Source organism: Hoeflea sp. AS60, from assembly GCF_038900115.1.
In the GTDB taxonomy this organism is placed as follows: Bacteria; Pseudomonadota; Alphaproteobacteria; order Rhizobiales; family Rhizobiaceae; genus Hoeflea.
The window spans coordinates 230,005-287,675 of the sequence record NZ_JBBMQP010000003.1; the positions used below are offsets into that span (position 1 = coordinate 230,005).

Annotated in this window: 52 protein-coding genes (2 of these 52 only partly in view); 18 read left to right on the forward strand and 34 right to left on the reverse strand. The window is 58.8% G+C overall.

All coding sequences use genetic code 11. From position 1 onward, the window contains the following. The 11 genes from WNZ14_RS20220 to WNZ14_RS20270 form a co-directional block, all read left to right on the forward strand. Positions 1–157 carry the 3' portion of a cupin domain-containing protein gene (locus WNZ14_RS20220; protein WP_342870486.1) on the forward strand. The gene continues 131 nt to the left of window position 1, outside the view, so only the last 157 of its 288 coding nucleotides appear in the window; the start codon falls outside the window, past its left edge; the stop codon is at positions 155–157. 9 nt (positions 158–166) lie between these two features. Continuing rightward, complete coding sequence (locus tag WNZ14_RS20225; RefSeq protein ID WP_342870487.1) at positions 167–1,417, forward strand: Zn-dependent hydrolase; 1,251 nt, start codon at positions 167–169, stop codon at positions 1,415–1,417. 43 nt (positions 1,418–1,460) lie between these two features. Next, positions 1,461–2,222 carry a class II aldolase/adducin family protein gene (locus WNZ14_RS20230; protein WP_342870488.1) on the forward strand — a complete coding sequence of 254 codons (762 nt, stop codon included), beginning with the start codon at positions 1,461–1,463 and terminating at the stop codon, positions 2,220–2,222. 77 nt (positions 2,223–2,299) lie between these two features. Continuing rightward, positions 2,300–3,757: a dihydropyrimidinase gene (hydA, locus tag WNZ14_RS20235; RefSeq protein WP_342870489.1), complete on the forward strand. Its 1,458-nt coding sequence runs from the start codon at positions 2,300–2,302 to the stop codon at positions 3,755–3,757. Positions 3,758–3,850: 93 nt separating this feature from the next. Then, positions 3,851–4,633 (forward strand): ABC transporter ATP-binding protein, encoded by a 783-nt coding sequence (locus tag WNZ14_RS20240; protein WP_342870490.1) that lies wholly within the window; start codon positions 3,851–3,853, stop codon positions 4,631–4,633. 60 nt (positions 4,634–4,693) lie between these two features. After that, positions 4,694–5,032, forward strand: a complete 339-nt coding sequence (locus WNZ14_RS20245; protein ID WP_342870491.1) for a hypothetical protein — start codon at positions 4,694–4,696, stop codon at positions 5,030–5,032. Beyond that, positions 5,029–5,916: an ABC transporter permease gene (locus tag WNZ14_RS20250; RefSeq protein ID WP_342870492.1), complete on the forward strand. Its 888-nt coding sequence runs from the start codon at positions 5,029–5,031 to the stop codon at positions 5,914–5,916. Before WNZ14_RS20245 ends, WNZ14_RS20250 begins: the two co-directional genes overlap by 4 nt. Continuing rightward, complete coding sequence (locus WNZ14_RS20255) at positions 5,913–7,019, forward strand: ABC transporter permease (protein ID WP_342870493.1); 1,107 nt, start codon at positions 5,913–5,915, stop codon at positions 7,017–7,019. The genes WNZ14_RS20250 and WNZ14_RS20255 overlap by 4 nt, the downstream gene beginning before the upstream one ends. Positions 7,020–7,051: 32 nt before the next feature. Next, the gene (locus WNZ14_RS20260) at positions 7,052–8,017 is read left to right on the forward strand and encodes an ABC transporter substrate-binding protein (protein ID WP_342870494.1); all 966 of its coding nucleotides are present in this window, start codon (positions 7,052–7,054) and stop codon (positions 8,015–8,017) included. A gap of 82 nt (positions 8,018–8,099) precedes the next feature. After that, positions 8,100–9,797 carry an adenine deaminase gene (gene ade, locus WNZ14_RS20265; RefSeq protein ID WP_342870495.1) on the forward strand — a complete coding sequence of 566 codons (1,698 nt, stop codon included), beginning with the start codon at positions 8,100–8,102 and terminating at the stop codon, positions 9,795–9,797. 77 nt (positions 9,798–9,874) lie between these two features. Then, positions 9,875–10,645 (forward strand): ion channel, encoded by a 771-nt coding sequence (locus WNZ14_RS20270; RefSeq protein ID WP_342870496.1) that lies wholly within the window; start codon positions 9,875–9,877, stop codon positions 10,643–10,645. A gap of 29 nt (positions 10,646–10,674) precedes the next feature. Here the strand turns inward: WNZ14_RS20270 and WNZ14_RS20275 are convergent, their stop codons facing one another. Beyond that, a complete protein-coding gene (locus tag WNZ14_RS20275) occupies positions 10,675–12,342 on the reverse strand; it encodes an alpha-glucosidase (protein WP_342870497.1) in 1,668 nt (555 codons plus the stop codon). 215 nt (positions 12,343–12,557) lie between these two features. Continuing rightward, complete coding sequence (rirA, locus tag WNZ14_RS20280; protein ID WP_342870498.1) at positions 12,558–13,016, reverse strand: iron-responsive transcriptional regulator RirA; 459 nt, start codon at positions 13,014–13,016, stop codon at positions 12,558–12,560. Between the two features lie 131 nt (positions 13,017–13,147). Here rirA and WNZ14_RS20285 point away from each other — a divergent pair, with 131 nt between their 5' ends. Beyond that, positions 13,148–14,329 carry a serine hydrolase gene (locus tag WNZ14_RS20285; protein WP_342870499.1) on the forward strand — a complete coding sequence of 394 codons (1,182 nt, stop codon included), beginning with the start codon at positions 13,148–13,150 and terminating at the stop codon, positions 14,327–14,329. A 37-nt stretch (positions 14,330–14,366) separates the two neighbouring features. On the opposite strand, the gene apbC is transcribed toward WNZ14_RS20285, so the two are convergent. The 5 genes from apbC to WNZ14_RS20310 form a co-directional block, all read right to left on the reverse strand. Continuing rightward, positions 14,367–15,527: an iron-sulfur cluster carrier protein ApbC gene (apbC, locus tag WNZ14_RS20290; RefSeq protein ID WP_342870500.1), complete on the reverse strand. Its 1,161-nt coding sequence runs from the start codon at positions 15,525–15,527 to the stop codon at positions 14,367–14,369. Positions 15,528–15,623: 96 nt separating this feature from the next. Then, complete coding sequence (locus WNZ14_RS20295) at positions 15,624–16,655, reverse strand: AbrB family transcriptional regulator (protein ID WP_342870501.1); 1,032 nt, start codon at positions 16,653–16,655, stop codon at positions 15,624–15,626. A 123-nt stretch (positions 16,656–16,778) separates the two neighbouring features. Beyond that, on the reverse strand, positions 16,779–18,341 hold the full coding sequence (locus tag WNZ14_RS20300; protein ID WP_342870502.1) for an EAL domain-containing protein: 1,563 nt from the start codon (positions 18,339–18,341) through the stop codon (positions 16,779–16,781). Positions 18,342–18,637: 296 nt separating this feature from the next. Beyond that, positions 18,638–19,648, reverse strand: a complete 1,011-nt coding sequence (locus tag WNZ14_RS20305; protein WP_342870503.1) for a glycosyltransferase family 1 protein — start codon at positions 19,646–19,648, stop codon at positions 18,638–18,640. An 88-nt stretch (positions 19,649–19,736) separates the two neighbouring features. After that, positions 19,737–22,076, reverse strand: coding sequence for a cytochrome P450/oxidoreductase (locus WNZ14_RS20310; protein ID WP_342870504.1), 2,340 nt, complete (start codon positions 22,074–22,076; stop codon positions 19,737–19,739). Positions 22,077–22,171: 95 nt separating this feature from the next. Here WNZ14_RS20310 and WNZ14_RS20315 point away from each other — a divergent pair, with 95 nt between their 5' ends. Continuing rightward, entirely contained in the window at positions 22,172–22,846 is a 675-nt protein-coding gene (locus WNZ14_RS20315) for a helix-turn-helix domain-containing protein (RefSeq protein ID WP_342870505.1), read from the forward strand. A 37-nt stretch (positions 22,847–22,883) separates the two neighbouring features. Here the strand turns inward: WNZ14_RS20315 and WNZ14_RS20320 are convergent, their stop codons facing one another. The 5 genes from WNZ14_RS20320 to WNZ14_RS20340 all read right to left on the reverse strand — a co-directional run bounded on the left by WNZ14_RS20320 (position 22,884) and on the right by WNZ14_RS20340 (position 31,279). Further along, entirely contained in the window at positions 22,884–23,564 is a 681-nt protein-coding gene (locus WNZ14_RS20320) for a hypothetical protein (protein WP_342870506.1), read from the reverse strand. A 208-nt stretch (positions 23,565–23,772) separates the two neighbouring features. After that, positions 23,773–24,678, reverse strand: coding sequence for an NAD(P)-dependent oxidoreductase (locus WNZ14_RS20325; RefSeq protein WP_342870507.1), 906 nt, complete (start codon positions 24,676–24,678; stop codon positions 23,773–23,775). A gap of 101 nt (positions 24,679–24,779) precedes the next feature. Then, the gene (locus WNZ14_RS20330; RefSeq protein ID WP_342870508.1) at positions 24,780–26,354 is read right to left on the reverse strand and encodes a trimethylamine methyltransferase family protein; all 1,575 of its coding nucleotides are present in this window, start codon (positions 26,352–26,354) and stop codon (positions 24,780–24,782) included. 33 nt (positions 26,355–26,387) lie between these two features. Then, positions 26,388–28,835, reverse strand: a complete 2,448-nt coding sequence (locus WNZ14_RS20335; protein WP_342870509.1) for an FAD-dependent oxidoreductase — start codon at positions 28,833–28,835, stop codon at positions 26,388–26,390. Further along, positions 28,832–31,279 carry an FAD-dependent oxidoreductase gene (locus WNZ14_RS20340; RefSeq protein ID WP_342870510.1) on the reverse strand — a complete coding sequence of 816 codons (2,448 nt, stop codon included), beginning with the start codon at positions 31,277–31,279 and terminating at the stop codon, positions 28,832–28,834. The genes WNZ14_RS20335 and WNZ14_RS20340 overlap by 4 nt, the downstream gene beginning before the upstream one ends. 135 nt (positions 31,280–31,414) lie before the next feature. On the opposite strand from WNZ14_RS20340, the gene WNZ14_RS20345 reads away from it, so the two are divergent. Continuing rightward, positions 31,415–32,278 (forward strand): LysR family transcriptional regulator, encoded by an 864-nt coding sequence (locus tag WNZ14_RS20345; protein ID WP_342870511.1) that lies wholly within the window; start codon positions 31,415–31,417, stop codon positions 32,276–32,278. A 105-nt stretch (positions 32,279–32,383) separates the two neighbouring features. On the opposite strand, the gene WNZ14_RS20350 is transcribed toward WNZ14_RS20345, so the two are convergent. Together WNZ14_RS20350 and WNZ14_RS20355 are read right to left on the reverse strand one after the other, a co-directional pair. After that, a complete protein-coding gene (locus WNZ14_RS20350; RefSeq protein ID WP_342870549.1) occupies positions 32,384–33,916 on the reverse strand; it encodes an alanine/glycine:cation symporter family protein in 1,533 nt (510 codons plus the stop codon). A gap of 31 nt (positions 33,917–33,947) precedes the next feature. Then, entirely contained in the window at positions 33,948–34,385 is a 438-nt protein-coding gene (locus tag WNZ14_RS20355; RefSeq protein WP_342870512.1) for a universal stress protein, read from the reverse strand. A 217-nt stretch (positions 34,386–34,602) separates the two neighbouring features. Here WNZ14_RS20355 and WNZ14_RS20360 point away from each other — a divergent pair, with 217 nt between their 5' ends. Beyond that, positions 34,603–35,073 carry an Lrp/AsnC ligand binding domain-containing protein gene (locus tag WNZ14_RS20360; RefSeq protein ID WP_342870513.1) on the forward strand — a complete coding sequence of 157 codons (471 nt, stop codon included), beginning with the start codon at positions 34,603–34,605 and terminating at the stop codon, positions 35,071–35,073. Positions 35,074–35,135: 62 nt separating this feature from the next. On the opposite strand, the gene uxuA is transcribed toward WNZ14_RS20360, so the two are convergent. From uxuA to uxaC, 9 genes are all read right to left on the reverse strand, one after another. Beyond that, complete coding sequence (gene uxuA / locus WNZ14_RS20365; protein WP_342870514.1) at positions 35,136–36,323, reverse strand: mannonate dehydratase; 1,188 nt, start codon at positions 36,321–36,323, stop codon at positions 35,136–35,138. Continuing rightward, the gene (locus WNZ14_RS20370) at positions 36,320–37,801 is read right to left on the reverse strand and encodes a mannitol dehydrogenase family protein (RefSeq protein ID WP_342870515.1); all 1,482 of its coding nucleotides are present in this window, start codon (positions 37,799–37,801) and stop codon (positions 36,320–36,322) included. Before WNZ14_RS20370 ends, uxuA begins: the two co-directional genes overlap by 4 nt. Then, a complete protein-coding gene (gene kduD, locus WNZ14_RS20375; RefSeq protein WP_342870516.1) occupies positions 37,758–38,486 on the reverse strand; it encodes a 2-dehydro-3-deoxy-D-gluconate 5-dehydrogenase KduD in 729 nt (242 codons plus the stop codon). The genes WNZ14_RS20370 and kduD overlap by 44 nt, the downstream gene beginning before the upstream one ends. Further along, positions 38,483–39,307: a 5-dehydro-4-deoxy-D-glucuronate isomerase gene (kduI, locus tag WNZ14_RS20380; protein ID WP_342870517.1), complete on the reverse strand. Its 825-nt coding sequence runs from the start codon at positions 39,305–39,307 to the stop codon at positions 38,483–38,485. Before kduI ends, kduD begins: the two co-directional genes overlap by 4 nt. Before the next feature lie 13 nt (positions 39,308–39,320). Next, positions 39,321–39,647, reverse strand: coding sequence for a cupin domain-containing protein (locus WNZ14_RS20385; RefSeq protein ID WP_342870518.1), 327 nt, complete (start codon positions 39,645–39,647; stop codon positions 39,321–39,323). A 35-nt stretch (positions 39,648–39,682) separates the two neighbouring features. Then, on the reverse strand, positions 39,683–40,963 hold the full coding sequence (locus tag WNZ14_RS20390) for a TRAP transporter large permease (RefSeq protein ID WP_342870519.1): 1,281 nt from the start codon (positions 40,961–40,963) through the stop codon (positions 39,683–39,685). Between the two features lie 4 nt (positions 40,964–40,967). Then, entirely contained in the window at positions 40,968–41,477 is a 510-nt protein-coding gene (locus WNZ14_RS20395) for a TRAP transporter small permease (protein WP_342870550.1), read from the reverse strand. Positions 41,478–41,547: 70 nt separating this feature from the next. Further along, positions 41,548–42,528, reverse strand: coding sequence for a TRAP transporter substrate-binding protein (locus WNZ14_RS20400; RefSeq protein ID WP_342870520.1), 981 nt, complete (start codon positions 42,526–42,528; stop codon positions 41,548–41,550). Between the two features lie 26 nt (positions 42,529–42,554). Next, positions 42,555–43,961 carry a glucuronate isomerase gene (gene uxaC / locus WNZ14_RS20405; protein WP_342870521.1) on the reverse strand — a complete coding sequence of 469 codons (1,407 nt, stop codon included), beginning with the start codon at positions 43,959–43,961 and terminating at the stop codon, positions 42,555–42,557. 97 nt (positions 43,962–44,058) lie between these two features. On the opposite strand from uxaC, the gene WNZ14_RS20410 reads away from it, so the two are divergent. Next, the gene (locus tag WNZ14_RS20410) at positions 44,059–44,763 is read left to right on the forward strand and encodes a GntR family transcriptional regulator (protein ID WP_342870522.1); all 705 of its coding nucleotides are present in this window, start codon (positions 44,059–44,061) and stop codon (positions 44,761–44,763) included. Continuing rightward, positions 44,760–45,665 (forward strand): sugar kinase, encoded by a 906-nt coding sequence (locus WNZ14_RS20415; protein ID WP_342870523.1) that lies wholly within the window; start codon positions 44,760–44,762, stop codon positions 45,663–45,665. The genes WNZ14_RS20410 and WNZ14_RS20415 overlap by 4 nt, the downstream gene beginning before the upstream one ends. Before the next feature lie 65 nt (positions 45,666–45,730). Here the strand turns inward: WNZ14_RS20415 and WNZ14_RS20420 are convergent, their stop codons facing one another. The 11 genes from WNZ14_RS20420 to WNZ14_RS20470 all read right to left on the reverse strand — a co-directional run bounded on the left by WNZ14_RS20420 (position 45,731) and on the right by WNZ14_RS20470 (position 55,949). Continuing rightward, positions 45,731–46,450, reverse strand: coding sequence for a FadR/GntR family transcriptional regulator (locus tag WNZ14_RS20420; protein ID WP_342870524.1), 720 nt, complete (start codon positions 46,448–46,450; stop codon positions 45,731–45,733). Between the two features lie 19 nt (positions 46,451–46,469). Beyond that, on the reverse strand, positions 46,470–47,441 hold the full coding sequence (gene yjfF / locus WNZ14_RS20425; protein WP_342870525.1) for a galactofuranose ABC transporter, permease protein YjfF: 972 nt from the start codon (positions 47,439–47,441) through the stop codon (positions 46,470–46,472). Further along, positions 47,438–48,466, reverse strand: a complete 1,029-nt coding sequence (locus WNZ14_RS20430; protein ID WP_342870526.1) for an ABC transporter permease — start codon at positions 48,464–48,466, stop codon at positions 47,438–47,440. Before WNZ14_RS20430 ends, yjfF begins: the two co-directional genes overlap by 4 nt. Continuing rightward, positions 48,463–49,989, reverse strand: coding sequence for a galactofuranose ABC transporter, ATP-binding protein YtfR (ytfR, locus tag WNZ14_RS20435; RefSeq protein WP_342870527.1), 1,527 nt, complete (start codon positions 49,987–49,989; stop codon positions 48,463–48,465). Before ytfR ends, WNZ14_RS20430 begins: the two co-directional genes overlap by 4 nt. A gap of 112 nt (positions 49,990–50,101) precedes the next feature. Then, entirely contained in the window at positions 50,102–51,064 is a 963-nt protein-coding gene (ytfQ, locus tag WNZ14_RS20440; protein ID WP_342870528.1) for a galactofuranose ABC transporter, galactofuranose-binding protein YtfQ, read from the reverse strand. 278 nt (positions 51,065–51,342) lie between these two features. Next, complete coding sequence (locus WNZ14_RS20445; RefSeq protein ID WP_342870529.1) at positions 51,343–51,939, reverse strand: alpha-ketoglutarate-dependent dioxygenase AlkB; 597 nt, start codon at positions 51,937–51,939, stop codon at positions 51,343–51,345. Between the two features lie 270 nt (positions 51,940–52,209). After that, positions 52,210–52,971 (reverse strand): ATP-binding cassette domain-containing protein, encoded by a 762-nt coding sequence (locus WNZ14_RS20450; protein ID WP_342870530.1) that lies wholly within the window; start codon positions 52,969–52,971, stop codon positions 52,210–52,212. Positions 52,972–52,975: 4 nt separating this feature from the next. After that, positions 52,976–53,767, reverse strand: coding sequence for a hypothetical protein (locus WNZ14_RS20455; protein WP_342870531.1), 792 nt, complete (start codon positions 53,765–53,767; stop codon positions 52,976–52,978). 1 nt (position 53,768) lies between these two features. Further along, the gene (locus WNZ14_RS20460) at positions 53,769–54,665 is read right to left on the reverse strand and encodes an ABC transporter permease subunit (RefSeq protein WP_342870532.1); all 897 of its coding nucleotides are present in this window, start codon (positions 54,663–54,665) and stop codon (positions 53,769–53,771) included. Between the two features lie 11 nt (positions 54,666–54,676). Continuing rightward, a complete protein-coding gene (locus WNZ14_RS20465) occupies positions 54,677–55,546 on the reverse strand; it encodes a substrate-binding domain-containing protein (RefSeq protein ID WP_342870533.1) in 870 nt (289 codons plus the stop codon). A 214-nt stretch (positions 55,547–55,760) separates the two neighbouring features. After that, positions 55,761–55,949 carry a hypothetical protein gene (locus WNZ14_RS20470; RefSeq protein ID WP_342870534.1) on the reverse strand — a complete coding sequence of 63 codons (189 nt, stop codon included), beginning with the start codon at positions 55,947–55,949 and terminating at the stop codon, positions 55,761–55,763. 17 nt (positions 55,950–55,966) lie between these two features. On the opposite strand from WNZ14_RS20470, the gene WNZ14_RS20475 reads away from it, so the two are divergent. Next, positions 55,967–57,671 carry the 5' portion of a hypothetical protein gene (locus WNZ14_RS20475; RefSeq protein ID WP_342870535.1) on the forward strand. The gene runs 242 nt beyond the window's last position, so the window shows 1,705 of its 1,947 coding nt (coding positions 1–1,705); the start codon lies at positions 55,967–55,969; its stop codon lies off the right edge, out of view.

Sequence of the window (57,671 nt, forward strand, 5' to 3'; positions counted from 1 at the left end):
GACCGAATGCATCATGCTGCTCGAAGAGCCCGGCGGGACTTCGCGCACCGTGACCATGGCGGCAGGCGACGCCTATCGCAGGCCGATTGGGGTCGAGCACAATGTCGTCAATGCCGGAACAAAGATGATGAGCTTTGTCGAAGTCGAACTGAAATAGGAGACCACCATGTCCGCACCTGCAGCAAATCTCAGAATCAACGCCGACCGGCTCTGGGAGTCGCTCATGGACATGGCCAAGATCGGACCGGGCATTGCAGGCGGCAACAACCGCCAGACATTGACTGATGAGGACGGCGAAGGCCGACATCTGTTTCGCAAATGGTGCGAACAGGCGGGCCTCACCATGGGTGTCGACACCATGGGCAACATGTTCATGACCAGGCCCGGCACAGATCCTGAAGCATTGCCGGTCTATGTCGGCTCCCATCTCGACACCCAGCCGACGGGAGGCAAATATGACGGCGTGCTCGGCGTGTTGGCAGGTCTCGAACTTGTCCGCACCCTCAATGATCTGAACATCAAGACAAAGCACCCGATCGTGGTGGTCAACTGGACCAACGAGGAAGGGACGCGTTTCGCGCCCGCAATGCTCGCCTCCGGCGTCTTCGCCGGCATCCACAAGCAGGACTGGGCCTATGACCGCGTCGACGCAAAGGGCAAGCGCTTTGGCGATGAGCTGGAGCGCATTGGCTGGAAGGGCGACGAGGAAGTTGGCGCGAGGCAGATGCATGCGCTGTATGAGCTGCATATCGAGCAGGGCCCGATCCTCGAAGCCAAGGGCAAGGATATCGGCGTTGTCACCCATGGCCAGGGCCTGCGCTGGATCCAGTGCACCGTCACCGGCAAGGAAAGCCACACCGGCTCGACCCCGATGCCGATGCGCCTGAACGCCGGCCGTGGTCTGGCACAGATCACCGAACTGGTGCACCAGATCGCCATGGACAATGCGCCCAATGCGGTGGGCGCCATCGGCCACATCGACATCTACCCCAATTCCCGCAACATCATCCCGGGCAAGGCGGTCTTCACTGTCGATTTCCGCAGCCATGACCTCGACACGCTCAATGGCATGGTCGACCGGCTGATGGCGGAAGCACCAAAACTCTGCGATGCGCTGGGCGTCGGCTTCGAGGCAGAAATCTCCGGTCAGTTCGATCCGCCGGAGTTTGACCATGCCTGCGTCAAGGCGATCCGCGACGCCGCAGAGCGACTCGGCTACTCACATATGGACATCATCTCCGGCGCGGGCCACGATGCCTGCTGGATCAACCGCGTGGCCCCAACCGCCATGATCATGTGCCCCTGCGTCGACGGCTTGTCGCACAACGAGGCTGAGGACATTTCGAAGGAATGGGCAACTGCGGGCTGCGACGTGCTGATGCATGCTGTGGTGGAGACGGCTCAGATTGTCGGTTGAGCTCTGCAGCAGCAATGACAACACCCAAAGTGAGGACATAGCCATGGCTGAAATTCATTCCCTCCGAGCTGCAGCCCAGCCCGACGAGCAGCAGCTGCGCATCGATCTCGCCGCAGCCCTGCGTCTCGCTGCCTATTACGACTGGCACGAGGGCGTCGCCAACCATTTCTCCGCCGCCGTGTCACCCGATGGCAAGACGTTCCTGGTCAACCCGCGCTGGAAGCATTTCTCCCGCGCCAAGGCCAGCGAATTGCTGCTGGTTGACGCGGACGACCCCGAGACGATGAAACGTGCCGATGCGCCGGACCCATCGGCCTGGTCGATCCATTCCGCCATTCACCGCCGGGTGCCCCATGCCCGCGTGGCGCTGCACCTGCATCCGCCACACGCCACGGCATTGGCCGGTCTGAAAGACCCCTCGATCAAGCCGATTGACCAGACCACAGCCAGGTTTTTCAACCGGCTGGCGATGGACATGGATTTTGGCGGCATCGCCAACGAGGAAGCCGAAGGCGAACGCATCGCCACCACCATCGGCAATTATTCCAACGTGATGATGGCCAATCACGGTGTCACCACCGTGGCCCGCACCGTGGCAGAAGCCTTTGATGCCATGTATCATCTCGAACGCGCCGCGCGCACCATGGTTCTGGCCTATTCGACCGGCCAGCCGCTCAACGTGATGAACGACGAACTGGCCGAATCCGTGGCGCGCGAATGGGACGTCTACAAGGATGCCGAGTTCTCTCATTTCGAGGAAATGAAAATGGTTCTCGACCGGGAAAACCCCGGCTACGCCGACTAGACGACCATTGTTTTTGAAAAGGCCGCATCAAGACGGCTGATCAGCACAAAATTTGGAACAGCAAGAGGACGTGCAACATGAGCACCACCGTCATCAAGAACGGAACAATTGTCACCGCAGACCTGACCTACAAGGCAGACGTGATGATCGAGGGCGGCGTGATTACCGCCATTGGCCCCAACCTTGTCGGCGACACATCGCTCGATGCCACCGGCTGCTATGTCATGCCCGGCGGCATTGACCCGCACACCCATCTCGAAATGCCGTTCATGGGCACCTATTCCGCTGACGATTTCGCAAGTGGCACCCGCGCGGCCCTCGCCGGCGGTACCACCATGGTCATCGATTTTGCCCTCCCCTCGCCCGGCCAGTCGCTCTTGGAAGCGCTGACCATGTGGGACAACAAATCGACCCGCGCCAGTTGCGATTACTCGTTCCACATGGCGATCACATGGTGGGGCGAGCAGGTGTTCAACGAGATGGAAACCGTGGTCAAGGACAAGGGCATCACCACCTTCAAGCACTTCATGGCCTATAAGGGCGCCCTTATGGTGGATGACGACGAGATGTATTCCTCCTTCAGCCGCATTGGCGAACTGGGCGGCATCGCCATGGTCCATGCTGAAAACGGCGACGTGGTCGCGCAACTGCAGCAGAAGCTGATGGCCGAGGGCAACAACGGCCCCGAGGCGCACGCCTATTCGCGGCCTGCCGAAGTCGAAGGCGAAGCCACCAACCGCGCCATCATGATTGCCGACATGGCCGGCACACCGCTTTACGTGGTGCACACATCGTGCGAACAGTCTCACGAAGCAATCCGCCGTGCCCGCCAGAAGGGCATGCGCGTCTGGGGCGAGCCGCTGATCCAGCATCTCACGCTCGACGAGAGCGAATACGCCAATCCTGATTGGGACCATGCCGCGCGCCGGGTCATGAGCCCGCCATTCCGCAACAAGATGCACCAGGACAGTCTCTGGGCAGGGCTTTCGGCCGGTTCGCTGCAGGTGGTTGCCACCGACCATTGCGCCTTCACCACCGAGCAAAAGCGCTATGGCGTTGGCGATTTCACCAAGATCCCCAACGGCACCGGCGGGCTTGAAGACCGCATGCCGATGCTCTGGACCTATGGTGTGGCGACCGGGCGGCTGACCATGAACGAGTTCGTCGCCGTTACCTCCACCAACATCGCCAAGATCCTCAACTGCTATCCGAAAAAGGGCGCGGTTCTGGTCGGCGCTGATGCAGATCTGGTGGTCTGGGATCCTGAAAAATCAAAGACCATAACCGCCAGCACCCAGCAGTCGGCGATCGATTACAACGTCTTTGAAGGCAAGCAGGTCAAGGGCCTGCCGCGCTATACGCTGACCCGCGGCCATGTCGCAATCGACGACGGCGAGATCAAGACGGTGGAAGGTCATGGCAAGTTCGTCGCGCGTGAGCCGGTGACGCCGACCAACAAGGCGCTGTCGACCTGGAAGGAAGTCTCTTCGCCGCGCAAGGTCGAGCGCTCCGGCATCCCGGCGAGTGGAGTTTGATGGCACAAGAATTGCGAGTGTCATACGAAGAGATGGCAATGGCAGACAGGGCAGAGATTTCGGGGAATGCAATGAAACAAAAAGCGGCAACTCATGCCTGAGACAGTCATCTCTGCCCAAAATCTGGACCTTACCTTCGAGACCAATGACGGCCCAGTCCATGCGCTGAAAGACATCACGCTTGACATTGCCGAGGGCGAGTTCGTCTCTCTGATCGGCCCGTCCGGTTGCGGCAAGACCACGTTGCTGCGCGTGATCGCAGACCTTGAAAAGCCGACCGGCGGCACGGTATCGATCAACGGCATGACGCCCGAAGAGGCTCGCCTCGCCCGTGCCTATGGTTACGTGTTCCAGCAGGCAGCCCTTCTGCCCTGGCGCACCATCGAGGAAAATGTCGCACTGCCGCTTGAAGTCATGGGGCTCGAGAAATCCACCCGCACCGGGCGGATCAAGAGCAATCTGGAATTGGTCAATCTGACGGGTTTCGAGAAGAAATTCCCCTGGCAGCTTTCGGGCGGCATGCAGCAGCGCGCCTCTATCGCCCGCGCTCTGGCGGTGGAACCGGCCATGCTGCTGATGGACGAGCCCTTCGGCGCGCTTGACGAGATTGTCCGCGACCATCTGAACGAACAACTGCTGAAGCTCTGGGCCAAGACAAAGAAGACCGTGGTCTTTGTCACCCACTCGATTCCGGAAGCCGTGTTCCTGTCGACCAAGATCGTGGTGATGAGCCCCCGTCCCGGCCGCATTCACGAGATCATCGATTGCGACCTCGGCCCCGACCGGCCGCTTGATATTCGCGAAACGCCGGAATTCCTCAAGATCGCCCATCAGGTCCGCGAAGGCCTGAAGGCGGGACACAGCTATGATGAGTAATCTGGAAGCTAGCTCAGAGGATATTCTCGCCCTGCCAATAGGCCAGCGGGGATATGCAGCATGATGAGCACGTCGCTGATGATCTGGCTCGCGGGCGCAATGACTGCATTTCTCCTGGGAGCGAGCAGTCTCAGGATCTATGTCGACCGGCCTTCGATCTGGCTGCTGGCGCTTGCGATCGTGCTCTATTCGGCAGGCAATCTGATGATGGTGCGGCTGATGCGGGAAAGCGGCCTCGCGGTCGCGATGTCGCTGGCGGCGATTCTGCAACTGGTCCTGATCAACATCGTCGGACTGCTGATCTTTGGTGAACGGCCGACGAACATGCAGATTGGCGGCATCACGCTCGGGATTATCGCCGTCACATTGATCGTCTGGCCGCAAGGGAGACAGGGATGAACGGGCACAGCTTCATCAGGGACCGGCTGGTTCCGATCGGCTCGATCCTGCTGGTCATCCTCGTTGCCTGGTACATCGCTGCCTATTCCATGAACGCACCATTCCAGCGTGATTTTGACCGTAGGGCCGGCGAGACCCGCACTGCGACCGAGTTCCTGATGAAGACCATGAGCCAGCCCAAGCCAACGATGCCAGCGCCGCATCAGGTGGCTGAAAACCTCTGGAAGAACACGCTCACGGTCAAGCCGTGGTCAAAGCGCAGCCTGGTCTATCATTCCTGGATCACGCTGTCGGCGACACTGCTCGGCTTTGCCATGGGGACAGCACTCGGCGTGGCCATCGCCATCGGCATCGTCCATATCCCGGCGCTCGACCGATCCTTCCTGCCGTGGATCATCACCTCGCAGACGATTCCCATTCTGGCCATCGCGCCGATGATCATCGTGCTGCTCTCGGCCATCGGCGTCACCGGGCTTCTGCCAAAGGCGCTGATCTCGACCTACCTGTCGTTCTTCCCGGTCGCCGTAGGCATGGTCAAGGGTTTGCGCTCGCCTGACGTGCTGCATCTCGACCTGATGCGGACCTACTCTTCCAACAAGATGCAGACTTTGTGGAAGCTGCGCATCCCGGCCTCGGTCCCGTTCTTCTTCACCTCGATGAAAGTGGCGATTGCCGCAAGCCTGATCGGCGCCATCGTCGGTGAACTGCCCACGGGTGCGGTTGCAGGAATTGGCTCCAAGCTGCTGGCCGGTTCCTACTATAGCCAGACTGTCGACATCTTCGCAGCCCTGATCGCTGGTTCCGTCGTTGCGATCCTTCTCGTCACCGCAGTCGATATCGTCGGTCGGTTCGTCAACACGCGCATGGGAGCCAAGCCCCGATGAGTGTCTTCCGCCCCAACTGGCAAGCGCTGATGTCGCTGCTCGCAACTCTCTACAGCCTCACCGCGTTGCCCTTCACCGCCAGCATGAGCTCCGCCTCGTCGCTGACGGTTGTGGCAATTCTGGCCGCAGGTGCACTCGCTTCGATGTTGCGGCTGGGCTTCGCAATGGAAACAGCTGTTCTAACGCTGACAAGTTTTGGCGCAGCGGCATTGCTCATCGCAGGCCTGAATGACGCTTTCGGCACCGCCAGCCAAGGCTACTTTGCAACTCTGGTCGCAGCCTGGCTTCTGGGCTGGCGGCTGGTCACCGTGCTGTCAGGCGATGGCACGCGCGCCAGTCAGGTCGGCGGCTCCGCCATTATTGTCCCGGCGTTGTTCGGGATCTGGGTAGTGATTCTGTGGGAGTGCATTATCCGTGGAGCTGGCGTCCCGTTTGTTCTGCTCCCGCCTCCTTCTGCCATCGGAGTCAGGATCACAAACTCGACGTCTATCCTGGCTGCAGATTTCCGCCAGACCGTGCTCAAGGCGGTGCTGTTCGGTTATGTCGTCGGCTCACTTACAGGCTTTCTGGTCGCTATCCTGGCCGACCGTTTCCGCTTCCTCGCCAATGGTCTGCTTCCGATCGGCAATATGGTCTCGGCTCTGCCGATGATCGGCATCGCGCCGATCATGGTGATCTGGTTCGGCTTCGACTGGCAGTCGAAGGCTGCCGTCGTCATCGTCATGACCTTCTTCCCGATGCTGGTGAACACGCTTGCGGGACTGGCCGCAACCGGCGACATGGAGCGCGACTTGATGCGCACCTATGGCGCCACTCACTGGCAGGTGCTGCTCAAGCTCAGGCTTCAGGCCGCGATGCCTTTCATTTTCAATGCCCTCAAGATCAATTCCACGCTGGCGCTGATCGGCGCCATCGTCGCCGAATTTTTCGGAACGCCGATCGTCGGCATGGGCTTTCGTATTTCGACCGAAGTGGGTCGGATGAACCTTGACATGGTCTGGGCGGAAATCGCCATGGCCGCTATTGTCGGGTCTCTATTTTATGGGGCACTCGCACTTCTCGAGCGCACCGTCACTTTCTGGCATCCGAGCTATCGCAGATGATGGACCGGAGCCTTAACCAGAGGAGAACGTCAATGAAAAGAACACTAGGACTGACACTCGCACTCACCATGAGCTTGATGGCGGGTGCTGCGCATGCAGCCGACAAGGTGACCCTGCAGCTCAAATGGGTCGCCCAGGCCCAGTTTGCAGGCTACTTCGTCGCCAAGGACAAGGGCTTTTACGAAGAAGCCGGCCTCGACGTCGAAATCAAGCCCGGCGGCCCGGACATCGCGCCTGAACAGGTTATCGCAGGCGGCGGCGCAGACGTGATCGTCGACTGGATGGGCGGCGCGCTTGCAGCCCGTGAAAAGGGCGTAGGCCTCGTCAACATCGCCCAGCCTTACAAGAAGGCCGGAATGGAAATGGTCTGCCCGGCTGACGGCCCGGTCAAGACCACCGACGACTTCAAGGGCCACACCCTTGGCGTCTGGTTCTACGGCAACGAGTATCCGTTCTTTGCCTGGATGAACAAGCTTGGCCTGTCCACCGAAGGCGGCGCCGAGGGCGTGACCGTTCTCAAGCAGAGCTTTGACGTGCAGCCGCTGATCCAGAAGCAGGCCGACTGCATCTCGGTCATGACCTACAACGAGTACTGGCAGCTGATCGACGCCGGCTACAAGCCGGAAGACCTGATCGTCTTCAACTACTCCGAAATGGGCAACGACCTGCTTGAGGACGGCCTCTATGCGATGGAAGACGATCTCGCCGATCCTGCTTTCGCCGAAAAGATGGTCAAGTTCGTCGAGGCCTCGATGAAGGGCTGGGAATACGCGATCGCCAACCCTGAAGAAGCCGCTTCCATAGTCATGGACAATGGCGGCCAGGATGAAAACCACCAGGTCCGTATGATGGGCGAAGTGGCCAAGCTGATCGGCGAACCCGATGCGAAACTTATCGAGGCAGCCTATGAGCGCACTGCAAAGGCGCTGCTCGATCAGGGTATCATCACCAAGGAGCCGTCGGGCGCCTGGACGTCCGAGATCACGGACAAGATGTAATCATCCTTTTTGGGTTAAACTTCACCGGCCGGCAGAAATGTCGGCCGGTTTTGATTCGGGTGAACGGCAAGAAGGACCAGCCATGACAGACAGACTTGGCGACATGATTGACCAGGGCCAGGGTAAAGTGCCCGCTGACATCGTGCTCAAGGGCGGCAAGCTGTTCGACCTTACCACCGGTGAGTTGCGTGATGGCGATATCGCCATATGCGGTGAGCGCATCATCGGAACACTCGAGAGCTATTCAGGCGTCGAGGAAATCGACATCTCCGGCAAGATTGTCGTGCCGGGTTTCATCGACACACATCTGCACATCGAAAGTTCGCTGGTCACCCCGCATGAATTTGACCGTTGCGTCCTGCCGCGCGGGATCACAACTGCAATCTGCGATCCACATGAGATCGCCAATGTCATTGGCGCGACCGGAATTCGTTATTTCCTCGATTGCTCCGAACAGACAATCATGGACATCCGGGTGCAGCTGTCGAGCTGCGTACCTGCCACCCATCTTGAAACCGCCGGCGCCCGGCTCGATATCGAAGATCTGCTGCCGTTCCGTGACCACAAGCAGGTTATCGGGCTTGCAGAATTCATGAATTTCCCCGGAGTGCTGGGCAAGGACCCCGCCTGCATGGCCAAGCTCGAAGCGTTTCAGGGTGGCCATATCGACGGCCACGCGCCCTTGCTGCGCGGTCTCGGACTCAATGGCTATCTCGCCGCCGGTATCCGCACAGAGCACGAATCCACCACCGCCGAAGAAGCGCTGGAGAAGATGTCCAAGGGCATGCATGTGCTGGTGCGCGAGGGCTCCGTGTCGCGCGATCTCGATGCGCTGATCCCAATCATCACCGAGCGCAACTCTCCGTTTCTGGCGCTCTGCACCGATGACCGCAACCCGCTCGATATCGCCGAGCACGGCCATCTCGATTACATGATCCGCCACGCGATTTCGAAAGGCGTCGAGCCGCTGGCAATCTACCGCGCCGCCTCGATTTCCGCCGCCCGCGCTTTTGGTCTCAAGGACCGTGGCCTGGTGGCGCCGGGCTGGCGCGCCGATCTGGTGGTGCTCGACAGCCTTGAAGCGTGCAACGCCCAGATGGTATTCTCCGCCGGACGCCTGGTGACCGATGCACTGTTTGCAACCCGTAACACGACCGAGCTGGTGGGCACTGACAGCGTCCGTGCGCCAAGCGTGGACGCCGCATCCTTCACTGTGCGCAAGAACCGCAACCACACGCCGGTGATCGGAATCATTCCAGGCAAGATCATCACTGAACGCCGCGATCTTGATCTCGCCATCGACAATGGCGAGACAAAGGGTGATCCGTCCCGTGACATCCTCAAGATCGCAGTCATCGAGCGCCACGGCAAGAACGGCAACATCACCACCGGCTTCGTCCAGGGGTTCGGTCTCAAGCGCGGCGCCATAGCCTCTACCGTTGCCCATGACAGTCACAACATCTGCGTTGTCGGTGCCGACGAGACCGACATGGCGGTGGCTGCCAACCGGCTAAGCGAAATCCGCGGCGGATTCGTCGTTGTCGAGGATGGCAAGGTGGTTGCAGAAATCGCATTGCCGGTCGCAGGTCTGATGAGCGATCTGCCCTATGAGCAGGTGCGCGAAAAGCTCACACCGTTGCGCGCGGCTGCCAAACTGCTTGGCGGAACGCTCGATGAACCGTTCCTTCAGCTGGCCTTCCTGGCGCTTCCGGTGATCCCGCATCTCAAGATTTCCGATATGGGCATGGTCGATGTCGATGCATTTGCCTTGATCGAGTGAGCCTGCGACAAGTAATGACGGTCCCGGCTTTGCCGCGTGTCCGGGATCGATGACAACGGGAAATCAGGCATGGCCGGATGATGAGACGCGACAAACTCAGACAGACGCTGCGGCAGCTCTATACCGGCCAAAGCCGAGCCGCGATAAGGTATCAGGCGGTTCTCGCCTGCATCGATCTGGCCATCATCGCTTTCTTCATCTTCGGGCCTTATCTGCGGGCCGGAACCAGCTATCTCGTGCTCGACTACATGATCGCGTTTTGGATCGCAGGTGAACTGGTGATCCAGGCAGTCATCGCCCGCCGCTTTCGTGACTGGCTCTTGAGACCCATGACATGGGTGGATCTGGTCATTCTGGGAACATTGCTGTTTCCCAACCTTCTCTACAACTTTGCCTTCCTGCGGGCGATGCGCATCTGGGTCCTCGGCCAGAGCCCTCTGTTAAAGGTCGGCCTGCGTAAGATCGGCCAGTCCGAACTCAACGACGTCATCCGCGCCTCGATCAATGTCGTGGTGTTCCTGTTCATGGCGACCGGCTTCATCTACACGTTCTTCTTCTACCGTCAGGATGGTACGGCAGGGTTTGTCGATGCTCTGTACTTCACCGTGGCCACCGTCACCACAACCGGTTTCGGAGACATCACCCTGCCCGGAACCTCGGGCAAGTTGACGGCGATCGTCACCATGATCATCGGCATTTCGCTGTTCGTCCGCCTCGCCCAAGCAGTGGTGCGTCCCTACAAGGTCACGTTTGCCTGCCCCAAATGCGGCCTCAACCGGCACGACGCCGACGCGGTTCACTGCAAGGCTTGCGGTCACATACTCAACATCCCCGACGACGGCCTCTGAAGCGGCGGTTCGCGTCTGTCCGAAACTTGCTAATTCACGACATGGGCGCAGAAAACATCAAGGCCCTGAAGCTTCACCGTGTCGCCGTCCCAGGCGGGGCTGAATCCCGGCATGTGTGCGGGCTTGAGCGCTTTGAGGTGAGCTGGCGGCGACCAGCTGACCGGCTGCCGACCGAGATTGAGGGCAAACAGCATCCGCCCCTCGCCCTCGCCGCGAACGAAGGCCAGGACTTCGCCATCAGGTTCGAGGAAGGTCATAGTCCCTTTGGTCAGCACGGAATGGGCCTTTCGGAAAGCCAGTGTCGCCCGGTAATGATGGAGCACCGATCCAGCCACATGTATCTGCTGGTCGACAGCAAGATGGTAATGGCTTTCAGGCACCGGCAGCCAACTGCGCGCTGCGTCGGAAAACCCGCCATTGGCCGCCTGCCGGGACCAGACCATCGGCGTCCGACAGCCGTCGCGTCCCTTGTAGGCCGGCCAGAAGCGGATGCCGTAAGGGTCGGTGAGATCCTCAAACGCGATCTCCGCCTCCTCAAGTCCCAGTTCCTCGCCCTGATACAGGCAGATCGATCCCCGGAATGAAGACAGCATGGTGATTGCAAACCGGGCAACATGCTCGGCATCATCTCCATCCTGCATCCAGCGCGACACATGCCGCTCGACGTCGTGGTTGGAGAAGGCCCAGCAGACCCAGCCGTCTTTCACCACGGACTGAAAATTGGAAATGCTTCGGCGGAAATGCTCGGCGGAAAACTCCGAACCGAGCATGTCGAACGTGTAGCACATGTGCAGCTTGTCGCCGCCGTCTGTATAGGCCGCAACAGTCTTGAGCGAGCGGCGCCCGTCACCGACTTCGCCGACGGTGGTCCGGCCTTCATACTCATTGAGCAAGGCGCGAAAGCGCTGCAGGAAGACGATGTTTTCGGGCTGCGACTTGTCGTAAAGATGGTCCTGAAATCCATAGGGATTTGTATCGGGCGCATCCACACCCATGAAATTGCCGTCTTCCGTGGAGCTTGAAAGCGGCGGGTTGTCCCGAAGCTGCTTGTCGTGGACATAGAAATTGACCGTATCCAGCCGGAAGCCGTCAACACCGCGATCAAGCCAGAACCGGACAGTATCCAGAATCGCGTTCTGCAGATCGGCATTGTGGAAATTGAGATCCGGCTGAGAGGCCAGAAAATTGTGCATGTAGTACTGGCGCCGTGTGCTGTCCCATTCCCAGGCCGGCCCGCCGAAAACCGAAAGCCAGTTGTTGGGCGCGGTGCCGTCGGGTTTGGGATCGGCCCAGATATACCAGTCGGCCTTCGCATTATCGCGGCTCGCCCGGCTTTCCTTGAACCAGTGATGCTGGTCGGAAGAGTGGGAAATCACCTGATCGATGATGATCTTGATCCCCTTGGCATGCGCCAGTTCAACAAGCTCATCGAAATCCGACAAGGTGCCAAACATGGGATCGACATCACAATAATCCGACACGTCGTAACCAAAATCGGCCATCGGCGATTTGAAGAACGGCGACAGCCAGATGGCGTCGGCACCCAGCGAGGCAATGTGACCCAGCCGCGTGATAATCCCGCGAATGTCGCCAATGCCGTCGCCCGAGGTATCCTGATAAGAACGCGGATAGACCTGGTAGATGACGCAGCCGCGCCACCAGTCCGGTGATGTTGTCTCACTCACGGCTTGCTCCATTTCCAGAAGGATGCACGAAAGATGGCGTGTGGTTCTAATCGTTTAAATTAGCTGATTGCCAATCAAAAGCCCATAGGGGGAATCCCATCGCGGCTCTGATTCTGCGGAGCAAGTTTCAAAAGAAAATGGCATTTGATGCAAGCGGGATCGATCAAACGATCGACTTTGGTGACAGAAGCCGTGGCACGCAAATCACCCGGCTGGGAGAAACCGTCTTAGGCAGCAGGTGCCGCTGATTTCTCTTCCAGACCAAGCAGGAAATTGATCGAGGGCCGCGACTTGACCAGATCGTCGATCGAATAGGTCGAGAGCACTTCGAAAAAGGCGCCAAGCGCCTTTCTCAGCGCCGCATTCAATCCGCAGGAATCAACCAGCGGACAATCACTCGCGTCGTTCTCGAAACATTCCGCCATGGCGAAATTGTCTTCGGTCACCTTCACCACGTCGAGAAGTGTGATCTTCTCGGCCGCGCGTCCGAGACGAATGCCACCATTGCGACCACGCACCGATTCGATAAGGCCGGATTTGGTCAACGGCTGCAGGATCTTGAACAGGAACAACTCGGAAACCGCATAGGCCTTTGCGATGTCGCCAATGCGGCTCAGCGGTGCGTCATTGGCCGCACAATACATCAGTATCCGCACCGCGTAATTGGTTTGGCGTGTCAACCGCATTATCTCGCTCCAGTCCTCAGGCTTCGCTTCCAATCGGAAGGTATCCCAGTTTAGAATGCTTCCAGAAAAAGGAAACCCTTTCATTCAAGTTTTATTTCAGCCTGACGAGAGCGGCCAAAATGAGGAAGATCATGGCGAACGCCACAAAATTCGAGACATCAAACGGTTTCCCGCGCGAAGCCATCACGCTGGCCAATTGGCGCACACGCCCATACAGCTTCTGGTCATTCCGCAATGTGTCGGAAATGGTACGCTCTGCCCGCATCAAGACAGCAACACCCTCTCCCCTGCCGCAGGTTGCAGGCAACCCGGATCTGCTGGCGAGCCCGGCAAGCCCTAGTGCAAGCCATTCGATTTCCGACCTGCTGACACGCAGCGAGGCCGACAGTTTTATCCTGTCCAGAAACGGCCAGCTGGTGTGCGAATGGCATGTCGAAGGCGTCGACCGCAGCGATCCGCATCTGGTGTTCTCGATTTCCAAGTCGATCACCGCGCTGGTGGCAGGAATTCTTGAAGATCAGGGCATTCTCGACCCTTCCACACCAGTCGGAAAACTGGTTCCCGAAGCCGTCAACAGCGCCTATGCCGATGCGACCGTGCAGGACCTGCTCGATATGCGGGTCAGTCTTGATTTCGACGAATCCTACCTGTCCCAGGAAGCCTATGCCCGCTACCGGCGCGCCATGTCCTGGAACCCGCCGTCAGCCGACGGCAATGACGAAGCCATGCTGTCGTTCCTGTGCAGCCTTCAAAAAGCCGCAGGCCCGCACGGCGGTGATCATGATTATCTCTCGCCAAACTCCGACATGCTCGGCATCGTGCTTGAGCGCGCAACCGGTGAACGCTTCCCGGATCTGTGTGCCAAGCTTCTCTGGCAGCCGCTGGGCGCAACAAGCGACGCATTCATCACCGTTGACCCCGAAGGCGCCCCGCGCACTGCAGGCGGCGTCTCCTGCCGCCCGCATGATCTGCTGGCAGTCGGACAGATGCTGATCAATGGCGGCACTGCAAACGGCAAACAGATCGTGTCGAAGCGCTGGATCGCCGACATGCAGCAAGGTGGCGACGAGGGCGTCTGGGCGCGCGGTACTCAGGCCAGTTTTCTCAAGACCGGCCGCTACCGCAACAACTGGTACCAGGTTGGCGGCGAATCAAACGCTTTTCTCGCCGCCGGCATCCATGGCCAGTTTCTCTATTGCGACCCCGACACCAACACCGTGATCGTCTGCACCTCATCCCAGAACGAACCGCAGACCGACGCCCTTGACCAGGGCTTGCTCGCACTTTTTGCGAAACTGAGCGCGGAAGTCTGAGCCCAATGCCGATCATCCCTTGATGATCGGCACAAGCCTATTCGAAGACGATCTCAGGCATCACCCGCGCCCCGTCACCGGAAAGCTCTTCCAGACGGGCGCGAACCTTGGCGGCGATCTCGAGATAGACCTTCGCATGGGGGCCGTCAGGGGCCGTCGCTACAACCGGCCGGCCAGCGTCGGAGGTCTCGCGGATCGGCATCGCCAGCGGCACTTCGCCCAAAAACGGCACCTTGATCCGTGCGGCTTCGTCGCGTGCACCGCCGTGGCCGAAAATATCGTGCCTGCCCCCGCAATCAGGGCAGATGAAATAGCTCATGTTCTCGACAATGCCCAACACCGGCACATTGACCTTGTTGAACATGTTGAGCCCCTTGCGCGCATCAATCAGCGCCAGGTCCTGCGGCGTCGAGACGATCACAGCGCCGGCCAGCGGCACATTCTGCGCCATGGTCAATTGGGCATCGCCCGTGCCTGGCGGCATATCGACAACGAGAACGTCAAGCTCGCCCCAGGCCACTTCGCGCAGCATCTGGTTGAGTGCCGACATCACCATCGGCCCGCGCCAGATCATCGGCGTGTCTTCCTCGACCAGAAAGCCCATCGACATGACCTTCAGGCCGTAATTTTCCATCGGCTTGAGCATCCGGCCTTCAAGCTGTTCGGGACGGCCGGAGATACCCAGCAGTCTTGGCATCGATGGTCCGTAAATATCAGCGTCAAGCACACCGACCTTGAGGCCGGTCGCCTGCAGGCCGAGCGCCAGATTGACCGCGGTTGTCGATTTGCCAACGCCGCCCTTGCCGGAGGCAACAGCGATGATTGTGGTGATACCGGGCACGTCGGTCTTGGGCTTGCCTTGGGGCTGCCCCGGTTGCGCGGGAGCATGCGAGTGGGCGGCCCGTTGCGGCGCTGGCGCGGGGCGCGGGGCTGGTGCCGCAGAACCGGGCTCGCGGCTGGCGGTCAACGCCACCATCGCGCCCTTGACGCCGGGAATCGTTTTGGTGGCGCGTTCGGCAGCTTCCCGCAATGGCTCGAGTTCCTGCGCACGAGCTGCAGGAACAGTGAGCGAGAAATAGACCTTGTCGTCGGCGATGAAGATCTCCGACACCAGTCCGAGATCGACAATATTGCCTTCGAGATCAGGTCCCTTGACCGACCTCAGCTTCGCCAGGACGTCGTCTTTGGTCACGCTCACGTTGCACTCCACGGTTCGTCGTTTCGGACCCCCTCCACATAATGCAGCTGGCCCTGCAATAAAATGGCACGGGCGCGAAAAAGCAGGAACGGGACACTAATCGCTGCGCCCTCGCAGAACGAAGAAGGGCACAATCGCCGTAAGCATCAGCAAACGCGCCACATGGTGGCTGGCAACAAAGGTCGGATCGATCCCCAGGATGACCGACATTGCCGCCATGGTTTCCAAACCACCTGGCGCGAAGGCGATCAGAATGGCGATCAGGTTCATGCCGGTGATCCAGTGGGCGAGAACCGCGAATAGGCCGGCAAGAAGAACGCCAAGCACCGTGACCAGAACACCCGCACCAAAGGCACGGCGCAGTTGCGGCCAGCTCACGCCGGAAAACCGCGACCCGATCAAACCACCGAGCGAGACAAAAGCTGCTGCCGCGAGCCAATAGGACATCACGCCGCTGACCATGCCCGTGGCATGTGCAACAACTGAAACCACCATGCCGCCAATCAGATAGGCTGCAGGCAGCCGAAGCCGTTGCAGCAGGTAGCCCGCCAGACCGGCGGCAACAATCATCACCAACAGCGGCAATGGCGCGGTTTCAGCAGGAGCCTCAAGCGCCTGTTGCGGTATCTGTCCCGTCACTGTGACCACGACCGGAACCAGCAGGGTCAGCGCGAGCACCCGGATCGACTGTACGATGCTGACCGTCATCAGATCCGCCTTGACGCCCTCGCTCAGCCCCAGCACATAACTCAGATGTCCCGGAGATGACGACAGGAACGCCGTGGCCACATCCATCGACCAGAAACGCATGAGAACCCAGCGGGTCAGGAAGATGATGGCGAAAAGACTGCCCGCCAGCGCTAAAAGGGTAACGGGCCATGTCTGCATTGCGCCGAACACCTCCGGCGTGACGCCCTGCCCGATCATCAGGCCAAGTATGACAAACACAACGTCGCGCAGTCGCGGCGAAAGCGCTTCTGTCTTGATACCGGCAAGCCCCGCAAGTGTGACCGCCATGGCCGGTCCGGTGAGAAACGGCGCGGGGAAGGACAACGCATATGTAAGACCGGCGCCGAGTACGGAAATCCCGAACGTAATGAGTGGAGCCCGCCAGGAACCTGTCGTCATTGCAATTCAACTCCTGAACAGTCTGCAAGACGGCGTGTTTATCCGCGCAGAATCAACCCCTCCCGCCACAAGCCTAATCAAGCCGCCAACCCATGGCCAGCGATCTCGGCCCTGAGCTCTCGATCAGCCGGCCACTTTCCTCACGGCATTTTCAGCTGGCATGGGGCTGTAGTCCAAACGGGACTGCGATATCTCGTCGAGAAACACGGGTTTGCCGAAATAGTACCCCTGGAAACGATCACACCCGGCGGCTTTTGCACGCAGCAGGTCATCCTCCGTCTCGATGCCTTCAGCAACAACATACTTGCCGGATCGTCGGGCGATCTCCACCACCGCGCTCACGAAAACATCGGTGACATGATCGGTGCCGAGCGCGCAGATGTAGCTCTTGTCAATCTTGATCACATCGTAGGGCAGCGCGCGCAACTGGTTGAACTCGGAATAACCCATGCCGAAATCATCAAGCGCAATCCGGAACCCGACATCCTGCAGGGCCGAGATCTGGCCGGCAATGCGCTCATTCGCCGCCAGCGACGCACTCTCGGTTATCTCGAACACGATCCGCTTCGGGTCGGTTGCTGTTTCCGCAAGAATGTCGAGCATCTTGTCTTTCAGGCTTGGCATCGCGATCTGGTTCGCCGACAGGTTTACGCTGACCCTCACGTCGGGCAGATCTGCAAGATCTTCACAGACCTGCGTGACCACGTAATTGCCAATCTCGCCGATCATTAATGCCCGTTCCGCAACCGGGATGAAAACATCCGGTGGAATGACGCCCCTGAGTGCATGATGCCAGCGCAAGAGCGCTTCGAAGGCGATCAGTTGTCCGTCGACATCAACGATCGGCTGATAGGCCACCCGCAGGTGCCTGAGCAGGATCGCCGCACGCAATTCGCGCACAAGCGCCTTTTCATTGCGGATGTCAGTCAGCATGTCTTCCTGAAACACTGTCGAGCAAGCTCGGCCATTTTTCTTTGAGGCATACAGCGCCATGTCCGCGTTGACGACCAGCGAACTCCAAACCTTGCCATGAACGGGCGCAAGTGCGACCCCGATGGACGCCGAAACCGACAATCTCTGGGTGCCTATGCTGACCTTGTTGCCCAATCCCTCGAGGAAGTCGGCGGACAAATCCTGCACCCACTTTCCGGTGATCGGGTCGGAATGCGTAATCAGTACCGCAAATTCGTCACCACCCAGGCGACCGACGCTGGCATCTGGAAAATACAAGCGGAGCTTGTCGGCAACGAAGGTCAGAACCGTGTCGCCGGCCGGATGACCATGCGTGTCGTTGACCTGCTTGAAATAGTCCACATCAATCAGAAGCAATGCGAAAAACTTGTTCTTGCCCTGGGTTTCGAGCGCCAGTTTGGCCTCCAAGATAAACGTCTCGCGATTGAGCACGCCGGTCAGAACGTCGCGTTCGGATTCGGCAAGAATCCTCTCATAGTCCTTGCCAATTGAGCGCAATTTGCTCCTGAGCATCAGCTGTGATGCAACAAGATAGAGGACGATAAGAGCTGTGACGCCAACAAGTGCTATACTGGCACCGTTGCCGGCGACCGTATCCGCAGACAAGATAAAATGATCGATCGCCAGCCCGAACGCCATCAAACCAAGAAGGAACGCTGAAAAACTGAATTCCGCACCCCAGTCAAACCACCTGTTCCGTGCTTTCTTACGCATCCAAAGAACTCCGCTGCCAAGTCTCTGCTGGACGAAATCTGTCCAACATAACCAAATCGATTGACGGGAAAGCAAGGCGCGAGAATCGGACCACAGGCGCGCTCCGAACTTTTCAACCGAGGGGCCTTCCCCAAATTTACGTTCGCATCATGCGCTGCACCATATTAGCCGCAGCATGTTAACGTTGAACGAACAAACGATTGCATTTGTTGGAAAATTTTCAATTTGGCGCATCTGGTCCAACCCGGCATTGGGTCCGCCTCCCTTGCGCCAGGCAAACCCTTGGTGCGTCGCACCTAACGCGTATTGCCGTAGCTTTCGTAGGTGGCTTCGAGAAACTGTTGAGCGCAGGCAGCCCAGGAAAAATCCAGCGCTCGGGCACGGGCTGCGTCACCGGAGAGGTCAAGACAGGCAAGTGCAGCCTTGCGCAGATCCGTGTCGACCACGCCAGCGGCACTCCCAGCGATAATGTCTTTCGGGCCCGTCACCGGATAGGCGGCCACCGGCACGCCTGACGCCATTGCTTCAAGCACCACCAGTCCGAACGTGTCGGTAAGCGATGGAAAGACGAACACGTCACCCATCGCGTAAAGAGCAGCCAGCTCTTCCCCCGACTTGGCGCCGGTAAAGGTCGCATCGGGGTAGCGCGCCCTGAAATCCTCCAGCATCGGGCCATCCCCAACCACTAGCTTGCTGCCCGGCAGGTCCATGGCGAGAAACGTTTCGACATTCTTCTCGACTGCCATCCGACCGACATGCAGGAACACAGGCTTGGCCAAATCCAGAGGCGCGGGATAGCCCGGATGAAACAGCTCGGTGTTCACCCCGCGCGACCAGATATGCAGATTGGAGAAGCCCTTCGCCTCGAGCTCCTTGCGCAGACTTTCGGTGGCCACCATGCAGCCAAGGCCGGCATTGTGAAACCAGCGCATGAAGCTGTAGAGCCAGCTTTCCGGGATCGGGAACCGTGCAGAGACATACTCCGGAAACCGTGTGTGATAACTTGAGGTGAAACCACCGCGTTTCAGCGCCGCGCGTCGGGCCAGCAGACCCAGCGGGCCTTCTGTCGCGATCTGGATGAAATCGGGAGCGGAGGCTTCGATCCGACGGGCAACACGCCAGGGCGTCGTCAGCGCCAGCCGAATTTCCGGATAGCCGGGCAAGGGAACCGTGAAAAATTCAGCAGGCGACAGGATATCGATTTTGATGTCAAACTGCTCCAGTTCGCGCACCAGGTTTTCAATAGACCGGACGACCCCGTTGATCTGAGGCCGCCAGGCATCGGTAACAATCAGCAGTTTGGGCATGCACCGATCCGTCTCAGCAACAGGCTTGTTTGACGCGTTCACCCTCTGATAGTCGGCCAACGCTCGGCAAGCAACATCGAGACGCTATTCAGAGTGCCAGCTTGAGTTTTTGTCCGGCCGCACGCGAGCAGCAGGCCATCATGCGTCCGCCCTCGGCCCGCTCTGCTGCCGACAGAACACGGTCGCGATGATCCACATTGCCATCAAGCACGCGCACCTCGCAGCTGCCGCAAAGCCCCTCCTCGCAATCGCTGGGCACATCAATCCCTGCGGCGCGCACCACCTCCAGCAATGTTTGCCCGGCAGGCACCGTCAGATTGAGATCCGAATCCTCGAGCTCAATTTCAAAAGCCACATCTCCCGCCTGCACTGCACCGGAGGCGTCGCTGACAAACACTTCGCTGCGCAGCATGCCCTCTGGCAAATCGGCACACAGACCGGTCAATGCTTCCAGAAAGCGGCCCGGCCCACAGGCGTGAATGCGCGCGCCAGATTCGCCGCACGCGGCAATGATCGACGCAAGATCTGCCCGGCTGTCTTCATCAGAGACATGTAGGACAATATGGTCACCGTGATCGGCAAGCAGCCGTTCGGCGAAAGCCATCGCCTGACGAGAACGCCCGCAATAATGAACCACGTAGTCACGTTTGAGCTGCTTGAGGCGGTCAGCCATCGCAATGATCGGCGTGATGCCGATGCCGGCAGCGATCAGAATATGACGTTCCGCCTCGTCCTCGAGGCGAAAATAGTTCTTGGGTCCACGCAATTGAACGGTCATGCCCACGCTGAGCTGATCGTGGATAAAGCGCGAGCCGCCGCGACCGCCGTCCTCGCGCAGCACCGCTATTGTGTAATCGGGATCCGACGGGTTGCCGCAGAGAGAATATTTCCGGGAAAACTCGCCAACCACCAGATCGATATGCGCGCCCGGGCTCCATGGCGGCAGCGGAAGCCCGTCCGGATCTTCCAGCCGTAGCATCTTGATGCCATCCGCGGCGACCTCAATGTCCGCCACCCGGACACTCCGGCTAATCGCCTTGCTGGATGGTGCGCCAATCGGGAACGAGACGCTTCGCCCGGTTATTGCGGGATCGGTTCGCTCGGGATTGAGCGCCGGATCCCATTCGACGATGAGTTTTTCCGGTCCGCGAAAGGCCAGATTGGGCAGGTAGGTGAACGCCTGATCTTCCGCCAGTCGCATATGCGGCAGGCGACGGGACAGTTCCTCGATGAAGATCCGCATCTCCAGCCGGGCAAAGTTCTTGCCCATGCACTGGTGGCTGCCATAGCCGAAGGTCAGATGCTCGGCGGCACTGTCGCGGTAGATGTCGAGGAAATCGCCATTCTCGAAATGGCGGGAATCATGATTGGCCGAGGCGCTGACAATCAGCAGCTTGGCCTCGGCCGGAATGGCGACACCAGCAATCTCTGTGTCCCTTGTCGCCCGTCTGCGCCAGGCCACCACGGAACCTTCAAGGCGCAGACATTCCTCCACCGCGTTGGGAATGAGTTCCGGATCCTTGCAGATCCGATCCCAGACAAGCCGGTTGGACAATAGTAACTTCAGCGCATTGGTGCTCGCCAGCGCCGTAGTTTCATGTCCGGCAACGATGATCGCCATCATCATCGAATGCAGATAGGAATCCGTCACCACCTCAGGCATTTCCTGGTTCATGCGAATGGCATGATGCATCCAGCCGGTGCCGTCTGGCTCCTTGCGCATCTTGTCGAGCACCTTACCGGCATACTGCCAGAACCGGCCCACGGCATCGGCTACCTTCAATTGCTGTTCCGGCGATGGCTTGCCCCAGGTGTTGACCGTGTGCGCAACGGAAAACTCCTTGAGTGCGTCCATGTCTTCCTTTGGCACGCCGAGAAAATGCAGCGCCAGCGTCAACGGGATTTCCCACAGCATCGCCTCGACCAGATCGACACGGCCGGCTTCAACAAAGGCATCAACCTTCTTGCGGGTCAGCTGACGGATCATGTCTTCCTTGGCGGCAAGGTTGGCCGGCAGGAAATGCTCCATCAATACCCGCCTGCGCTCCATATGCGCCGGCTCGTCCTCGTTCACCAGTGTGCGGTTCATCTGGTAATTGTACTGCTTGAGTGTCTCCATCGCCTCTTCGCTTGGCGGCACCACGCGTTCAAGCGCGATCGAGGGCGAGAAGGTGATGTTGTCGCGAAACACCGCCTTGACGTCCTCATAGCGGCTGACCACCCAGTAACCGAGCTGCGGGCTGTAAAACACCGGCTCCTGGTCACGTGACCATCTCAGCGCTTCGGCCGGGTTCGCCAGATATTCTGCAGCAAAAGGATCAAAAGCCTGAGCCCCGGCCGAGACCGGACATCCGCCCGTGGCGGCATGGACCGGGCAGCCTGCCGGTGCCTGCGCATTGCCCTCTGTCCCCAAACGCTGATCCGACATGCTCCCCTCCATTTACTAATAACGCACACTATGTTCTATATATGTAACGCGAGACCACCATCGGGGTCAACAAAGCGGGAGTTAACGGAGACTGAATGAGTACTTTGCAGACCCTGTCGCGTGGCATTCACGTGCTGGAAGTGGTGGCCCGTTCAGCAAACGGGCTGCTGATTGCCGAAATCGCCCAGGCCCTCGGTGTACATCGGGCCATCGCCTATCGACTCGTCTCGACGCTCGAAGAACATCTGCTGGTGTCTCGCGACCAGGACGGTCGCATCAGCATAGGCGGTGGTGTCGTGGCGCTCAGTGAAAAATATCAGCCCCAGTTGCGCGCAGCCGCCATGCCTGTTCTCCGCTCGCTTGCTGAAATGAGCGGCAGAACCGCCTTTCTCTGCATCGCGCAGGGCGACGAATGTGTCGCCATCGAAGTTGCCGAGCCTGAGGAGCCATTGCTGAAAGTCTCCTATAGGGTCGGCAGCAGGCATCCGGTCACGAGCGGTGCGGCAGGTCTCGCCATCGCCATGCAGCGGCCACCTTCACGAAGTGATTCTGACGAATTGCAAACCGCAAGAAAAAACGGCTTTGCCCTGACCCGCGGACAGTTGCAGGAAGGCGCTATAGGCATCGCCGCTCCATTGGCACACTCGGGCCGTTCCGGCATCAGGGCAGAAGCCTGCATCGGGGTTGTCGCGATGCACGCGCTCGACACAGAGGCGGCGGCAGCAGCCGTTCTAAGCCACCGCGACAGGCTTCTGGCTGCCCTGTCCTAGAACGGGTCAAGCGGAGACACCCTGAGAGTGACGGTCGTTACGCCATAGCAGCCAGAATATCCTGCGCCTCGCGCTCAACCGCTTCCATTCCCTGGCGGACGATATCTTCCAGACGGGCATTGCCGCCATCATCGACATGCTCCGACAGATCGATCACGTCACCAACAGCGAGAGCGACACGGGAAAACGGCAAGGGCGCCTCCTGATGATCCCACCGCGACGTCATCACAATCTTGCGTGAACTCGCAATCCCGACCGGTGCCAGCTTCACGCCGTGAAGAGCACTGAGTTTGAGCGCACCCGCCCGGATGCGATGATAGGGACCCTTTGGCCCATCAAGCGCCAGCGCGATAAGCTTGGCGTTCTCCTTCACCTGCTGCAAAAGCGCCGGAAACCCATGTGCCTTTGTGTCTGCCGGAAGCAGCACGGGGCGGTAGCCAAACCGCTTGCAGATCTCACCGATCACCCTGCCGCGAAAGGAATTGACGGTAATCACAATGGCGTCCTTGCCTTTCGCCAATGGAAACAGCGGCAGGTATTTTCCATGCCAGAAAACCGCAACGACCTGATGCCCTTCAGCGGCATACCGGTCCAGCTTTTCGAGTTGTCGCGTGTCCTTGCGAAGAGCGGCGTTCCACAGCCGCAGGATCGCGATAAAGAACCCGGCAACCGTGCTGACACCTATTGATATCGCGATCTGCCTCCAGCGCTCAGCCATGTTTCCCTGCTTTCCCATCATCAATAGTCGGAGCGGAATGCACAGACGCACACCCCGGCTTCGCTCAACCCGAAAGCCTCGAGAACAAGCCGCATCCATGAACATGATGATTCAGGCACGCCGATACAACCAGACCATGGTGCACCAGGCATCCACGGTCGGTGTTGATCGACATCATTCCAGTCCGGGAACTAGTCTGGCACTGCGTTCACTCAAGCCGGGCAGGAAAACCGGGTGCGCGCAAATCCGTATCAAGCGCATCTTCCAGCAGCTTGACGATCTGCGTCGACTGCGCGTCTCCGCCATAGGCTGCCTTGCCGCGCACAAAGGTCTGGTTGGTCAGACCCGCGAGATCCATCGGCACACCAAATTCGCGGCCAAAGTTCATTGCGAAACCAAGGTCCTTCAGCGCTAGATCCATGTTGAAGGCAACATCGTAACTGCCATTGAGAATGAGCTGCCCTTCGGTCTCATGCACAAAGCTCGATCCGGAACTCGCGGCAATTGCTTCCCATGCAGTCTTCAGGTCCAGCCCGCCACGCTTGGCCAGCATCAGCGCTTCGCCATCGGCGACCAGATGGATGAAGGCCAGCATGTTTGTGATCACCTTGATGATCGAGGCCGAACCAAGCGGACCCATGTGGAAAATCTTGTCACCCATCGCCTGAAATGCAGGTTGGTGTTTCTCGAACAGATGAGCCGCGCCACCGGCAAGCACGGTGATCTTGCCCTGCGCCGCGAGATGCACGCCGCCGGTCACCGGCGCTTCCATGGTCTCGACGCCCTTTGCTGCGGCAACCGTGGCAAGCCGGAGAATGTCATCGCGACCGAGCGTCGACATCTCGATCCATGTGGTGCCGGGCTTCGCCGTGGTCAGCATCTCGCCAAGTACCATTTCAGATACCGCAGGCGACGGCAGGCAGGTGATGATCGCATCGCAATCACGCGCAAGCTCTGCCGGAGACGAAGCCCAGACACAGCCTTTCTCCATCTCGATGAGGCGATTGGCAAGATTTCGATCGATATCTGTGACAGTGACATCAAAGCCTTCGCGCAAGAGGCTCGCCGCCAGATGTCCGCCGAGATTGCCCAAGCCGATGAAGCCGTAGCGCATGAAAGTGCCTCCGAAAGTGTCTGGATTGAATGTTGCAAAGCGAGGTTTAGCCGTGGCCGGTCAACGCTTTGGTTTCGAGGCCGTCATTCATGGACTTGACCTCACACATAGATGTTGAAGGCCGCCCGGATCGCTGCGTCGGTGGCAGGATCGAACATAGGCCCTGTGGACTGCGAAAGAATCCGATTCTTCCGCTCGATTGCCTTTTGTACCAGATCCGGCTTGCCAATTTCAGCCCATTCTTTCGGGCTGGTCCGGTCAGCGACCGCCGGATAGACATATTCGGTCTGCATCACGTTCAGCGTCTGCGGGTGACCAAGATAGTGGCCGGGGCCATCGAGGCAAACCTCCCGCATCGCATCAAGGCTGACACTGTCTTCGGTCACGTCGATCCCGCGCACGCAGCGCAGCACCTGTCCGAGAAGATCATCGCCCAGCACCAGCGACTCAAGGCAGAAGCCCAGGAGTGACGCATGCATGCCGACCGCTTCATAGACCATGTTGAGACCGCTCAGTCCGGCCATTGTGTTGGAGATCGCCTGCTCCCAGCCAGCCTGCATGTCGGGCAGCTTGGCGTCGGCAATACCCGCCGCAGCACCGCCCGGCAGACCGTAAAACCGGTGCATCTGGGCGCAACCCGCCGTCAGCAAGGCCTGCTCGCCGGATCCGCCCGACATCGCACCCGAACGAAGATCGGAAACGAAAGGCCATGTCCCAAACACCGCCGGATGTCCAGGCGCCATCGCGTTGACATAGACGACGCCGGCGAGACACTCGGCCACCGCCTGCACGATCGCGGTGGCGAGTGGTGCCGGCGCTGTCGCACCCGCCTGCCCGGCAGACAGCAACAGTACCGGCATGCCTGCGCGAATGCACTTCTCCATGGTGATGCAGCTCTCTTCCGCAAACTTCATCGGAGGAACCACAAAGCAGTTGGAGTTGGAAACGAACGGCCGGGCCCGCCAGGCCGCTTCACCACCGGAGATCATGTGAATGAGATCCAGGCAGCCCTCGAAATGCGAAGGATCGGAGAAGCTGGTGCCAACATGCTTGGTCGTCCCGGCACAGCAGGCGTAGAGCGTGTTGATGTCCATCTCGTAATTGTCGACCACATCGCGGCAGACCATGGCGCGCTGGAAGAAATGCACATTGTCGAGCGCATGGGTGAGCCGCGCTGCATCATACAGATCCTGGGTGGTAGATTCGCGGTAGGTGCGGTTTTCGACATCGACCACATGCACGGCGGCGCCGGCAGTGCCGTAGTGGACCCGGGTTCCCGACAGATCGAGATCGTACTTGGAATCCCGACCGAACAGCACGAGGTCCTTGTTGGCCAACGCCAGCATGTCTTCGACCAGCGCGCGCGGAAACCGGATCCGGCCGTCATCGCCGAGAATGGCCCCCGCCCCGGTGAGAATTTCGACGCCAGACGGCGGCGCCTGCGACAGGCCGATGGTTTCCAGCGCATCGAGCGCCGCTTCGTGGATGCGCAGCACATTGGCGTCCGTCAGCGGTGAATACTGCCCGCCGCTCATGCCTGCGCGGATCGGTCTCAGATTGTCGGCAAGCGGGGCCGTCCTGACCGCGACGCGATTGGCGCGGCCGCCGGAGCGGCGGCTTTGTCTTTCGAGAACAGGAGGCTCTATTGCGGTTTCGATTTCAATTGCAGTTTCCATCATGGTCTCCATGGGTCCGAAGCAAAATTCAATTCACATCCGGACGCGGAGTGCGCCGGGGTCGTATAGCGGTTTGAGGGACGCAATTGCTGAATGGCGTTCCCCGGCAATTTCGATTTCATAAGTCGAGGCAAGCACCTCTTCTGCGCTTTGGCCTGTGCATGGCACGTAGCCCAGGCCGATCGCTCCGCCGAGATGATGGCCGTAATTGCCCGAGGTGATTATCGAAACGATCTCGCCGTCCCGCACGATCACTTCATTGTGGAACAGCAGAGGCTCGGGGTCCTTGAGTTGAAACTGCACCAGCCGGCGGGAAAGCCCTTCCTCACGTTTGCGCAGCACCGCGTCGCGGCCGAGGAACTCGCCCTTTTTGGTTCTCACCGCAAAGCCGAGACCGGCTTCGAGCACATGATCCTCGTCGGTGATGTCATGGCCGAAATGCCGGAAGGCCTTTTCGATGCGGCAGGAATCGAGCGTGTGCAGCCCGCAAAGTTTGAGGCCGTGATCAGCCCCGGCTTCAGCCAGTGCTTCGAACACATGCGCCGTCTGGTCGGACGACACATAGATCTCCCAGCCCAGCTCGCCGACATAGGTGACGCGGTGAGCGCGCGCGAGGCCCATGCCGATCTCGATCTCGCGCGCGGTACCGAAAGGATGCGCCTCGTTGGAGAAATCATTCGGGCTGACGGCCTGCAGCAGAGAACGTGCATTCGGACCCATGACGCAGAGCACGGATTCCGCTGCCGTCACATCGGTTATGACCACGAATTCATCGCCAAGATGCCGCCGGAGCCAGGCCAGATCGCGCTGCAAGGTTGCGCCGGGAACGATCAGCAGGAATGCAGTGGCCGACAGCCTTGTCACGGTCAGATCGCACTCGATTCCGCCGCGGGAATTGAGCATCTGAGTATAGACGATACGCCCCGGCTCGACATCCATATCGTTGGCGCAGAGCTGTTGCAGAAAGGAGACCGCATCGCGTCCCTCGACCCGGATCTTGCCGAACGACGTCATGTCGAACAACCCAACCGCTTCGCGCACGGACATGTGCTCACGCTTCTGGTTGTCAAACCAGTTCTGTCGCTTCCATGAGTACTGATACTCAGGTGTCTGGCCTTCATCGGCGAACCAGTTGGCCCGCTCCCATCCTGCCACTTCGCCAAACACCGAGCCGCGCGCTTTCAGCTGTTCATGGATCGGCGAACGGCGGATGCCGCGCGCGGTTGCCATCTGCCGGTAGGGGTAGTGATCGGCATAAAGCAGCCCCAGCGTTTCGGTGACGCGGCTCTTCAGATAATGCCGGTTCTTCTGGAACGGCTGCGCCCGGCGGATATCGACTTCCCACAGATCGAAAGGCGGCTCGCCATCATTCATCCATTGCGCCAGTGCAAAGCCGGCGCCCCCCGATGAAACTATGCCGATGGAATTGTAACCGGCGGCGAGCCAGTAACCTTTGTTCTCCGGCGCTTCGCCGAGATAGTAGCGGTCGTCAGGCGTAAAACTCTCCGGGCCGTTGAAGAATGTGTGAATGCCCGCCGTTGCCAAGAGCGGCAGCCGGTTGACCGCCTGTTCGAGGATCGGTTCGAAATGATCGAAATCCTCGGGCAACTGGTCAAAACAGAAGTCTTCCGGAATTCCCCCCATGCCCCATGGCTTTGCCACAGGCTCGAAGGCGCCAAGCAGCATCTTGCCGGCGTCTTCCTTGTAATAGGCGCACTCGTCCGGCACGCGCAGCACCGGCAGCCGCGGCAGGCCCTCGATGGCTTCGGTGACAATGTAGAAGTGCTCGCAGGCATGCAGTGGCAGAGTCACGCCCGATTGGGCTGCAAGATCCCTCCCCCACATGCCGCCGCAATTGACCACCAGATCAGCCGCGATCGATCCGGTATCCTCGCCCTGCTGCCAGTTGACGCCTGTTACCCGGCCGTCCGCGCTGGTGATCTCGGTGACCTTCACACCCTCGATGATCCGCGCACCGTTCTGACGCGCGCCCTTGGCAAGCGCCATGGCGATGTTGGCCGGATCGCATTGCCCGTCGAGCGGCAGATGCACCGCCGCCTTGACGTCGGAGATATTGAGATGCGGATACATCTTCAGCACCTCTTCAGGGCCGATTTCCTGAACGTCGATCTCAAAGGCCCGGGCCAGCGAAGCCTGCCGGTAGATCTCTTCCTTGCGTGCCTCGGTCAGCGCCACGGTGATCGAGCCGCATTGGCGCATGCCGGTGGCAACGCCGGTTTCTGCTTCCAGCTTGACGTAGAGATCGGCCGAATATTTGGCGAGCCGCGTCATATTCTGGGACGCCCGCAACTGACCGATCAGGCCTGCTGCATGCCAAGTGGTGCCGCAGGTCAGTTGCTTGCGTTCAAGCAGCACAATGTCGCGCCAACCGAGCTTGGCCAGGTGATAGGCCACCGAGCAGCCCGACACGCCGCCGCCGACGATGACCACGCGGGCCTTGTCAGGAACAGCTACACTCATGCCCGCAGTCTTTCATTCTTGGGATCCCACAGCGGCTCATCTGCTTCGACCGTGGCGGCGAAACGGTCGCCGAATATCTCGACTTCAAGTCGTGTACCGGGTTCGGCAAGATCGGCCCGCAGCATGCCGAGCGCGATCGACTTGCCGATCCGGTGGCCCCAGCCGCCTGACGTGGTTTCGCCCACAACCACACCGTCATGCCAGAGTGTCGACATGTAAGGTGCATCGCAGTCCCCGGCATCAACCGTCAGTGTCACGAACCGCTTGGAAACACCTTGCTGCTTCTCCGCCTCAAGCGCCTGCTTGCCGAGGAAATCCGGCTTGTCCCATTTGACGAAACGATCAAGACCGCCTTGAAGAATTGTGTAGTCGGTCGAAAGATCGCCCTTCCAGACCCGGTAGCTTTTCTCGAGCCTGAGCGAATTGAGCGCGAACATGCCGAACGGCTTGAGCCCCAGAGGCTCGCCCGCCTTCATCACCGCATCGAAGATCTGCGCTGTATCCGCGACCTTGGTGTGAATTTCCCACCCCAGCTCTCCGGCGAACGACACCCGCACCAACTGGCACCAGATCCCACTCACCTGAGCTGACTGATGAGTAAGCCATGACTTACTCAAATCCGCTTCAGTGACTGCGGACAGGATCTCGCCTGATTTCGGACCGGTCAGGATCTGGCAGGCGAACGCTTCGGTGACGTCCTGGATCGCGATTTCCGAGCCTTCCGGCAGATGCTTCATCAGCCATTCAAAATCATGCAGCTGCGCTGTCGCTGCGGTGATCAGGAAGAAGAAATCCTCATCCAGCGCCATCAGCGACATCTCGGTGACGATACGGCCCTTGGCGTCGGCGAAATAGCCAAGACCAATACGGCCCGGTTTCGGCGCCATACCGGTGATCAGCGTGTTCAACCAGGCACGCGCGCCCGGCCCCTGGACCCGAAAGCGCGAAAAGCCCGGCAGATCGAGAATGCCCGCTGCATCGCGCACCGCCAGGCACTCCTCGCGCACCGCCTCGAACCAGGCACCTTCGCGCGCCCAGGTCTGCGTTGCTTCTTCGCTCGTGTCATCACCGGGGCGCGCATACCAGTTGGCCCGCTCCCAGCCATTATAGGCACCGAACTGGCCGCCAAGTGCTGTGGTCCGGTCATGCACCGGCGAAAGTTTCTTGTTGCGTCCGGCAGGCCAGGCGTGATGCGGGAAGTGCATCCCGTATTCGTGGCCATAGACTTCCATGCCCTTGGCAATCGTGTAGTCCTGATCGCAGAACGAGGTAAAGCGGCGCGGATCGCACGACCACATGTCCCACTCGGTCTCGCCTTCCATCACCCATTCGGCCAGCACCTTGCCGGCACCGCCACCCTGGCAGATGCCAAAGGTGAAGACGCAGGCCTCGAATGCATTGGGAACGCCCGGCATCGGCCCGATCAGCGGGTTGCCGTCCGGCGTGTAGGGGATCGGCCCGTTGATGTTCTTGGTCAGCCCCGCGGTCCCCAACAGCGGCACCCGCTCGCAGGCATCATTGATGTACCATTCCAGCCGCTCGATATCGTCGGGATAGAGCTGGAACGAGAAATCCTCGGGCATAGGATCGTCGGGGGTGACCCAATGGGCCTTGCAATTGCGCTCATAGGGCCCGAGGTTGAAGCCGTTCTTCTCCTGCCTGAGATAGTAGGAGCTGTCGACATCGCGCATCAGCGGCAGCTTGTGGCCAACTTCGGCGCTCCATGCAGCCACCTCCGGCACCTCATCAAACAGCATATACTGATGGCTCATCACCATCATCGGCACATCGCGGCCAAACATCTTGCCGACTTCGCGGGCATAGTAGCCTGTTGCATTGACCACATATTCGCAGCGAATCTCGCCCTTGGCGGTAGAAATCACCCACTCGTCGTTTTCGCGGCGGGCACCGGTGGCCGGGCGGAAGCGGTAGATTTTCGCACCAAGATCCCGCGCGCCCTTCGCCAGCGCCTGGGTCAGCTGTGCCGGATCAATGTCGCCGTCATAGGGATCGTACAGCCCACCGCTAAGGTCGTGGGTTTCTGCAAAGGGATAGCGCGACTTGATCTCGTCCGGTGACAGGATGTCGAGATCCATACCCTGATAGCGGCCCATGCCGGCCACCCGCTGGAACTCCTGCAACCGCTCCTTGGAATGTCCCAGACGGATCGATCCGGTGACGTGATAGTTCATCGGATAATCGACCGCAGCCGCCAGCCCCCGGTAGAGTTCTGCCGAATAGCGCTGCATGTTCATGATCGACCAGGAGGACGAGAATGTCGGTACATTACCGGCCGCATGCCAGGTCGACCCTGCCGTCAGCTCGTTCTTTTCCAGGAGCACGCAATCGGTCCACCCGGCCTTTGCCAGATGGTACAGCGCCGAGACGCCAACCACGCCGCCACCGATGATGACGACCCGCGCATGCCCTGCAATCTCACTCACCCGTCATCTCCCTCAAACCTGCAGATATCGGGCGAGTATCGAGCCCGAATTTTCAATTCGCAATCAGGCCCGAACAGCATTATTAATCGGCAAGCTCGATTAGGGTGCAAGGCAACAAATTACGGGAGATGGACCATGCAGATCGAATTGCTGGAGACATTTCTCGATCTTATGGAGACAAAAAGCTTCAACCGGACTGCGGATCGGTTGAATCTGAAGCAGTCGACTGTGTCGGCCCGTATCAACACGCTCGAGACAATGTTCGGCAAGAAGCTGTTTACGCGCAGCCGTGCGGGCACCCAGCCCACGCCGGCCGGGCACCGGCTGCTGGATCATGCCCGCGCTCTTCGGCATCAATGGAACGAAGCCCGGCGTTCTGTTCAAAGCACTGGCAATTTCGATCAGTCGATGCGGATCGGCATTCAGCATGACCTTGCCTCGAACCACATCGCCGATTGGGTCGCGGGCTTTCGCACCATCCTGCCCAAGGCCGCTTTCTACATCGATCTCGATTTCTCCAACCAGATGAGCGTCGACCTGCTGGCCGGCGAACTCGATCTGTCGATAATGTTCACGCCGAAACACCTGCCGGACCTTCACCACGAACTCATCGGCGAGGTCGGCTACCGGCTGATAAGCTCGAATGCCAGGCGCATCGCAGACATTGAGGCCGCGAGCTACATCTTCACGCGCTTCTCGCCGGCATTCGAGAAAGTGCACAATCCGATGATGGCTGATCTTTCCGAGGCACCGCTGTCGAGCGGTCAGAACATCACCGTTTGCGGCCTGCTCTCATCGCTTGGCGGCTCGGCCTATGTGCTTGAGGAGTCCGCCACCGAGATGGTGGCGGCACAAGGCTTTGACTATGTCGAGGATGCACCGCGCATTCCCCAGGGCGTTTATTGCGCGATGCATCTGCGTAATCGCCATTCGCATGTTCACCGGCGACTGCTCGAAAGCGTGCGCAGGCAGTTGGCATCAGATCCCGGCAGGGGTTGATGCCGTGTTTGCCGCAAACGCAAACGGCGCCAGCGTTTTCCGCGCTGACGCCGCCAGATCGGGAGGCGCGCAGGCGCGCGCCTCGTGTTGTTGCAGTCACATCGTCTAGTGCTTGAACTTCTTGATTTCGCCCGCGCGAAGACGTGTGCTGTAGGAAACCAGCTCTTTCTTCACCAGACCCATCAGGAAGTAGAGGCAGAAGATGTTGACCACAGCCATCGCAAAGATCGCCGCATCAGAGAAATCGATGACCGGACCAAGGCTGGCGGCCGCACCGATGACGATAAACACGCAGAAGATGATCTTGAAGGTGAGCTCCGAGTTCTTGCCTTCGCCGAACAGATAGGTCCAAGCCTTTAGCCCATAGTAGGACCAGGAGATCATGGTGGAGAAAGCAAACAGGATCACCGCGATCGCCAGCACATAGGGGAACCAACTGATGGCCGACCCGAATGCTGCCGACGTCAAGGCAACTCCGCTGACACCGCCGACTGTGGCGATCGAAGAGCCTGCTTCGTTGAGAACGTAAAGCCCGGTCACCGGATCAACGATCAACTGCTGCGAGATGGTAATGACTAGTGCGGTCATGGTGCAGATCACGACAGTATCGATCAGCGGCTCGAGCAGGGAAACGAACCCTTCGGTGATTGGCTCCTTGGTTCTCACAGCCGAGTGCGCAATTGCCGCCGAGCCGACACCGGCCTCATTGGAAAAAGCTGCCCGCTTGAACCCCTGGATCAGCGCCCCGACAAATCCGCCGGCAACACCAAGACCAGTGAACGCTCCACCGATGATCTGACCAAAGGCCCAGCCGATCATGTCGTAATTGACCAGCAGGATGATCAGCGCCGCACCGACATAGAGAATGCCCATGAACGGCACAATCTTTTCAGTCACATTGGCGATCGACTTGATACCGCCGACAATCACCGCAAACACAACACCAGCGAACACGATCCCCGTGATCCAGCCGGGATAATCACCGACGATACCGGCGATCTGCGCATGCGCCTGATTGGCCTGGAACATGTTGCCGCCGCCGAGCGCTCCCAGAATACAGAAGATCGAAAACAGCACCGCCAGGATCTTGCCACCTGGCAGACCGAGCTCCGAAAAGCCCTTGGAGATGTAGTACATCGGACCACCTGAAACCGTGCCGTCCGGGTATTCATTGCGGTACTTCACACCCAGCGTACACTCGGTGAACTTCGAGGCCATTCCGAGCAACCCGGCGAGGATCATCCAGAAGGTAGCACCCGGTCCACCGATACCGACGGCGACCGCAACACCCGCGATATTGCCAAGCCCGACTGTGCCGGACAAGGCAGTTGCAAGCGCCTGGAAATGGCTGACCTCGCCAGCGTCATTCGGATCCGAGTAGTCGCCCTTCACCAGAGCGATGGCATGGCCGAAAAACTTGAACTGAACAAGGCCGAAATAGATTGTAAACACGGTTGCGGCGATCACCAGCCACATGACGATCCAGGGAAAACCGGTTCCCGGAATCGGTGCAAAGATCAAATTGACAAACGGGCCGGTAACTGCGGCAAAAATGTCATTGACCTTCTGATCAAGCGTCATGGCTTCCTGGGCATTTGCAGCGCCCGCCATTCCTGTTGTCGCAATCGTCAACAGCATCATTTTTCTAAAATGCATCATGATAATCCCCTCAGTTGACAACGGTGACAGGCACGGACGCGTGCATGACAAGGTTGGAGGTGGCGCTGCCGAACAGGCGTTTGGCAAATCCACCTTCCGACGAACGGCTGACGATGATCTGCTCGGCTTTCTCTTCTTCCGCGACAGCGATCAGAATCGAAGCAACATCGCCATGTCGCACCTTGCCGGTTGCCTTGATCCCGGCTGCATGCAGCTTGGCCACCGCCGGGTCCACCACCCGCTCTGTCGCAGTTGAGATCTCCTCTTCGCGGCGCTTGTGGCGCTGTGCGTTTTCTTCCGCCGTCTGGAACGAATAGGGCGACCATTCCACCACATAGACGACCATCAGCTCGCATTCCCCGATGAGCTCGGCCAGTCGCTTCGCATAGGCCACGGCGCGTTCGCCTGAGCCATGGCCATCAAGGCCAACAACCAGTTTTGTTGACATTTCAAGTCCCTCTCTTATTGTTGCCGAAACCGCGCCCATCCCGGAAAGCCCACCCGATACAATCAATTGAAATTCCGAACCCGACGCCGAAACACAAATGCAATGCGGGTAACCCCGCTCAATAACTTTAGTCGAAAAGACTAGTCATTGGACCTTTTATTGGTCTACATTCAAGACAATCGGCCATAATACAGGGAATGTAAGGAAAAAAGACCAGATGCGCAGGAATTTAAATACTACTGACCGCCGTATTCTCAATGAACTGCAGGCTCATGGCCGAGTATCGATCGTTGATCTTGCCGAGCGCGTGCATCTGACCAAGACACCTTGCTCGGAAAGGGTAAAACGGCTGGAGCGGGAGGGCGTCATATCCGGCTACAGTGCCACTATAAATCCTGTGGAAGTCGAAATGGGCCACGTCATGATCGTCCATGTAAACCTGTCGAAGACCAGTGACAGCTCGCTTGAGGACTTCAATCGCGCCGTCCGGCTTATCCCGGAAGTGCAGACCTGCCTGATGATTGCCGGGCCGTTTGACTACATGCTGAAGGTGCGAACCCGAGACATCACCCAGTTCCGGGAACTGCTTGGCGAACGCATCAGCCAACTGCCCTCGGTGATGCAGACCCACTCCTTTGCAGTCATGGAGTCCGTCAAGGAAACAAGCATGATCGAATTGCGCACTTGAAAGCTGCCCGGGGATCAAGTGCCCGCGCGAGCGAAGAGTGCCGATTTACTCAGAGTGCCTAGTCAGCTGGCTGCGGTCCCGGCATAGGACAGACCGGCAATAACACCGCGCAATTCGGCAAGCCCACGCATCCGGCCAACCAGCGGATAGCCAGGATGGGTGTTGCGGCTCGCATCATCAAGAAGCTCGTGGCCGTGATCCGGGCGGAATGGTATTTCCCATGCGCTGTCCCCGGCATCGCGGCGGCGCTGCTCTTCCTGCAGAAGGGCTGCAACAAGATCGACCATATCCGTATCGCCTGTCAGATGAGCGGCTTCCTCGAACGACCCGTCCGCGTCCTTTTTCACATTGCGCAAATGGGCAAAATGGATTCTGGACGCAAAGCGGCGGGCGATCGCAGGCACGTCGTTTTTCGGGTTGGCGCCGAGCGATCCTGCGCAGAGCGTCAGCCCGTTTGCCGGACTGTCGACCGCCTCCAGCAGCCAGCCAATGTCGTCCGCATCCGAGACGATCCGCGGCAGCCCCAGGATGTCGCGTGGCGGATCATCGGGATGTACGCAGAAGCGCATCCCGAGTTCTTCCGCAGCCGGAACAACTTCCTCGAGAAACCGTTGCATATGGCCCCGCAAGGCTGTCCGGTCGATGCCTTCATAAAGCTTGAGCGCGGTTTTCAGCCCATCCGCATCATAGCGCTCATAGGCACCTGGCAGCCCGGCCATCACCGAATTCATCAGCACGGCGCGCTCATCATCGGATGACGCCTGGAACCATCGCTCGGCCTCGGTGATCACCTCCGGCAGATAATCGTTCCGCGCTGCATCACGACCAAGCATGAATAGCTCCAGAGCCGCCATTTTGGGCGCCGAGAACCTCAGGCAACTGCCGCCACGGGCAACAGGCGCAGCGAGGTCTGTCCGGGTCCAATCGAGCAGCGGCATGAAATTGTAGCAGATCGTGTAGATGCCCTCGGCGGCCAGATTGGCCATCGACTGACGGTAATTGGCAAACAGCCCGGACAGGTCACCCTCATTGCGCTTGATGCGCTCGTGAATGGGCAGGCTCTCCACGACGACCCAGTCAAAACCGGCCGCTTCGATGTCGGCCTTCCGGCTGGCAATCGTCTCGCGTTGCCAGACCTCGCCATAGGGAACCTCATGCAGAGCCGTCACGATGCCGGTAGCACCGGTCTGTGCGATTTCACCAAGCAGGATCTTGTCGAGTGGACCGTACCAGCGCCAGCTTTCCTTCACCGAAGTTCCCCCACTGCTTTTCGCGCGCCAACTGCGCTGAGATGTCCGTAAGCCTGTGCCACTGGTGCTGCCAGTTCAGTTGCCAACTGCGCACTGAATATCTCCCGCACCGTCAACAGTGCCGCCACCTTCTGGTCCGGCGTCTCCGCCGCATCCGACAGCTCACGCAATCGTTTTGACAATGGGTCCTTGACCTTGACGGGCTGGCCCTTCTCGTCAACTCCGCCGACGTAACGCATCCAGCCAGCCACCGCGAGCATCAGCCCCGGACAGGATCGCCCGGCCGCCAGATTGTCAGCAATGGTTCCGAGAAGGCGCTGCGGCAGTTTCTGACTGCCGTCCATGGCGATCTGCCAGGTCCGATGGCGGATCGAGGGGTTGGAATAGCGCTCGAAAAGCGCGCCGGCATAGGCCTCAAGATCAACGCCTTCGGGCGGCGCGAAGGATGGCATGATCTCTTCCCGCCAGAGCCGTTTGACAAAACCCGCGAAAACCGGGTCCGCCACAGTTTCGGCGATGGTTTCATGGCCGGCCAGATAGCCGAGATAGGCCAGCGACGAGTGCGTGCCGTTGAGCATTCGCAGCTTCATGTTTTCATAAGGCGTTACGTCGACAACCATCTCGGCGCCGGCGGCAGCCAGATCCGGTCGCGCATCGGCGCCATAGGCGGGCACGAAATCATCCTCCACCACCCATTGGCGGAATGGCTCGCACAGCACCGGCGCTTCATCCCGGTAACCGATCTTCTGCGCCAGCCGTTCGATATCCTCGGGTTTGGTGGCAGGCGTGATCCGGTCGACCATGGTTGAGGGAAACCGGCCCTCGGCTGCGATCCAGTCGGCAAGCGCCGGGTCAAACCTGCCCGCAAGATCCAGCACCGCGCGACGGACCAGCTTGCCGTTCTCGGGAAGGTTGTCACAGGTAAGAACAGTAAACGGAGACTGCCCCGCGTCACGCCGCCGCTGCAGCGCGCGAACAAGATAGCCCGGTGCTGATTTCGGCAGCACATTTTCAAGATCATGCGCAATGTCGGGATGATCGAAGTTCAGTGTGCCGGTCGCAGGGTCGTGGCAATAGCCCTTTTCCGTCACCGTCAGCGTGACGATCCGGATCGCCGGATTGGACAGCCAGGTGAGAACCGCCTCTTGATCCTCAGGCGCGACCAGCACGTCCTGAACGATCTCGACCTTGCGGAAGGTTTCCCCGCCATCGGCATCCTGCGTTACGGCCGTGTAGACAAAATCCTGCGGTGCAAGCTTGTCGCGCGTCGACGGACTTTGCAGGCTGACGCCGATGATCCCCCAGTCGCCGCCGGAAATCCTCACCGCGTCTTCAACATAGATCGCGCCGAAGGCACGGTAAAAGGCACCGAGACCAAGATGGACGATCCCTGGCCCGGTTTTCAATTTCCCGGAACGGCCAAGTCTTTGCTCGTCAGCGGGCAAGCCAGCCTCCATCGACATTGAGGATTGCGCCATGAACATATTTTGCTGCAGGCGAAGCCAGGAACACTGCGGTTTCACCGATATCGTCCGGCTCGCCCCAACGTCCGGCCGGGATGCGCTCAAGGATCGCCTTGTTGCGGGCCTCATCCTTGATCAGCGCTGCGGTGTTGTTGGAGACAATATAACCGGGCGCGATGGCATTCACATTGATGCCCTTTGCCGCCCACTCATTCGCAAGTATCTTGGTGATCCCTGCAACGCCGTGCTTGGCAGCCGTGTAGGAGGCGACCCTGATCCCGCCCTGCAGCGAAAGCAGCGATGCAACGTTGACGATGCTGCCGGTCCCCTTGCGTTCAAACACCGCGCGCCCGAACGCCTGGCAGTTGAAGAACACGGCCTTCAGGTTGACATCGAGCACATCGTCCCAATCCGCCTCGGTGAAATCGACGGCCGCATTGCGGCGGATGGTGCCGGCATTGTTGACCAGAATGTCGATCTGATCATTTGCAAACACATCGCCTGCGGCCATCGGATCGGAAAAATCGAGAATGATCTCGCGGGCTTCCGCTATCTGGCTCACGGTCTCGGCGCAGGATTGGCGTCCGGCACAGATAACACTGGCGCCTGCCCTGCCCATGGCGAGTGCGATGGCCTGACCGATACCTGTATTGGCGCCGGTCACCAGCGCTGTCTTGCCGGCAAGTGAAAACGGGTTCATCGCAGATCTCCCATCGCCACCATATCCATATCGGTGAAATCCACATTGTCGCCGGCCATGGCCCAGCAGAACGTGTAGGCGCCGGTGCCGGCCCCGCAATGGATCGACCAGGGCGGCGAAATCACCGCATCCTCATTGGCCATCACGACATGGCGGGTTTCATCAGGCTGGCCCATGATGTGGAAGACGCGCTGTTCCGGTCCAAGCTCGAAGTAGAGATAGGCTTCCATGCGACGGTCATGCAGGTGAGCGGGCATGGTGTTCCAGACCGAGCCGGGCGCAAACTGGGTGTAACCCATCAGCAATTGGCAGCTCTCGGCGACTTCCGGATGCAGGAACTGCAGGATGACGCGTTCATTCGACGTCGCCGCAGATCCCATTTCCACCCGCCGCGCATCCTCGATGCGGATCAGCTTGCTCGGGCAGCTGCGATGTGCCGGGGCGGACAGGATGTAGAAGCGGCCATTGCCGGAAAATGTCACCGGACCCGAGCCCATACCCAGATAGAGCACGTCACCCTTGTTGACGGTGTAATCGGACCCACCTGCAGAAACAGTGCCGGTTTCACCGATGTTGAGAATGCCCATTTCACGCCGGTCGAGAATGGAAGCGGTGCCGCATTCCTTGACATGATCGAGCGTCAGCTTACCCGCACCCGGCACGGCGCCACCCAGGATGAACCGGTCATAATGCGTGTAGACGAGCCTGATTTCGCCATCAGCGAAAATCCCGCTGGCATGGAAATGCGCGCGCAGCCCTGCCGTGTCGAGACCTTTGGCGGTCGTCGGGTCAATGGCGTGGCGGGTTTCAACGGTCAGCATGGGAAATTCCCCTTCATGGGTTAGGCGTCAGAAAATCATCGCGCCGCGGCGTGAACGTGTCGATCAGGGTTCCGGGTTCAAGGCATAGGCAGCCATGGGCCGCATTGGAGGGAATGACAAAACTGTCCCCGGGCGCAACCTCGAAGGAGTCTCCCGCCACGGTAAAGGAGAAGCGACCGGATTCGACATAGGTCGATTGCACATGCGGATGGCTGTGCAATTTGCCTTCGGCGCCTTCGGTCTGAAACCGGAAGGCGACAACCATCAATTCGGGGCTGTCGCTCAGGACCTGCCGCTTGACGCCGGCATCCGCCTGAACTTCTGGAAATTTCTTGATCATGACATCCTCAATGGAAGGGGCTCAAGTAAGCTGGCTCAGTGAAACTGGGCTGGGAGCCACAGCGACAGCTGCGGAATGTAGGTAACCAGCATCAGCGTGGCGAAAGCTGCGCCATAGAATGGCCAGATGGTGCGCATCGCCTGCGTGATCGGGATCTTGCCCACCGCACATCCCACGAAGAGCACCGCACCCACCGGCGGCGTGCACAACCCGATGCCCAGATTGAGGATCAGAATGACGCCGAAATGCACTGGATCAACGCCGAAGGCGACGGCAACCGGCAGGAAGATCGGCGTCGTGATGACGATCAGCGGCGACATGTCCATGAAGGTGCCGAGGATGAGCAGCACAACATTCATCAACAGAAGGATGACGATCGGATTGTCCGACACACTCTTGAGCATCATCACCATCGATGCAGGCACTCGGGTATAGGCCAGAAGCCAGCCGAAGGCGCCGGCGCAGCCGATCACCATCAGCACCATCGCAGTCGTGCGGACCGCGGCGAAAGTGGCGGCAACAAAATCGTTCCAGCTCAGCGAGCGGTAAACGAAGAAGGTCACGAACATCGCGTAGACGACCGCAATGTTGGAAGATTCCGATGCGGTGAATATCCCCGAGCGGACGCCACCGAAGATGATGGCAACAAGGATCAGGCCAGGCACGGCGTTCGCGAAGAGGCCCAAGAAGGCACGACCGCCCGGAAACGGTTCCGTGGGGTAGCCGCGCTTCGTGGCCACGAACCAGGCCGCCACCATCAGCGACAGCGCCAGCACCAGGCCGGGAATGATGCCGGCGGTGAACAGATCGGCAATAGATATTTTTCCGCCAGCCGAGATCGAATAGATGATCATGTTGTGCGACGGCGGGATCATCAGCGCGATGATCGAGCCGACCACAGTGATGTTGACCGCATAATCGACATCATAACCGCGCGCCTTCATCTGCGGCACCATAAGGCCACCGACCGCGCTGGCGTCTGCTGCGGCAGAGCCGGAGACGCCGCCAAACATGATGCTGGCAAAGATATTGACCTGCCCGAGACCGCCGCGCAGATGGCCGACCATGGCGCCGGCCAGTGCGACCAGGCGTCGGGCAATATCGCCGCGCACCATCAGATCACCGGCAAAGATGAAAAACGGGATCGCCATCAGCGCGAACACCGAAACGCCGGAATTCATCCGCTGGAACACCACCACTGGCGGCAGGCCCAGATAGGCGATCGTGGCAAAGCTCGACACACCGAGGCAGAAGGCCACCGGCGTACCCAACAGAAGAAGAAAGACAAACGAGCCGAAAAGTACCCAAAGTTCCATTGTGTCAGTCCTCCAGCGCGTCTTCGCCAAACATGGCGGTCGGCAGTCCCGCCAAACGCCGCGCTATCCGTTCGATCGAGAAAAGAACGACCAGAACGCCGCCGGCGACGATGGGTATGAAATCAAATGCCCCGGATATGCCGAGACTTGGGAGCACATTGGGAGCGGCGTTAATCGCCAGCTGCGTGCCATAGACAACCATGCCGCCGCCGAAGGCGATCACCACAAGGTCGGAGATCGAGCGCATCCACAGCTTCACATGGTCGGGCACCAGATGGATGACGATATCGAAGGAGAGATGATATCCCTCGCGGATGCCGACAGCGGCGCCGAGGAAAATGAACCATCCCATGATCATCACCGATCCGGGTTCGGTCCACGAAATACTGTCATTGAGCACATAGCGCCAGAACACCTGGCAGGCGATCAGCACCGTCATCAGGACAAGGCCCGCTCCCGATACCCATAGCGCTGTCTGCGCCATGGCGCTCGTCACCCGCGCCACCCGTCTCATCTGGCTCTGCACGTCTACCCCTCCATTCAAAAACGGCCCGCGGGGAGAACCCCGCGGGCCAACGCATGGACTATTCGGTTGCCTGAATGCGGGCGACCATGTCCTTGAGCTTTTCGGACTTGACGTACTTTTCATAGACCGGCTTCATCGCTTCGATGAACGGGGTCTTGTCGATGTCGGTGATGATCTCGCTGCCTGCAGCGCGCACCTTGTCCTCGGACTTCTTCTCCTGTGCGACCCAGAGGTCACGCATCACAGGCACGGAGGCCTTGGCTGCTGCACGAACCGCTGCCTGGTCATCAGCGCTCAGCTTGTCCCAGCTCTTCTTCGACATCACCAGCACTTCCGGCACGATCAGGTGCTGATCAAGCGTGTAGTACTTGGCGACTTCGAAATGGCCCGACGTGTCATAGGACGGCCAGTTGTTCTCTGCACCATCGATGACGCCGGTCTGGATCGACGAATAGACTTCGCCGTATGGCAGCGGCGTGGCATTGGCGCCAAGCGCGCTGACCATGTCGACAAACATGTCCGACTGCATGACGCGGAATTTCATGCCCTTCAGGTCTTCCATCGACTTGATCGGCTTTTCCTTGTTGTAGAAGCTGCGCGAACCGCCATCGTAGAACGCCAGGCCAACCAGATCGTGAGCGGCAAACGCGTCGAGGATCTCCTGGCCGATCGGGCCGTCCATCACCTTGTGCATGTGATCGACCGAACGGAAGATGTAGGGCAGCGACGGGATCTGGGTTTCTTCGATGATGTTGTTGAAGGGTCCAAGACTGACGCGGTTCAGGTCAATCGCACCGAACTGGGTCTGCTCGATCGTGTCCTTTTCTTCGCCCAGCTGGGCCGAAGCATAGATTTCGATGCAGAGGCGACCGCCAGTGCTCTCTTCCAGCGTCTTGCCCATCGCCTTGACAGCCTCAACCGTCGGGTAGCCATCCGGATGCGTGTCGGATGACTTGAGTGTGGTTTCGCAGGCACTTGCTGTCATGACCATGGCAGCAGTGGCCAGCAGGATGCCGGTCAGTGATTTCATCAGTTTCATGTTCATTCTCCTCCCAGAAATGGCTCTCAGAGCCGGTAAGCTTGCTTGGCAAGCCGATATGCGAGGTCATGTGCGACCTCGAATGCATCTTCCTCAGACAGCCGCCCGGTGGCGACCAGCGTGGCAAGAAAGCTACAATCCACCCGCCGGGACACATCGTGCCGTGCGGGAATGGAACAGAACGCGCGGGTGTCGTCATTGAAGCCCACGGTGTTGTAAAATCCGGCCGTTTCCGTCGTCATCTCGCGGAACCGCCGCATGCCTTCGGGGCTGTCATAGAACCACCAGGCTGGCCCCAGTTTGAGCGCCGGATAGGCGCCTGCCAGCGGCGCCAGTTCACGGGCGTAGCTGGTCTCATCCAGTGTGAAGACGATGATCGTGAGATCCTTCTCGAGCCCGACCGCATCGAGAAGCGGTTTGAGCGCGCGGACATAATCGGTCCGGGTAGGTATATCGAAGCCCTTGTCGCGGCCGAAAGCCGCGATGATGGGATCGGAATGGTTGCGATAGCTGCCCGGATGGATCTGCAGCACCAGCCCGTCTTCGAGGCTCATCCGCGCCATTTCAGTGAGCATGTGTCCACGGAAAGCATCAGCCTCGTCCGCGGTGCATGAACCTTTGAGAACTTTGGCGAACAATGCCGCGGCGTCAGCCGATGACAGGTTCTCGGTCCGCGCCGTCGGATGGCCATGGTCGGATGACGTTGCGCCGAATTCCTTGAAATAGGCTCTGCGAATGCGGTGGCTCTGCAGGTAGCCTTCCCATGTCGACGTATTCTCGCCGGTGAGCGCGCCGAGTTGTTCAACATTATCGGCAAAGCCTGCAAACTCAGGATCAACAACTGCATCCGGGCGGTAGGCCGTGACCACCCGCCCCTTCCAGCCGCTCTCGCGGATCATCCGGTGCCAGCGCAAATCATCAAGCGGACTTTCAGTCGTGGCAATCGCCTCGATATTGAAGCGTTCGAACAGCGCCCGCGGCAGAAATTCCGGCTTGGTCAGGCAATCGGCGATATGATCGTAGGTCTGGTCCGCAGTTGCTTTCGAGACCGGCGTGGTCATGCCGAACACGTCTTCAAAGGCGTGATCCAACCAAAGCCGCGAAGGGGTGCCGCGGAACACGTGATAGTTCTCGGCAAACAGCCGCCAGATCTTGCGACCGTCGGTTTCGGTTACACCACCGTCAACACGCGGAACGCCGAGGCTCTCCAGGCTTACACCTTGCGAGAACAGCATCCTGAAAACGTAATGATCAGGCGTGATGAACAATTGCGCCGGATCTGAGAACGGCTGATTTTCGGCATACCAGCACGGGTCGGTATGACCATGAGGACTGATGATCGGCTTATCAGCAACCGTCTGATAGAGTTCGCGAGCGATTCCGCGCGTCTGCGGATCAACCGGAAACAACCTGTCAGGAACCAATAATGTCACCCTAATCCTCCCGACACAGGCCCGCTCCCAACAGGCCTTTTAATCAATCTAGTAATGTAATATGCTAGTATGCATATCAAGTCAACGGAGTGACTGCATGTCCGTATCGTCCCCTTTGCGGACCCTGGAACCGCTCAATCGTCCATCGGTGGCCGACACCGTTTTCGATGAATTGCACGGCCAGATTCTACTTCTGGAACTGCCGCCTGGCACCAAAATGTCGGAAGTCGAGGTCGCCAAGGCTCTGGGCGTATCGCGCCAGCCAGTTCGGGACGCCTTCTATCGTCTCTCCAAACTTGGCTTTCTGTCGATCCGGCCGCAGCGGGCAACCCTTGTGTCGCAGATCTCTTCAACAGCCGTGCTGCAGGCGCGTTTCGTTCGCAGCGCGATTGAAGCGGAAACCGTGCGCACGGCCTGCAAGGTCCTGACGGATGACGATCTGGCAGCGCTGGACGCTATCATCGAGAAGCAACGGCAAGCCGTGGAGTCCAGGGACCCCGTCAGTTTCCATGGCTATGACGACCAGTTTCACAAGGAAATCTGCGAGCGCGCCGGGCTCGGCTTTGCATGGGATATCATTCGCGAGAACAAGGCGCATATGGACAGGGTGCGGTTCCTGTCGCTGTCTTTTGCATCGCAAGACGCTTTCGGCGATCACCTCGAAATCATGGACGCTCTCAGGGCGCGGGACGAAGTGCAGGCTGTACACCACATGCGTGAACACCTATCACGCATCAAGAAACAGATCGTCCGAATCAGGGCCGATCACGAACGCTACTTTGCCGATGAGACAGAAGCATGAAGCAGTCATTTGTATCGATCGGCGAGTGCATGGTCGAAATGGCGCCAACAGAATCCGGTGACTACCACCTCGGATTTGCCGGCGACACACTGAACACCGCCTGGTATGCGAGACATAAGCTGGGCCCGGACTGGGACGTCGCCTACCTGACCGCCGTAGGCCAGGACGCAGTCTCCGAACGGATGATCGATTTCATTCGCAAAGCCGGCATACGAACCGACCTCATTCAAACTTTGCCCGATCGCACCGTGGGTCTCTATCTGATCCAGCTCGACAATGGCGAACGGAGCTTCGCCTACTGGCGGTCTGATTCAGCCGCCCGCAAGCTCGCGAGTGACCTCGATGCACTCAAGGCGGCGCTAGAGACCGCCGGCGTGATCTTTTTTTCGGGCATAACGCTTGCAATCCTGTCACCTCAGGACCGGATAACCTTGTTGGATGCAATCGCCGAAGCACGCGCCAACGGCGCTACCGTGGCGTTTGATCCCAACCTGCGGCCACGCCTGTGGGACAATCCTGAAACCATGCGAGACGCAGTCATGTCCGCAGCCGCGGTCAGCGATATCCTGCTTCCTTCCTTCGAGGACGAGGCGACGGCCTTCGGCGACGCCACGACCGAGGACACGGCTCGACGTTACGCCGGCGCAGGCGCCGGGCTTGTTGTCGTCAAGAACGGAGGTCGTGAGATGGTTGCGCTCGACAACGGAGAGATTGAGCGCGTCACACCGTCCTTGATCACGAGCGTTGTTGACTCAACAGCCGCCGGCGACAGCTTCAACGCAGCCTTTCTTGCAAGCTACCTCAAGTCCGGGGAGCTTGTTGCGGCGATTACGGCTGGGATTGATCTGGCCGCCAGGGTCCTCACGCGGCGTGGCGCCCTGATTGATCTCCGAGGCCGGTAACCACCGACCGGGTCCAGGCCTGAAACAGCTCCCCGGCCCCTAAGGTCCAGCGCCAGGCTCATGTGTCACAGGAGCTTCTTGGAAATTCTCTCGAAGCCTTCCTTGATGACCTGCTCCATTGCAGCAGATGCAGCTTCGGCATCCTTGCGTTCAATCGCCTCGACAATAAGCCGGTGCTTGTTGGCGGTGGCGACGTGCCTGTCAGACTCGCCATAGGGCGAGCTCATCTTGAAGCTCGTCACCAGTGCTGCCTCGATCAGATTGCCAACCGAAAGCATGAATGGATTGCCTGAGGCTGCGTGCAGCGCCAGATGAAACTTCAGGTCGGCCAGAGCAAAGCTCTCATCCGAATTGGCCTGGCTCATTTCATCGGCATGTGTGTAGAGAACCTCTATCTCTTCATTGCTCGCCCGCTGCGACGCAAGCCGGGCAGCGAATGGCTCGATCGCATGCCGCATGTCGGTGAGGTGCTTGAGGAAGGTCACATCAACGCCGGTGTCGATATGCCAGACCAGAACGTCCGCATCGAACAGGTTCCAGTTGGAACGCTCGGTGATGCGTGTCCCGATCCGCGCCTTGGGCACGATCATGCCCTTGGCTGTCAGCGTTTTCATGGCCTCGCGCAGCACCGTCCGCGAGACGTCGAACTTCTCCACCAGATCCGCATCGCCCGGCAGCAGCGAGCCGCTGGGATAGATGCCGCTCACAATTTCCTTGCCAAGCTCGTTGACGACGAAAGAATGCTGACTGCGATTTGCACGTTCAGAAAAGCTGGTGTTGAGCAAACATTCTCTCCTTGGCCGTCTATCCCCCGGCCGTCCGTCTCTTGCCTGTTGTCCAGACGAGACCCTTCTGTAGCACGATGAACGCGAATAAAAGCATTCCGATCAGGATTTTGGTCCACCAACTCGACAGAGTACCGTCGAAAATGATGTAGGTCTGAATAAGCCCCATTATCAGAACACCGATCAAGGTTCCTGCGATAAATCCACTTCCGCCCGAAAGCAATGTGCCGCCAATCACGACAGCTGCAATCGCGTCAAGCTCGACACCGACTGTGGCCAGCGAATACCCCGCGGATGTGTAGATTGAAAACACGATACCGGCCAAGCCCGCCAGGAAGCCTGAAAGCGCGTAGATGCCAATTGTCGTGCTTGCGATTGGAACGCCCATCAGCCCCGCAGTGTGAACACCGCCGCCCACAGCATATACATTCGTGCCAAAACGGGTCCGGTGCGCCAGAATAATCCCGGCAATGAACACCACGAGCATCAGACCGCCTATTAGTGTCAGCCGGCCCTTGCCGGGCATCAGCCAGTAGCTTCGCTGCAGGAATTCGTAAAAGTCATGCGTGATCGGCACCGCATCAATGGAGAGCACATAGGCCATGCCGCGGGCCAGGAACATGCCCGCAAGCGTGACGATGAACGGCGGCATTTCCAGGAAATGAATGGTACCTCCCATCGCCGCGCCAAACAGCGTGGTCAGCATCAGAAGAAGCGCAAAAACCACAAGCGGATGCAGGCCCGTATCCCGCAACATCACGGCAATGAAGACGCCTGAAAAGGCGATCACCGAACCGACCGACAGATCAATGCCGCCTGAGATGATGACAAAAGTCATGCCCACCGCAACGATCCCCAGGAACGCATTGTCGGTCAGCAGATTTCCGATGACGCGGGTCGACAGCATTGCGGGATACTGCGCGTAGCAGATCGCGTAGGCCACGAGGAAGATGACAAGCGTTGCCAGCAGCGGCAGGAGACGAGCATTCATGGCGCCACCGTCTGTTTCTCATTGTCGGATTCTGTTGCGGAGGGGGTCGAAAAGAAAATCAGCACGTTCCGCATGGTCGGCGATTGCAGCACCAGAATGATCAGGATGATCACCGCCTTGATAATCAGGTTGAACTCCGGCGGAAAGCCCGACAGCAGGATGCCGGTGTTGACCGCCTGAATGATCAGCGCGCCAATCAGCGAAGCGATCAGGGAGAACCGGCCGCCCAGTAGTGACGTGCCGCCGATAACCACCGCCAGAATGGCATCAAGCTCGAGCCAGAGCCCGGCATTGTTGGCGTCCGCGCCACGAATATCGGCCGCCGCGATGACGCCGGCAAGTGCCGCGCAAAGGCCCGAAGTCATGTAGACGGCAATCAGCAGGACGCGCGTATTGACGCCGGCCAGCGTGCTTGCACGCAAGTTTATGCCGATCGCCTCGATCAGCATGCCAAGCGCGGATCGCCGCACGATAAGCGTCACCAGCGCACCGGTCAGGATAGCAATGATGATAGGCGTGGGGACCGTGAACAGCGATCCGGAGCCGAAGAAGATTAGACCCTCGTGGTTGAACGTCAGGATCGCGCCTTCGGTGATCAATTGCGCAATGCCGCGCCCCGCCACCATCAGGATCAGCGTTGCCACGATAGGCTGGATGCCAAGCACCGCCACCAGCAACCCGTTCCACAAACCGCAGGCAAGACCGGCAGCGAGTGCCATTATCAATGTCGGGCCAAGCCCATAGCCTTCGGTAATGCCCCAGGCGGCCATTGCGCCGCAGATCGCCATGACCGCGCCAACCGAAAGATCGATCCCTCCCGTGGCGATGACCAGCGTCATCCCGATCGCCAGCAGTGCCACCGGCGCGCCGCGGTTGAGGATATCAATCGGACTGCCATAGAGCCGCCCGTTTGCAATCGATATCTCGAAGAAGCCGGGGAACATGATCGCGATTAGCCCGACAACCAGCGCCAGCGTGATCAACTGCGGCAGTATTCTGCGAAGGAACAGCTTGAACCCGGTCAATTGATGGCCTCCCGGTCCGGTGCTGCGATGGAGCGAACCATATTGTCGGTGGTGATCTCGTCACCAACAAGCTCGGCCACATGCTGCCGGTCGCGCACGACAACGACCCGGTGGCTGTAGGCAACAAGCTCATCAAGCTCGGACGAAATCACCAGCAGCGACATTCCCTCTGTGCAGAGCTCTTCAATCAGCCGTATGATCTCGGCATGGGCGCCGACATCAATGCCGCGTGTCGGTTCATCTAGAATAAGGAAGGACGGGTTGGTCGCAAGCCAGCGCGCCAGCATCACCTTCTGCTGGTTGCCACCCGACAGCAGGCCCACCGGCTTCTCTGCGTCCGGGGTACGGATATCGAGCTTGCGAATATAGTCATTCGCCATCGTCTTCTGGTCCCGGTCGGGAATCCGCCGCATCCAGCCGCGCCGTGCCTGCAGCGCGAGAGCGATGTTTTCGCGAACAGTCAGATCAGCGATCACACCATCGGTCTTGCGGTCTTCGGGACAAAACCCAAATCCGGCTGCGATCGCCTGGCGCGGGGACGTCAGCGACAACTCTGTTCCATCTATCTTTGCCTGGCCACTGTCATGATGAGCCACACCGAACAAAACTTCAGCCGTCTCGGTTCGCCCTGAGCCCAGAAGCCCGGCAACACCCACCACCTCACCGGCATGGATCGACAGATCAAACGGTTCGATGCTGCCCTTCTTGCCAAAGCCGCTGAACGTCAACCGGGCAGCGCCGGAGGCCGCGTGGGTTTTGCCGTGCGACCGCGTTTCCTGTTCCAGTTCACGCCCGAGCATCATGTTGATCAGCCGTACCCGGTCGATGTCGCCAGTCACTTCAGTGCCCACCAGCTGGCCATTGCGCAACACGGTGAGACGGTCGGAAATTTCAAATATCTGATCAAGGAAATGGGAGATGAACACGATGCCAAGCCCGCGCTCCTTGAGCGAGCGAACCACATCGAACAGCATCTTCACTTCCTGGGAATCTAGGCTTGCCGTCGGCTCGTCAAGAATGAGCACCTTGCCTGAAAGCATGACCGCGCGGGCAATGGCAATGACCTGCTGCACTGCCACCGAATAGCTGTCGAGGGTACGGGTCACATCAATGTCGACACCATATTGCGAAAGCACCTCGCGGGCCCGAACGTTCATACCGCGCACCGAGATCATGCCGAACCGCGTCGGCTGGTGCCCGAGCGAAAGGTTTTCCGCAACACTCAGATTGGCCAGAAGATTGACCTCCTGATAGACCGTACCGATGCCGTAGCCCTGCGCGTCGAGCGTTCCCTTGGGATTGATGCTCACGCCCTCGAGCACAATATCGCCGCCATCGCGCCGGTAGGCCCCAGTCAGGCATTTGATCAGCGTGGATTTGCCTGCGCCATTCTCGCCGAGCAGTGCGTGGACCTCACCCGCCTCAAGCGAAAAATCGACGCCATCAAGGGCGATGGTGCCTGGAAATGTCTTGCGCACACCCCGCGCACGAAGAAGCGGCTGCCTGGCATCGCTCTGCGGCATCTGGGCCTCCCGAAAATCTCAATCACGTCATCCTCTGCGCCAGACTATGGCACATCAGGCCCAGAGCCAAAAAGACGGCCGGAGACATGCTCCGGCCGTCGATTGACAGATCTCAGTAGCCGAGATCTTTCTTCTGCTCATAGACGGCCTTCGGGTCGTCTTTCATGGTGTAGAGCTTGGACTCTGTCTGGATGAACTTGGGCGGCATGGTGCCGTCCTTCATGTACGCGGCCAATGCATCAAATGCCGGCCCGGCCATGTTCGGGGTAAGCTCAACCGTTGCGTTGGCTTCGCCTGCTGCCATCGCCTGGAAGATATCCGGAACGGCATCGATCGACACCACCAGGATGTCTTCGCCCGGCTTCAGGCCGGCTTCCTTGATCGCCTGGATGGCGCCGACGGCCATGTCATCATTGTGGGCATAGAGCGCACAGATGTTCTTGCCCCCGTCTTCGGCCTTGAGGAAGCTTTCCATGACTTCCTTGCCCTTTGTGCGGGTGAAGTCACCGGTCTGGCTGCGGATCAGCTTGATGTTTTCGTGACCCTTGATCGCCTGCTCGAAGCCGTTCTTGCGGTCGATTGCAGGCGAGGAACCGGTCGTGCCCTGAAGCTCGACCACGTTGCAATCCTTGCCGGCGAGTTCGTCAACCAGCCACTGACCGGCAACGCTGCCTTCATGCACAAGATCGGAGCCGACAGCGGTCAGATACAGGTCCTTCGACGAATCGACCATGCGGTCGAGCAGGATCACCGGAATTTCGGCTTCCTTGGCTTCTTCAAGAACAGAATCCCAACCTGTGGCAACCACCGGCGCGATCAGGATGGCATCGACGCCCTGCGCGATGAACGAGCGCAAGGCCTTGATCTGGTTTTCCTGCTTCTGCTGCGCATCGGCAAACTTCAGATCAATGCCGCGGTCCTTTGCCTGCTGAAGCGTCAGCGTGGTTTCAGCTGCACGCCATCCGGACTCCGAACCGATCTGCGAAAAACCGACGGTCTGAGCCATAACACTGGACGACATCATAAGCATGGACGCGAGTACACCCGCTCCAACTAGAGCTTTCTTCGAAATCATATTTTCCTCCCAAAAAACAGGGCTCCTGCCCGAGCTCTAAAAAATCATACTATATTATTTTTGTAAATAGGCATTCTGGAGAGCGTATGGACCGGCTTCGCGATGAGGCTGCCGGGAAAGCCTGGCCGGGCAACAGCCACGAACAGATGTAGCACGACCGAAACCTACCCACTCAAGCATACCACGGAACCTGTTTGGGCGGCAGAGTTCCCTTCATTGCAGCTTCAGTCAAACGCAGCGTCCACGGTTTCAGTCAAAGCTCGCACCTGAGGCGCACCTTAGCCTGCAAGAGCCGGAACAACCGTCTTGAAAGTCAGCGAAATTCTGCGTGCCCTATGGACCTTCATGCCGCCGATAGCGTCGCTCTTGCGCGCCGCAATTTCATGGGTCCATTCGTAACGCGCGGCTCCCGACATGACGACCGCTGAACAGGGCTCGAGAACAATGGCCAGTTTCGCGCCGCTTCGCTTGTGCCCGAAAACCATTTCGCATTGAGAAAGCAGGCTCACCGACACGATCGTATTATCGAAGCATGGCAGACAATCTATATGCGCGCTGATTCCCTGCCCGGGCAGATATTCATTTGCAATCACTTGGTCCGGCAGGCTGGCCAAAAAACCTTGAGCCACCAACCGCTCGCCCAAAAGTACAAGCCATTCCGGCACAGGCCCCAGATATGAATCTGGCCTGATCGTCCGCGCCCTGTAATCATAGTGGTATCCGAAGTGCTGAACCCGGCGTTTCAGTTCAGCATTCCACTCGCCGGCATCCAGATGACAGACGAGCGCCGCTTCCTCTGATAAGGAAATGAACGAAGGCAAATAAACGGCTTCAGGCGGCAATTCCGATGATGTGTTGCTCAACAAAGAACCCATTTTCTCGCTACCTGCTTCTTTTGGTGAAACCCATAGATCACAAGCTCATCGCCCTCGCCAACACCACTTGAGCCATCGCTTTTCGTCTTGACGTGCAAATATCCCGAATAATCGTAAATGTAGAACGGCTAGGCAGCGGGATCGTGGTACTCGTTGAATTCAGCCTTATAGAAAGTCAGAATGGTTGCTGTGCGACCGTTCGTGTTGGCCGGTCCGCAAAGTTACGGAGCTTCTGGTAATATATTGCGTAGTATGAAGCCGGACTTCAGCTCAACGCGCATGCATAAATGCGAAAGGCTCCTTGAGAGTTGGGTCGAATAGAACCTGTTCCGGTGTTCCATCAGCGACCAGACGGGCTCCGGTGTCATGCTTATTGTGAAGAAAAAGCACACGGTCGCATTTTCTTGCAAGAATAAGATCGTGCGTAACGATAACAATCAGCTTCGAGCGGGCCATTTCGAGGATGCAGTTCTCCAAGGGGGTGATGGCGAGCGCATCGAGCGCCGAGGTTGGTTCGTCCAGCATCAAACAGTCTGGATCGAGGACAAAGGCACGCGCCAGGGCCAGGCGTTGCTGCTGCCCGCCCGCGCTTACACTTGAGACCGGCAGATCCAGGTCCGAAATTTCATCCGCGAGTTGTGTCTGTTCGATTGCCTGATGTGCTCTGGCAACGAGTTCGGCGTCGGAGCGCTCCGGATGCACGAGCTTTTGAGGCAGGATCAGGTTGTCGGCGACTGTTCGACCAAAAACGACTGATTTCTGCGGCACATACATGGCCTTGCGGCGCAAGGCGATTCTATTCCACTCTGAAACAGGCTTGCCATTCACAGCCAGCACGCCATCCTCGGACCAGACAGTAGTGTCGTCCAGCAGGCGCGCGATCGACTTGACGAGGGTGCTCTTGCCCGTTCCCGACCGCGCGAGGATAGCGACGGTTCCGCTACCATTCAGTTCGAACGAGACATCCGACAGGATGTCCGTCGAATCTGCTGTCAGACTATAGTTACGGAGGGAAATGCTTAACTGCGACATTCGTCTATCTCCTGTTGTCGATTCTGCTGAGGATCAGCGGGGTTTGAATGAGAATGACCAATGCGAGCAATACGACGGAGATTGCGAAGGCCCGCTTCCCGCCGCCGCCGATCTCGAGGAGCTGCATCAGGATCTGCACAGCGAGCGTGGAGGCCGGAGCATCCAGGCTGGAAAGAATCCCTAGAGTAGCGCCGGCGGTCAAATAGAGAGCCGCTGCATCGCTCAAAGCCTTGGCCAGACCGGCTTGGATTGCGAGCGCCATTGCTGGACGGGCGACAGGCAAGATGATGCAGGTCCAACTCTGCCATTCCGTCAAGCCGAGTGCGCGACCCACAGGTAGGTATTTCTCCCGCTCTACCGAAAGACTGTCGATGAAGTTGGAGGCCAAAATTGGGGCAAGAAGGCAAGTCAAAGTCAGAATGCCCGTTGCGGCCGAGATGCCCAGCCCGAGCAGGCTGCCGAAAAAGAGGCTTCCCGCAACGCCCCATACCAGTCTTGGTACGCTCGCTCCCAGATCAATCAGCGACCGCATAGCGACTGACCTCGCAGTTGTCATTTGGAACAGAAGGGCGCTGGGCACTGCAATTGTGACAGCAAGGACGATCGCCGGCAACACGATCGCGAAGCTATTGACGATAAAGGGGAAGATGCCGCCTTCAGTGCCGTTCTCCCTCGGCCAGCCGAAGATGAAATCGATCCAGTTGTCGACCTCTGTGCCGTTTACAAGAACTGCCACGGCCAGCCAGGGCAGTGCTGTCACCAGGAGCAGGAGCGATCGCAAGAAAAAGCGGAACATGTCAGGCTTCCTCATTTTCCGAGTCATGAACAGGGTCGGAAAGATTCTTCCGTGCAATAAGCGGTTTTCTGATTTCGCCGAGCCGCAGATAAGCGCCGATCACTGCGCTTGCGGCAACGAGTGCCAGGAGCAGGAGCGATGCCGAGTAGACTGCAGCTTCATGCGCCCCACCGGCCACCGGAAATCCGCGCAGAATGGCCGTCGACAGGGTGTTGATTGTGTCGAAGAAGCCGGGCGGCAAGGTGTGCACGATACCGCCTGATACGATTGCCACGCAGGTGGCCTCACCCACCGCGCGACCGAAGGTGAGCATTGCAAGCCCCGCCAAGTGCCGCCAGGTCCCGGGCCACAGCACCAGCCGGACAAGCTGCCAATTGGTCAGTCCATTGGCGATTGCAGCTTGGCAGACGGCGCGATCGCTCTGGTGGAACACCGAAAGCACCGCCAGGGTATAAGCGGGCAGAACCATGACTGCGATTGCGAGGATCGCCGTTGCCAGGCTGTAGCCGAGTATGGGCGTCATAGTCGCAAGCACAAGAATGCCGACAACGACGCTGGGAAACCCTGCCCATACGTAAAGCGAGATTTCGGCGACAATGGCTTCTCGGCGCCCGGCTTCCAGAAAGATCGCCATGGCGACCAAGGTTCCGACGATCACGGCGAGCATCGTACCCGGCACCGCCGCAAAGCCGGTGCTGATAAAAAGGTCCAGAAAGCCGAAGCGGTTCTCGGACGGAAGCCACCTGTCGAAAAAGGACGGCATTGCGTCCGAACGTTCGAGCGTTGCCACAGTTTCGGCCACCAGCGATGCCAAGACAACCGCTACGGCGAGCGGAAGGATGGCGCCAAGCGCCATCCCCGCCCATCTCTTCAGTTCGTTCAGTGGAAAGCGGGTCATGGCGTCCACCCTCAATCCGAAGCGAAGCCGTGACGGAGGAAAAGAGGTTTGCTTTCCGGTGCCGTAGTGACAAACTCAAGAAACTGGAGACCCCGCAGATGGCCGCGAAGATCTGACCAGTTCTTGGCCCTTGCCAGTCCAAGCCTGCGACGGATCGGATAGACACCACCACGAACATTTTCCAGCGTAGGCAGCACGCCATCGACCTGAAGAATCCGAACGGGTTCACCCGCTTGCACCGCGCGCTCGGCGTCAATACTTGAGACGTAACCGATGGTACCCGGCGTTCTGGCCACGATTGCAAGAACCTCGGCGTTGCTGCCGGCTTCCAGCTCTGCATGCACCTGGCTCATGGGCAGGCCCAGTTTTTTTGCAAAGGCGGCCGCCGTGCCATGGGACGCCTGTTTGCGGATGCGTCGCATGGGGCCGAAAAACTCGGAGCCGTAGAGATCGTGCAGGCCCTGAATCGTAATGTCCCATTCGACTAACGTCTCCTCGTGCGTGACGATCGCGATGGCGTCCTGGGCGATCCACTCGACATCGAGCTGACGCAGTTCATCCTCCGTCAGGTCACGCGCGACCATGGCAATGTCGGCCCGCCCTTTCAGCACGGCGTTGATACCGCGTCCCGTTCCGCCGCCCATAACGTCAACACGAATTTCCGGATTCTGGGCTTCGAAGATTTCGCCTATTTCGCCGATGACGGGATAGAGCGTAGACGCGCCGCTGATCACCAATGACGCCTTGCTGGTACAAGCCGTCATGAACAGAAGCCCGCAAAGAAACATGGCTGGAAACAGCCAGCGATTGGCAGACTGCGGCGCTGCTAACAGCGCCGCTCCTCTGCCGCGAGGCTTTTCCTCGCGTGCATCGGGACTCATCTCAGAGCGCCTTCAGAGCGCCGAGTGCAAGCGCCAGGGCGCCCAGGGCCGCGTTGAGAGCGGGGTTGAGTGCGTTATGCATAAGTCATTCCTTTCATCGTTTGATTGGGCACAACGGGATGTTGAGCCCGTCTTCGCGACCAAGCTGAATTCGCCTGTCACGACCACCAAGATGAACGGTTCGAATATGATATCAATCTGTTATCTATTTGTTTTATTTTGTTTTATTTTGTTTTTTATAATTATATTTCGTTGTCGCTTCATGGTATTCAAATGCGTCCTTTGGAAGGTTGGCAGATTGCCTTGCAACCCAAGAATGCGCTATCAAGACCGGGGCAGCTTGACCGCATTCCATGCCTGAAAGCATAGATTTATTCATTGCCAGTCTTGTGACGATGGCCATCTGGAGGGAAATCATCCTTGCCAAATAAAAAGGGACCGGGCTTTGAAACGGTTATTCATCTAGAATCGAAGCTCTTCTGGATGGGCTTGGAACTACAGGCTTCTGTGGAGGAAAAACCTGATATTCTTGCTCCAGACAACCTGAAACTCAAGGATCTTCTTGATAAAACATATGATGGCTGGGATAATCACTGGTTTGGAATAATAATCCCAATAGTTTCGTTTCAAAATAAACTAGCCACGACATTAGCCAACCATGAAGAGTTCCTAAAAAATTACAAACAAAAAGGGAATGGTATATTTAATATTAATGAAAAATATATTAGAAATGAATACGCAGACATTACGGCAATACAGAGATCTCGAAAGGATACGAAGTTAAAATCTGCGCACGAGCAAGGGATTGCTACATTAATGGGTTTCGGCCCTACACTGGAATTTCAACGAGTAAATGCTGAGATTGACGAACCAAGGTTGCTCTGGAAACGTTGGTTTGAGACGGACGAATGGCGTTGTTGGCGCGAAGGAACCTGGCCTGAATTCGCAATCCACTACTGGAACGCTGTCTGTGAGGATAGACTTTACTTTCCGGAGTACCTTCAACTGCCCAAAGTGGATCTTCGCAAGAAATCCAACCCACTTCCGGAACTTCGTTATGACACCGCAAAAGGGATATTGCGGCTAGGGGCGGAAGCCCCCGAAGAAACTCTCGATAAGGCTAACGCACAAGAGCCGAGCGCGCCCGAGAGCGACCAAATTGAACCCGCTCCAGAAAGAGCGGGCCGGCATGGCAAGTTGATTGCGGCTGCTATTGGATTAACAATCGCATCATTTTTGCTAGCAACTTTTTTGTTTCTGCGGGGTCCGCCCGCCAAAGCGACAGGCGACTGTGTTCCCGGCCTTGGCAACGTGAACATTCGGCTGGGGGACTTGGCAAGCGATGATCCGGTAACAGCTGAGTGTTCTGCGGAAGGGGAATTCAGGTTTCCAGCCTCCATCGCCGGCAGGCTCGACAAGGTGGCTGTTAGCCAGATGATGCCCACCGGCCTAGCGGACGAAACCCGTCCTCTTCCGCTCGGCTTGCTGCCGCTCAACGCTGACGATCCCTTTGGCGCGGCCAGTACATGGCGGGCAGCCGATTTCGGGCCGCCTCTATCGCCCGCTGGCATGATCTACAGCAGTCGCGTCGTGGACCTTGGTCTGACCTGCCCGTCCGGAAGCAATCAGGTTCGGATCGTGCAGGAGAATGAACAGCCCATTACCCGCGACTGTACCGACGTTTCAGCTGGCGCGAGCCGGAAACTGATCCTGCCGGTTTATTATGACGGGCTGTCACGGCAGCCTCTGAAGGTCACCTACTTGCAAAACGGCGAGCCGGTTCTTGCCTGCAATCTGACACTGGGCCTGCCGACGGAAGCGCCTATTGATGTTCGCTCGACCACCGACTGCAAACCAGCTCCGGACATGTCCCCGCCAGACAACGTCGTCACCGCGCGCTTGATCCCACTTAGGAGTTTCTACCCTGACACGGATGTTTATGTGGCCGACGAATCCGGTATTGGGTTCTTGCGGGATCTCAACCGCTACGGAAATTACCGGTTCTGGAATGCCGGCGGCACAAACAATCCGCTGTCCGGCCTGCTGCAGCAGGTAAGATCCGACACCGAGGATGATCGCTGGCGGTTCGCAAGCGCAAATGAGGTCAATGCCCTGCTTTCCTCGC

Excerpts from the sequence above, each read along its gene's own strand:
- WNZ14_RS20225 (WP_342870487.1), top strand. The coding sequence starts at position 167 with ATGTCCGCACCTGCAGCAAATCTCAGAATCAACGCCGACCGGCTCTGG.
- WNZ14_RS20230 (WP_342870488.1), top strand. The coding sequence starts at position 1,461 with ATGGCTGAAATTCATTCCCTCCGAGCTGCAGCCCAGCCCGACGAGCAG.
- hydA (WP_342870489.1), top strand. The coding sequence starts at position 2,300 with ATGAGCACCACCGTCATCAAGAACGGAACAATTGTCACCGCAGACCTG.
- WNZ14_RS20240 (WP_342870490.1), top strand. The coding sequence starts at position 3,851 with ATGCCTGAGACAGTCATCTCTGCCCAAAATCTGGACCTTACCTTCGAG.
- WNZ14_RS20245 (WP_342870491.1), top strand. The coding sequence starts at position 4,694 with ATGATGAGCACGTCGCTGATGATCTGGCTCGCGGGCGCAATGACTGCA.
- WNZ14_RS20250 (WP_342870492.1), top strand. The coding sequence starts at position 5,029 with ATGAACGGGCACAGCTTCATCAGGGACCGGCTGGTTCCGATCGGCTCG.
- WNZ14_RS20255 (WP_342870493.1), top strand. The coding sequence starts at position 5,913 with ATGAGTGTCTTCCGCCCCAACTGGCAAGCGCTGATGTCGCTGCTCGCA.
- WNZ14_RS20260 (WP_342870494.1), top strand. The coding sequence starts at position 7,052 with ATGAAAAGAACACTAGGACTGACACTCGCACTCACCATGAGCTTGATG.
- ade (WP_342870495.1), top strand. The coding sequence starts at position 8,100 with ATGACAGACAGACTTGGCGACATGATTGACCAGGGCCAGGGTAAAGTG.
- WNZ14_RS20270 (WP_342870496.1), top strand. The coding sequence starts at position 9,875 with ATGATGAGACGCGACAAACTCAGACAGACGCTGCGGCAGCTCTATACC.
- WNZ14_RS20275 (WP_342870497.1), bottom strand. The coding sequence starts at position 12,342 with ATGGAGCAAGCCGTGAGTGAGACAACATCACCGGACTGGTGGCGCGGC.
- rirA (WP_342870498.1), bottom strand. The coding sequence starts at position 13,016 with ATGCGGTTGACACGCCAAACCAATTACGCGGTGCGGATACTGATGTAT.
- WNZ14_RS20285 (WP_342870499.1), top strand. The coding sequence starts at position 13,148 with ATGGCGAACGCCACAAAATTCGAGACATCAAACGGTTTCCCGCGCGAA.
- WNZ14_RS20295 (WP_342870501.1), bottom strand. The coding sequence starts at position 16,655 with ATGACGACAGGTTCCTGGCGGGCTCCACTCATTACGTTCGGGATTTCC.
- WNZ14_RS20300 (WP_342870502.1), bottom strand. The coding sequence starts at position 18,341 with ATGCGTAAGAAAGCACGGAACAGGTGGTTTGACTGGGGTGCGGAATTC.
- WNZ14_RS20305 (WP_342870503.1), bottom strand. The coding sequence starts at position 19,648 with ATGCCCAAACTGCTGATTGTTACCGATGCCTGGCGGCCTCAGATCAAC.
- WNZ14_RS20310 (WP_342870504.1), bottom strand. The coding sequence starts at position 22,076 with ATGTCGGATCAGCGTTTGGGGACAGAGGGCAATGCGCAGGCACCGGCA.
- WNZ14_RS20315 (WP_342870505.1), top strand. The coding sequence starts at position 22,172 with ATGAGTACTTTGCAGACCCTGTCGCGTGGCATTCACGTGCTGGAAGTG.
- WNZ14_RS20320 (WP_342870506.1), bottom strand. The coding sequence starts at position 23,564 with ATGGCTGAGCGCTGGAGGCAGATCGCGATATCAATAGGTGTCAGCACG.
- WNZ14_RS20325 (WP_342870507.1), bottom strand. The coding sequence starts at position 24,678 with ATGCGCTACGGCTTCATCGGCTTGGGCAATCTCGGCGGACATCTGGCG.
- WNZ14_RS20330 (WP_342870508.1), bottom strand. The coding sequence starts at position 26,354 with ATGGAAACTGCAATTGAAATCGAAACCGCAATAGAGCCTCCTGTTCTC.
- WNZ14_RS20335 (WP_342870509.1), bottom strand. The coding sequence starts at position 28,835 with ATGAGTGTAGCTGTTCCTGACAAGGCCCGCGTGGTCATCGTCGGCGGC.
- WNZ14_RS20345 (WP_342870511.1), top strand. The coding sequence starts at position 31,415 with ATGCAGATCGAATTGCTGGAGACATTTCTCGATCTTATGGAGACAAAA.
- WNZ14_RS20350 (WP_342870549.1), bottom strand. The coding sequence starts at position 33,916 with ATGCTGTTGACGATTGCGACAACAGGAATGGCGGGCGCTGCAAATGCC.
- WNZ14_RS20355 (WP_342870512.1), bottom strand. The coding sequence starts at position 34,385 with ATGTCAACAAAACTGGTTGTTGGCCTTGATGGCCATGGCTCAGGCGAA.
- WNZ14_RS20360 (WP_342870513.1), top strand. The coding sequence starts at position 34,603 with ATGCGCAGGAATTTAAATACTACTGACCGCCGTATTCTCAATGAACTG.
- WNZ14_RS20370 (WP_342870515.1), bottom strand. The coding sequence starts at position 37,801 with ATGGCGCAATCCTCAATGTCGATGGAGGCTGGCTTGCCCGCTGACGAG.
- kduD (WP_342870516.1), bottom strand. The coding sequence starts at position 38,486 with ATGAACCCGTTTTCACTTGCCGGCAAGACAGCGCTGGTGACCGGCGCC.
- kduI (WP_342870517.1), bottom strand. The coding sequence starts at position 39,307 with ATGCTGACCGTTGAAACCCGCCACGCCATTGACCCGACGACCGCCAAA.
- WNZ14_RS20385 (WP_342870518.1), bottom strand. The coding sequence starts at position 39,647 with ATGATCAAGAAATTTCCAGAAGTTCAGGCGGATGCCGGCGTCAAGCGG.
- WNZ14_RS20390 (WP_342870519.1), bottom strand. The coding sequence starts at position 40,963 with ATGGAACTTTGGGTACTTTTCGGCTCGTTTGTCTTTCTTCTTCTGTTG.
- WNZ14_RS20395 (WP_342870550.1), bottom strand. The coding sequence starts at position 41,477 with ATGAGACGGGTGGCGCGGGTGACGAGCGCCATGGCGCAGACAGCGCTA.
- WNZ14_RS20400 (WP_342870520.1), bottom strand. The coding sequence starts at position 42,528 with ATGAAACTGATGAAATCACTGACCGGCATCCTGCTGGCCACTGCTGCC.
- WNZ14_RS20410 (WP_342870522.1), top strand. The coding sequence starts at position 44,059 with ATGTCCGTATCGTCCCCTTTGCGGACCCTGGAACCGCTCAATCGTCCA.
- WNZ14_RS20415 (WP_342870523.1), top strand. The coding sequence starts at position 44,760 with ATGAAGCAGTCATTTGTATCGATCGGCGAGTGCATGGTCGAAATGGCG.
- yjfF (WP_342870525.1), bottom strand. The coding sequence starts at position 47,441 with ATGAATGCTCGTCTCCTGCCGCTGCTGGCAACGCTTGTCATCTTCCTC.
- ytfR (WP_342870527.1), bottom strand. The coding sequence starts at position 49,989 with ATGCCGCAGAGCGATGCCAGGCAGCCGCTTCTTCGTGCGCGGGGTGTG.
- ytfQ (WP_342870528.1), bottom strand. The coding sequence starts at position 51,064 with ATGATTTCGAAGAAAGCTCTAGTTGGAGCGGGTGTACTCGCGTCCATG.
- WNZ14_RS20445 (WP_342870529.1), bottom strand. The coding sequence starts at position 51,939 with ATGGGTTCTTTGTTGAGCAACACATCATCGGAATTGCCGCCTGAAGCC.
- WNZ14_RS20450 (WP_342870530.1), bottom strand. The coding sequence starts at position 52,971 with ATGTCGCAGTTAAGCATTTCCCTCCGTAACTATAGTCTGACAGCAGAT.
- WNZ14_RS20455 (WP_342870531.1), bottom strand. The coding sequence starts at position 53,767 with ATGTTCCGCTTTTTCTTGCGATCGCTCCTGCTCCTGGTGACAGCACTG.
- WNZ14_RS20460 (WP_342870532.1), bottom strand. The coding sequence starts at position 54,665 with ATGACCCGCTTTCCACTGAACGAACTGAAGAGATGGGCGGGGATGGCG.
- WNZ14_RS20465 (WP_342870533.1), bottom strand. The coding sequence starts at position 55,546 with ATGAGTCCCGATGCACGCGAGGAAAAGCCTCGCGGCAGAGGAGCGGCG.
- WNZ14_RS20470 (WP_342870534.1), bottom strand. The coding sequence starts at position 55,949 with ATGGCCATCGTCACAAGACTGGCAATGAATAAATCTATGCTTTCAGGC.